General features: G+C 56.8%; 50 protein-coding genes (2 of these 50 cut by a window edge). 31 read left to right on the top strand and 19 right to left on the bottom strand.

Features of this window, described 5'->3' with window-relative positions:
* A protein-coding gene (locus tag GYN08_RS14630; protein ID WP_166275435.1) for an aldehyde dehydrogenase family protein crosses the window boundary here: on the top strand, positions 1–294 show its 3' portion. It extends 1,197 nt beyond the left edge of the window; only the last 294 of its 1,491 coding nucleotides appear in the window; its start codon lies beyond the left edge, outside the window; the stop codon is at positions 292–294.
* Positions 295–411: 117 nt separating this feature from the next.
* Here GYN08_RS14630 and GYN08_RS14625 read toward each other — a convergent pair whose 3' ends face one another.
* From GYN08_RS14625 to pyrH, 3 genes are read right to left on the bottom strand one after another with little or no spacing between them, the layout of a single operon-like run.
* Positions 412–1,182, bottom strand: a complete 771-nt coding sequence (locus GYN08_RS14625; RefSeq protein ID WP_166275433.1) for a phosphotransferase enzyme family protein — start codon at positions 1,180–1,182, stop codon at positions 412–414.
* Positions 1,183–1,419, bottom strand: a complete 237-nt coding sequence (locus GYN08_RS14620; protein WP_166275431.1) for a hypothetical protein — start codon at positions 1,417–1,419, stop codon at positions 1,183–1,185.
* Between the two features lie 37 nt (positions 1,420–1,456).
* Positions 1,457–2,194, bottom strand: a complete 738-nt coding sequence (gene pyrH, locus GYN08_RS14615; protein WP_206023754.1) for a UMP kinase — start codon at positions 2,192–2,194, stop codon at positions 1,457–1,459.
* A gap of 230 nt (positions 2,195–2,424) precedes the next feature.
* Between pyrH and GYN08_RS14610 the strand changes: the two genes are divergently transcribed.
* Positions 2,425–2,826 carry a VOC family protein gene (locus GYN08_RS14610; protein ID WP_166275429.1) on the top strand — a complete coding sequence of 134 codons (402 nt, stop codon included), beginning with the start codon at positions 2,425–2,427 and terminating at the stop codon, positions 2,824–2,826.
* Between the two features lie 379 nt (positions 2,827–3,205).
* Here the strand turns inward: GYN08_RS14610 and GYN08_RS14605 are convergent, their stop codons facing one another.
* Positions 3,206–5,230 carry a right-handed parallel beta-helix repeat-containing protein gene (locus tag GYN08_RS14605; RefSeq protein ID WP_166275427.1) on the bottom strand — a complete coding sequence of 675 codons (2,025 nt, stop codon included), beginning with the start codon at positions 5,228–5,230 and terminating at the stop codon, positions 3,206–3,208.
* 21 nt (positions 5,231–5,251) lie between these two features.
* Entirely contained in the window at positions 5,252–5,911 is a 660-nt protein-coding gene (locus tag GYN08_RS14600) for a YczE/YyaS/YitT family protein (protein ID WP_166275425.1), read from the bottom strand.
* A 218-nt stretch (positions 5,912–6,129) separates the two neighbouring features.
* Here GYN08_RS14600 and GYN08_RS14595 point away from each other — a divergent pair, with 218 nt between their 5' ends.
* A complete protein-coding gene (locus GYN08_RS14595) occupies positions 6,130–7,869 on the top strand; it encodes an ABC-F family ATP-binding cassette domain-containing protein (RefSeq protein ID WP_166275423.1) in 1,740 nt (579 codons plus the stop codon).
* A 367-nt stretch (positions 7,870–8,236) separates the two neighbouring features.
* On the opposite strand, the gene GYN08_RS24080 is transcribed toward GYN08_RS14595, so the two are convergent.
* On the bottom strand, positions 8,237–10,192 hold the full coding sequence (locus GYN08_RS24080; protein WP_206023753.1) for a sensor histidine kinase: 1,956 nt from the start codon (positions 10,190–10,192) through the stop codon (positions 8,237–8,239).
* A gap of 40 nt (positions 10,193–10,232) precedes the next feature.
* Positions 10,233–10,946, bottom strand: coding sequence for a response regulator transcription factor (locus GYN08_RS14585; RefSeq protein WP_166275421.1), 714 nt, complete (start codon positions 10,944–10,946; stop codon positions 10,233–10,235).
* A 331-nt stretch (positions 10,947–11,277) separates the two neighbouring features.
* On the opposite strand from GYN08_RS14585, the gene GYN08_RS14580 reads away from it, so the two are divergent.
* On the top strand, positions 11,278–12,492 hold the full coding sequence (locus GYN08_RS14580; RefSeq protein ID WP_166275419.1) for an extracellular solute-binding protein: 1,215 nt from the start codon (positions 11,278–11,280) through the stop codon (positions 12,490–12,492).
* 134 nt (positions 12,493–12,626) lie between these two features.
* Here GYN08_RS14580 and GYN08_RS14575 read toward each other — a convergent pair whose 3' ends face one another.
* Complete coding sequence (locus GYN08_RS14575; RefSeq protein ID WP_166275417.1) at positions 12,627–13,463, bottom strand: SDR family oxidoreductase; 837 nt, start codon at positions 13,461–13,463, stop codon at positions 12,627–12,629.
* 58 nt (positions 13,464–13,521) lie between these two features.
* The gene (locus GYN08_RS14570; RefSeq protein WP_166275415.1) at positions 13,522–14,274 is read right to left on the bottom strand and encodes an SDR family oxidoreductase; all 753 of its coding nucleotides are present in this window, start codon (positions 14,272–14,274) and stop codon (positions 13,522–13,524) included.
* Positions 14,275–14,422: 148 nt separating this feature from the next.
* Between GYN08_RS14570 and GYN08_RS14565 the strand changes: the two genes are divergently transcribed.
* Entirely contained in the window at positions 14,423–15,097 is a 675-nt protein-coding gene (locus tag GYN08_RS14565) for a TetR/AcrR family transcriptional regulator (protein ID WP_166275413.1), read from the top strand.
* A 112-nt stretch (positions 15,098–15,209) separates the two neighbouring features.
* Here the strand turns inward: GYN08_RS14565 and GYN08_RS14560 are convergent, their stop codons facing one another.
* Positions 15,210–15,593, bottom strand: coding sequence for a RidA family protein (locus GYN08_RS14560; protein WP_166275411.1), 384 nt, complete (start codon positions 15,591–15,593; stop codon positions 15,210–15,212).
* Between the two features lie 105 nt (positions 15,594–15,698).
* On the opposite strand from GYN08_RS14560, the gene GYN08_RS14555 reads away from it, so the two are divergent.
* Together GYN08_RS14555 and GYN08_RS14550 are read left to right on the top strand one after the other, a co-directional pair.
* A complete protein-coding gene (locus tag GYN08_RS14555) occupies positions 15,699–16,034 on the top strand; it encodes a winged helix-turn-helix transcriptional regulator (protein ID WP_166275409.1) in 336 nt (111 codons plus the stop codon).
* 177 nt (positions 16,035–16,211) lie between these two features.
* Positions 16,212–18,302 carry an Ig-like domain-containing protein gene (locus tag GYN08_RS14550; protein WP_166275407.1) on the top strand — a complete coding sequence of 697 codons (2,091 nt, stop codon included), beginning with the start codon at positions 16,212–16,214 and terminating at the stop codon, positions 18,300–18,302.
* 93 nt (positions 18,303–18,395) lie between these two features.
* On the opposite strand, the gene GYN08_RS14545 is transcribed toward GYN08_RS14550, so the two are convergent.
* Positions 18,396–19,412: an aminoglycoside phosphotransferase family protein gene (locus tag GYN08_RS14545; RefSeq protein WP_166275405.1), complete on the bottom strand. Its 1,017-nt coding sequence runs from the start codon at positions 19,410–19,412 to the stop codon at positions 18,396–18,398.
* Complete coding sequence (gene rsgA / locus GYN08_RS14540; protein WP_166275403.1) at positions 19,409–19,852, bottom strand: GTPase RsgA; 444 nt, start codon at positions 19,850–19,852, stop codon at positions 19,409–19,411. Before rsgA ends, GYN08_RS14545 begins: the two co-directional genes overlap by 4 nt.
* On the opposite strand from rsgA, the gene GYN08_RS14535 reads away from it, so the two are divergent.
* On the top strand, positions 19,830–20,081 hold the full coding sequence (locus tag GYN08_RS14535; RefSeq protein ID WP_166275401.1) for an NAD-dependent epimerase/dehydratase family protein: 252 nt from the start codon (positions 19,830–19,832) through the stop codon (positions 20,079–20,081). The two genes, rsgA and GYN08_RS14535, sit on opposite strands and share 23 nt — an antisense overlap.
* Before the next feature lie 31 nt (positions 20,082–20,112).
* On the top strand, positions 20,113–20,244 hold the full coding sequence (locus GYN08_RS23980; RefSeq protein ID WP_268952881.1) for a hypothetical protein: 132 nt from the start codon (positions 20,113–20,115) through the stop codon (positions 20,242–20,244).
* 84 nt (positions 20,245–20,328) lie between these two features.
* Here GYN08_RS23980 and GYN08_RS14530 read toward each other — a convergent pair whose 3' ends face one another.
* From GYN08_RS14530 to GYN08_RS14520, 3 genes are all read right to left on the bottom strand, one after another.
* Positions 20,329–21,075 (bottom strand): SDR family NAD(P)-dependent oxidoreductase, encoded by a 747-nt coding sequence (locus GYN08_RS14530; protein ID WP_166275399.1) that lies wholly within the window; start codon positions 21,073–21,075, stop codon positions 20,329–20,331.
* A gap of 132 nt (positions 21,076–21,207) precedes the next feature.
* Complete coding sequence (locus GYN08_RS14525; protein WP_166275397.1) at positions 21,208–21,915, bottom strand: Crp/Fnr family transcriptional regulator; 708 nt, start codon at positions 21,913–21,915, stop codon at positions 21,208–21,210.
* Between the two features lie 163 nt (positions 21,916–22,078).
* Positions 22,079–22,933, bottom strand: coding sequence for a helix-turn-helix transcriptional regulator (locus GYN08_RS14520; protein ID WP_166275395.1), 855 nt, complete (start codon positions 22,931–22,933; stop codon positions 22,079–22,081).
* Positions 22,934–23,127: 194 nt separating this feature from the next.
* Here GYN08_RS14520 and GYN08_RS14515 point away from each other — a divergent pair, with 194 nt between their 5' ends.
* Positions 23,128–23,691, top strand: a complete 564-nt coding sequence (locus GYN08_RS14515) for an NAD(P)H-dependent oxidoreductase (RefSeq protein WP_166275393.1) — start codon at positions 23,128–23,130, stop codon at positions 23,689–23,691.
* A gap of 103 nt (positions 23,692–23,794) precedes the next feature.
* On the opposite strand, the gene GYN08_RS14510 is transcribed toward GYN08_RS14515, so the two are convergent.
* On the bottom strand, positions 23,795–24,886 hold the full coding sequence (locus GYN08_RS14510; RefSeq protein ID WP_166275391.1) for a GntR family transcriptional regulator: 1,092 nt from the start codon (positions 24,884–24,886) through the stop codon (positions 23,795–23,797).
* A 280-nt stretch (positions 24,887–25,166) separates the two neighbouring features.
* Between GYN08_RS14510 and GYN08_RS14505 the strand changes: the two genes are divergently transcribed.
* From GYN08_RS14505 to GYN08_RS14445, 13 genes are all read left to right on the top strand, one after another.
* A complete protein-coding gene (locus tag GYN08_RS14505) occupies positions 25,167–26,768 on the top strand; it encodes a xylulokinase (RefSeq protein WP_166275389.1) in 1,602 nt (533 codons plus the stop codon).
* Between the two features lie 18 nt (positions 26,769–26,786).
* Positions 26,787–27,482, top strand: coding sequence for an L-ribulose-5-phosphate 4-epimerase (locus GYN08_RS14500; protein WP_166275386.1), 696 nt, complete (start codon positions 26,787–26,789; stop codon positions 27,480–27,482).
* A 51-nt stretch (positions 27,483–27,533) separates the two neighbouring features.
* Complete coding sequence (araA, locus tag GYN08_RS14495) at positions 27,534–28,952, top strand: L-arabinose isomerase (RefSeq protein WP_206023752.1); 1,419 nt, start codon at positions 27,534–27,536, stop codon at positions 28,950–28,952.
* Positions 28,953–29,329: 377 nt separating this feature from the next.
* A complete protein-coding gene (locus GYN08_RS14490; RefSeq protein ID WP_166275382.1) occupies positions 29,330–34,204 on the top strand; it encodes an InlB B-repeat-containing protein in 4,875 nt (1,624 codons plus the stop codon).
* 295 nt (positions 34,205–34,499) lie between these two features.
* A complete protein-coding gene (locus GYN08_RS14485; protein WP_166275380.1) occupies positions 34,500–35,096 on the top strand; it encodes a type I phosphoribosyltransferase in 597 nt (198 codons plus the stop codon).
* Between the two features lie 78 nt (positions 35,097–35,174).
* On the top strand, positions 35,175–35,540 hold the full coding sequence (locus GYN08_RS14480; protein ID WP_166275378.1) for a VOC family protein: 366 nt from the start codon (positions 35,175–35,177) through the stop codon (positions 35,538–35,540).
* A gap of 92 nt (positions 35,541–35,632) precedes the next feature.
* On the top strand, positions 35,633–37,150 hold the full coding sequence (locus tag GYN08_RS14475; protein WP_166275376.1) for a hypothetical protein: 1,518 nt from the start codon (positions 35,633–35,635) through the stop codon (positions 37,148–37,150).
* Positions 37,151–37,298: 148 nt separating this feature from the next.
* Entirely contained in the window at positions 37,299–38,237 is a 939-nt protein-coding gene (locus GYN08_RS14470; protein ID WP_166275374.1) for a DNA-3-methyladenine glycosylase family protein, read from the top strand.
* Between the two features lie 148 nt (positions 38,238–38,385).
* A complete protein-coding gene (locus GYN08_RS14465) occupies positions 38,386–39,318 on the top strand; it encodes an alpha/beta hydrolase (protein ID WP_166275372.1) in 933 nt (310 codons plus the stop codon).
* A gap of 13 nt (positions 39,319–39,331) precedes the next feature.
* Positions 39,332–39,751 (top strand): DUF3237 family protein, encoded by a 420-nt coding sequence (locus tag GYN08_RS14460; protein ID WP_166275370.1) that lies wholly within the window; start codon positions 39,332–39,334, stop codon positions 39,749–39,751.
* Positions 39,752–39,800: 49 nt separating this feature from the next.
* Positions 39,801–41,519 carry a family 10 glycosylhydrolase gene (locus GYN08_RS14455; protein WP_166275368.1) on the top strand — a complete coding sequence of 573 codons (1,719 nt, stop codon included), beginning with the start codon at positions 39,801–39,803 and terminating at the stop codon, positions 41,517–41,519.
* 193 nt (positions 41,520–41,712) lie between these two features.
* Positions 41,713–42,333, top strand: coding sequence for a TetR/AcrR family transcriptional regulator (locus GYN08_RS14450; RefSeq protein ID WP_166275366.1), 621 nt, complete (start codon positions 41,713–41,715; stop codon positions 42,331–42,333).
* Between the two features lie 4 nt (positions 42,334–42,337).
* A complete protein-coding gene (locus tag GYN08_RS14445) occupies positions 42,338–42,685 on the top strand; it encodes a DUF4260 domain-containing protein (RefSeq protein WP_166275364.1) in 348 nt (115 codons plus the stop codon).
* Here the strand turns inward: GYN08_RS14445 and GYN08_RS14440 are convergent.
* Both GYN08_RS14440 and GYN08_RS14435 read right to left on the bottom strand, forming a co-directional pair.
* Positions 42,657–44,288, bottom strand: a complete 1,632-nt coding sequence (locus GYN08_RS14440; protein ID WP_166275362.1) for an extracellular solute-binding protein — start codon at positions 44,286–44,288, stop codon at positions 42,657–42,659. The genes GYN08_RS14445 and GYN08_RS14440 overlap by 29 nt on opposite strands.
* A gap of 88 nt (positions 44,289–44,376) precedes the next feature.
* Positions 44,377–46,725: an AraC family transcriptional regulator gene (locus GYN08_RS14435; protein WP_166275360.1), complete on the bottom strand. Its 2,349-nt coding sequence runs from the start codon at positions 46,723–46,725 to the stop codon at positions 44,377–44,379.
* Positions 46,726–46,994: 269 nt separating this feature from the next.
* Here GYN08_RS14435 and GYN08_RS14430 point away from each other — a divergent pair, with 269 nt between their 5' ends.
* Together GYN08_RS14430 and GYN08_RS14425 are read left to right on the top strand one after the other, a co-directional pair.
* Positions 46,995–49,658, top strand: coding sequence for an S-layer homology domain-containing protein (locus GYN08_RS14430; RefSeq protein WP_408015072.1), 2,664 nt, complete (start codon positions 46,995–46,997; stop codon positions 49,656–49,658).
* Positions 49,659–49,951: 293 nt separating this feature from the next.
* Positions 49,952–50,428, top strand: coding sequence for an SRPBCC family protein (locus GYN08_RS14425; RefSeq protein WP_166275358.1), 477 nt, complete (start codon positions 49,952–49,954; stop codon positions 50,426–50,428).
* A 142-nt stretch (positions 50,429–50,570) separates the two neighbouring features.
* Here the strand turns inward: GYN08_RS14425 and GYN08_RS14420 are convergent, their stop codons facing one another.
* Positions 50,571–52,274: a methyl-accepting chemotaxis protein gene (locus GYN08_RS14420; RefSeq protein WP_328802949.1), complete on the bottom strand. Its 1,704-nt coding sequence runs from the start codon at positions 52,272–52,274 to the stop codon at positions 50,571–50,573.
* A gap of 498 nt (positions 52,275–52,772) precedes the next feature.
* Between GYN08_RS14420 and GYN08_RS14415 the strand changes: the two genes are divergently transcribed.
* The 6 genes from GYN08_RS14415 to GYN08_RS14390 form a co-directional block, all read left to right on the top strand.
* The gene (locus GYN08_RS14415; RefSeq protein ID WP_166275354.1) at positions 52,773–53,816 is read left to right on the top strand and encodes a ThiF family adenylyltransferase; all 1,044 of its coding nucleotides are present in this window, start codon (positions 52,773–52,775) and stop codon (positions 53,814–53,816) included.
* A 97-nt stretch (positions 53,817–53,913) separates the two neighbouring features.
* The gene (gene thiE, locus GYN08_RS14410) at positions 53,914–54,543 is read left to right on the top strand and encodes a thiamine phosphate synthase (RefSeq protein WP_166275352.1); all 630 of its coding nucleotides are present in this window, start codon (positions 53,914–53,916) and stop codon (positions 54,541–54,543) included.
* Positions 54,544–54,547: 4 nt separating this feature from the next.
* Positions 54,548–54,748, top strand: coding sequence for a sulfur carrier protein ThiS (gene thiS / locus GYN08_RS14405; protein WP_166275350.1), 201 nt, complete (start codon positions 54,548–54,550; stop codon positions 54,746–54,748).
* A 4-nt stretch (positions 54,749–54,752) separates the two neighbouring features.
* A complete protein-coding gene (locus GYN08_RS14400) occupies positions 54,753–55,649 on the top strand; it encodes a thiazole synthase (RefSeq protein ID WP_268952880.1) in 897 nt (298 codons plus the stop codon).
* Positions 55,650–55,739: 90 nt separating this feature from the next.
* Positions 55,740–56,882 carry a glycine oxidase ThiO gene (gene thiO / locus GYN08_RS14395; RefSeq protein ID WP_166275348.1) on the top strand — a complete coding sequence of 381 codons (1,143 nt, stop codon included), beginning with the start codon at positions 55,740–55,742 and terminating at the stop codon, positions 56,880–56,882.
* 369 nt (positions 56,883–57,251) lie between these two features.
* On the top strand, positions 57,252–57,671 hold the 5' portion of the coding sequence (locus GYN08_RS14390) for a response regulator transcription factor (RefSeq protein WP_166275346.1). It continues 273 nt past the right edge of the window; the window shows 420 of its 693 coding nt (coding positions 1–420); its start codon is at positions 57,252–57,254; its stop codon lies beyond the right edge, outside the window.

Below are 57,671 nucleotides of genomic sequence, written 5' to 3'. Positions count from 1 at the left end.
CCTTTCGACGATGTAGAGCAGGCGATCGAGCTTCATAACGAAAGCATCTACGGATTGACGAGTTCGGTGTGGGGAGCGGAAGACGAGGCGATTGCCGTGGCGCGTCAGCTTGAAGCCGGAACGACCATGATCAATACCGCTGCCGTGCAGGGGCTGGACGTTCGTTTCCCGTTCGGCGGCTTCAAGCAGTCCGGAATCGGCCGCGAATACGGCACCGAAGGCATCCGCACGTATACCGAGCAGCATGTAATCAATATTCCGAAGATGCTTGATCTTCCTTATATCCCGGAATAAACGGCAGAGAAGCTGTGCGGGAATCCTGCTGTTGACGGTGGGGATGGATGCTAAATAAACGCCCTGTTTACCGATTCCCGAGAATCGGTAGACCGGGCGTTTTTGGTGATAAATCGGTCAAGAAAGCTCAGGCTGCTCGAACAAAAATGGCGTGCCCTTCAAATAGGCCTTTAATATCGCCTGCGCGAAAGGCTGATCTTCAATCAACATTTCCGTATCCGCGCCGCTCTCCGCATAGAAGCTGTACGATTCGATGATCGCGATGATCAGAAAGCTCTCGATTTTCGAAAAAGCGTCGTCTTCCAACTGCCTAACCTTGTTATAGCCTTCGATGAAAAAAGTTCTTTGCGGCGGCTGCAGCCCCATAATCGCCTGAGCGATGTCGTAAAGATGATAGCCGAACCCGCATCTGCCGAAATCGATCGGATAAGGTTCGTTCTGCTGAAAAACGATATTGCCGATATGCAGGTCCGCATGGATGATCCCGTAGTTCTGTTTATCGATGCTGAACGTTTCGATATGTGCGATCGCTTTGGCGAAGGCCGAGACATATAACTCGAAATCTCGATCCGAAATGAAGGACCGGCGATGCGCCCGCAGATGCTCCCAGTCCCGCTGAAAGCTCGGGATGCCCCAAGTAGGGCGGGAAAAGCCGGCAGACGGACTAAAGTCCAGACTGGCCTCGTGAATGTTAGCCATCATCGCGCCCATTTTCCGGAGAGACTCTTCGGTATGTTCCCCTCTTCCTAAAAAATCGCCTTCCGTCCATTTGAGCAAAGTCGCGTAAAAATGCTGCTTGCCGTTCGATGCCGCATCCGTAATGAATACGCCTGTTCGGTTCGCAGCAGGTTCGGACAAGGCGACGTTTTTGCTTTTCAGTGCCGACAACTATTCCAATTCCGAGAGGGTAGATTCGCGCGGCTTGTTCCCCGAGTGAATGCGCAGCAGAAATTTATCGCCCTCGTCGCATTCGATGCGAAAAGTGCCGTGTTCGGATAATTGAATAAAGTGAATAGAATGCCAGTCGACTTCGTATTCAGCTAACGCGCCGAGTGCCGCCTGCTTCAATTCCTTCAGCGTTTGACGCCGATTGTCCTCTGTATCGATTCGAAATCCGTTGTCCATCATAACTCCTTTGCCGGCTTGTTTCTCCGATACGGCGTCATTCCAACTCTAAAGCGGATTCGCCGCTGATGATCGTACCGTTATTTTTGCCTTCGCAAATCTCTTTCATCGAGCCCGGTTGATCGAAATTGAATACATGCATAGGCAGATTGTAGTCCCTTGCCAAGATAAAAGCGGATTGGTCCATGACCTTCAAGTCGCGCTGCAAAACGTCGTTGTAATGGAGAGAGCGAAATTTCCTTGCTTCTTTATCGAATTTAGGATCTGCGTTAAAAACGCCGTCCACGCCTTGTTTTGCGACCAATAAAGCGTCACAGTTCACCTCGATGGCTCTTTGTACGGAAGGGTAGTCTGTCGTAACGTAAGGTTGACCGTTCCCGCCTGCAAAAATGACGATATACCCTTTCTCCAGATGGTGGATGGCTCTTAGACGTATGTAGGGTTCCGCAACCGAAGTCGTAGGTATGGCCGTCATGACCCGTACTTCCTTTTGGGTCTTGGCTTTAAGAACTCCGCGGAGCATAAGACTATTGATTACGGTGGCAAGCGTCCCGATATTATCCGCTTCTGCTCTTTCGATCCCCCAACTTTCCGCCATATTCCCTCTGAAAATGTTGCCTCCGCCTATGACCAACGACACCTCGACGCCCGAGTTTACGATCGAACTAATCTCATGCGCAATATGCTCCAATCTTTCGGGTTCGAAACCGAATTCAGAGCTTCCGGCCACGGCTCCGCCGCTTAACTTAACGAGCACCCTTTTGTACCTCAACAAGGATTACACCTCCATAAAATAAAAACACTAAAGCATAAAATGCTTTAGTGTCCGAATAGAGTGGAAATATGAAATAATGTCAGTCGACCGAATGTACACCTGCCGCTTCCGACTCATATCTCCACTCCTCTCTATTTTTTCCATCGAGTTATTCTACATGACGCGTAGGTAAATTGCAATTCCTGCAGCTTACATCGCTTATCCGTAAATTGCAGAGAGGATGATCGTTTATGAATTTCGCGTCTGTACGTATCATCACGGACGATGTGGATCGTCTGGTCGAGTTTTACGAAAAGGTCACGGGAATCGCGGCGGAGCGGCCCGCGCCCGTATTTGCCGAGATCGTCCTGCCTTCGGGCACGCTGGCGATCGGCCATTCCCAGACCGCGCAGCTGTTCGGAGCCGATTCCGTAGTCGCAGCCTCCAATCGCACGGTGATCATTGAGCTTCGCGTAGAGAATATCGAAGCGGAATACGCGCGTCTGAAGCCGTGGGTCGATCAATGGGTGCAGGAACCGACCACGATGCCGTGGGGGAATCGTTCCATGCTGTTCCGCGATCCGGACGGCAATCTGGTGAATCTGTTCGAGCCTGCGAGCGAAGCCGCGATCGAACGGTTCGGAGACCGGTAGACGGATCATCGACCACCGATTTCTAACGGAACGAGGTGACGCTTAGCGGGCATTTGTGGCGGTTTTAGAATCCTAACGGAACGAGGTGACGCTTAGAATAAAAACAGGCGTTTTTTTTGACCGAAAAAGAAGCGAATCGGACGGCTAAGGAATCTACGTTCCGTTAGAATTTCGAAAAGGGTGATTTTTCGCATCTAAGGAATCTACGATCCGTTAGCGAAACTCCTCTTCTTCGTAAGCTTCCTCGAACGCAGTTCTTTCGAAATCAGCTTGCTGCCTCGGCTGCCTTGCTTCTAGCTGCGTTGGGATTTCCCCACAAATGAAAGGGCACCCTACCGGGTGTCCTTCGATTTTGCGCTTCATGCGCCACGACCCAACCTCAAATCTCAAACTCCGCCGTACCTTTTTCGTTCAACTCGAACGGCCCCGCCGTCACTTTTCCGTCCGCTCTACGGTTCCCGAAAAAGTCGGTGTCGAGCCGATAAGGCGCGCTGTCCGGCTCCTCGTAATGCATATCCGCGTGATACGTCTTGCCCAGCCGATCCGTGGTCACCGTCATCGTCGAGGCTTCCCGAAGCCGTTCTGGCTCTTCGATCCGAACGCGCACTTTACCCCGCAAAGGATCGACCTCGAACGCGATTCCCTGCTGCGCGTAGACCTTCGCTTCGGATTCGTGCCGGCTCGGCACCGCATGGCGAAGAAACACGTTTCCGCCCATCGCGACCGGGAGAACGGCATTGCCGATAAAGAAGTCTTTCGCGGCATCGCCAAGCTCCGCAAGTTCCTCCTGGGTATATTCCCACCATCTCTTGTCTTTGAAATTCGGGTGTTTGTCGTAGCCGCCCAGTCCGACAGGATGCAGATAGCACACGGAATCGTCCGGCACGCCGTCCATGACCGTTTTTCCGTCCTTGTCCGCTTCATCCCTTGGTTTAAGCGGAAGATGCTCGAAGAAAGTAATCGGCACAGGTTCCTGCCGCTCGTCGTTGTCGCCGAGAAAAATATTGTTGTAGTATCGGTCGTCGCCGCCCGTAATATTGGAGTATCCGGCCATCGCCGTCTCGTGAGGGAAATGGTAAGGCGTGGTCCGTGTAATCTCGGAACGCACGACGAATCGGCCCGCGAACAAGTTATGAGCAAACGCGCCGCCCTGCGCCATATTCCGGAAATTCATCGGAGAAAGGAACAGGTTGTGATCTACCAGATACGGCCCGTGGCACACTTCGACGAACAGGTCTTCGGACAGATTGTCGAAAAAGACATTGCGGTCGATCCGCGTCCCCTGCGCCTGCCAGTCGAGCCACAGCCCGCGGTAGCAGCTGTAGATCACGTTTTCGCTAATTTGCGTATCCAGCGCCGCATGCAGCTTGATGCCCGCGACTTCGGCGCCGTGTCTAAGCCTTTTGTGGTGGATATTGTAGATTCGGTTCCGCTCGATACGGCTGAAGGCTCCGCCCATATGACCGACAATGCCGGCCTGCTCGCAGTCATGGATCACGTTGCCTCGCACGAGATGACCGCCGATCCGATTCTGATGCCAACCACGGCGCAGCGCCCGTAAAATGACTTCCTGCTCGCGCTGCGTGCCGCCTTTGCTGCGCTTCTCTTCAGGACTGCCGTGACCGGTACCGATTTCGGTTCCGAGACTGATGCCTACGGATTTGGACTCGCAGATGATGTTGTTTTCGATAATCCAGCCTTTGCTCCAGTGCGGTCCGATCAGGCCTTCCTGAAAATCCGTCGGCGGTGCCCACTGCGGAGAAGCTTGACGAAGCGTGAATCCGCTTACGGTTATGTAGTTCAGTCCCGGTTTCTCGGGCCAGAAGCAGTAGGGCCGCACATTGATCTCTACGTTTTCTTGACGAGGGTCTTTGCCGCCGAAATTGGCCCGGATCTTCGTCGTCGCAGACCCGACTTCGGCATGCCATTTTAACAAGGAATCTTCGGGATATTGGGCTTCGGGCCAAACCTCAGGCTTGTGAACGTTTTCAATATTGTCGACTTCATATAAAGATTTGCCGTCCAAATACACATCGCCGAGATGAACCGTGAGCGGGCCGTCGAACAACCAATCTCCGCTCAGCTCCGTTTCATAAGGATTACGCACCGAGAACATAGAATTGGGCACTTCCGTGCTCCAAACCTGATTGCCTTCCGACTGCCAGTCGGTAATCCGTTCGGCTCCCGTAATCACGACTTCGCCGTCTCCAGCGGAGCGATACACGATGCGATGTTCCGCTGTTCCTCCGTTAGCCGGGTTCACCCATTCCCTGTAGACTCCGGCATGCACGATCACCGTATCGCCGGCCACGGCCTGAGCGGCAGCGCGCGAGAGGGTACGAAGCGGCTGATCCGCCGTTCCGTTGTTTCGATCGTTTCCCTGCGTAGATACATGATATTCCATAATCTCACCCCGTCCGAATTTTCAATGGCCTGCCGTCTCTACGTCCAACCGTTTTTCACCCAAGATTTTTTCCGCAAAATGCACATTGAAGAAATGAATGATCGGCCCCAGCCCGAACATGGACACCAGCGTCCCCAGCCCGATAATGCCTCCGAACAGGAAGCAGATCAGCGCGCAGAGAGCGTCCGTGAACATACGATGCCAGAAATAGCTGACCCGCGGGAAGCGGTCCCTCATGATCAGCGACAGGCAGTCATAAGGCGCAATGCCGACGTTGGAAGTCTGATACAGGGATACCCCGAAGCTGCAGATTACGACGCCGATCGCCACCGTGATTACGCGCTGCCACAGCAGCTGCGGCTCGCCCGGCATGTCGATCCAGATGTTATAGAAAAACGTAACGATATAACCGAGAAATACAGCGTTTACAACGGTGCCGATTCCAATAAACCGGCGTCCCGCAATAAGCTGGATCACGAACAAGGACAGGTTCAGCAGGATCAGAAACCGGGCATACGCGATCCCGCTCGTATCCGCCAGTGCCATCACCATGCCGCTGAAAGGATCGTTCCCCAAGCCGGATAATTTGAAAATGCTAATGCCCATGCCCAAAAAGATATTGCCGACCAGCATGATGATCAATCGTCTCGGATCTGTTAACGTACCAAGGAATCCCTTCATATCAACCGTCCTATAGTCAGATTATCATTTTTTCCGGCGCAAACGACGACGTCATTATAGCATAGTTTTCGCAGCCGGGCTGTGCCGCCTTTTTTCCTCATAAATCAATTGTACTCGTTCATAAACAGTGTTACTCTGAGGAACGATAAGCTCAATATTCACGTCCCGCCCTACATCCAACAATCCTCACCATTTCAGCTACCAAGAAAGGTAACACCATGATAAAAGTAAACAACTTATCCTTCTCCTTCCCGCAAAAAGAACTCTATACCGACGTCTCGTTCACGCTCGAAGAAGGGCAGCACTGCGCGTTCATCGGAACGAGCGGCAGCGGGAAAAGCACCCTGATCGAGATCCTGATGGATCCGGAAAAGCATTTGTTCGAGGGCAAGCTCGAGATCGACCCGGACTGCCGGATCGGCTATGTCAGCCAGTTCTCGCAGGTGGACCCTGCGGCGGAAATGACCGTGTTCGAATATATCGGCGAAGAATTTATCAAGATCCAAGACGAGCTGACCTCTATTTATGCCGAGATGGCCACGACGTCGGATATGGATGCGCTGATGGAAAAGCTTCAGTCCACGATGGATGCTTTCGAGGCGATGGATGGAGACAATTTCGAAAATACGATCAACAAGCAGCTGAATCTGGCGGATCTCGCGAAGCTCAAAGATCTGAACGTGTCCTCCTTAAGCGGCGGGGAGTTCAAGCTTATTCAAGTGATGAAGGAAATGCTCGTCCGTCCGGATCTGCTGATCATGGACGAACCGGATGTCTTCTTGGACTTCGAGAACCTGAACGCGCTCAAAAAGCTGATCAATGCCCACAAAGGCATGCTGCTGGTCGTCACGCATAACCGCTATCTGCTGAATCACTGCTTCAACAAGATCATCCACCTTGAAGACAAAGAGATCCAGGAATTCGACGGACGGTATATCGACTACAACTTCTCGCTGCTGCAGACCAAGGTCGAGCTGCAGGAGATCGCGGTCGCCGAAGCCGACGAGATCCAGCGTTACGACCAGCTTATCGATAATCTTCGGGAGATCGCGACAAACGTGGATAACCCGTCCCGCGGCCGCGCGCTCAAAGCCCGGGTCAAGTTCCAGGAAAGACTCGAAGCGCGCCGCATCAAAGCGCCTTTCGTCGCGATCAAACAGCCGCATATCCGGTTCGGTCTCGATCCGCAGGCGGAAGCAGGCGTCCGCGTTACCGTGCAGGACTACAGAGCCGGCTTCGGCGAGCTGCTGCTGGAGAACGTGAACTTCGAGATCGGCTCAAACGATAAAGTCGCGATCATCGGACCGAACGGCACGGGCAAAACGACGCTGCTCAGAGACATTTTCCGCGGCGAGCATCCTTCGATCCGCATCCATGAAGGCACGAAAATCGCGTATCTGTCCCAGCTTCAAGGCGAGACGCTGAAAGATTCGAACACCATTCTGCACGAGTTTATCGACGCGGGGTTCGAGACGTACGACGAAATCCGGGCTTATCTGGCGAACTACGGATTCGAAGGCGAGATTCTGGAGCAAAAAATCGAATCGCTGTCCGGCGGCGAGAAAAACATGCTGCAGTTGGCCAAAGTCGCGGCGGCAGAGGCCAATCTGCTGCTGCTCGACGAACCGACCAGCCATCTGGACCTCTATTCGCAGGTCGCGCTGGAGCAGGCCCTGATCGATTACAAAGGCGCGATCCTGATGGTCTCCCACGATTTCTATTCCGTCGTGAACGGCATGGATTACGTGCTGATCATCGACAACAAGACGATCCGCAAGATGAGCATGCGCAAGTTCAGACAGATGATCTATAACAATCATTTCAATAAGGATTATCTGGAGAATGAACAGCAGAAAAAGTCGCTTGAAATGCAAATCGAATTGGCTTTGAAAGCGGCGGATTTCGAAAGTGCAAAAGGATTGGTCGAGGAATTGGAACAGCTGATTAAGCTGCTGTAGAGGACAGACCTTTAACCGGAATTCGCGATTAGAAGGTTCCGCTGAACCCTATAATATCCTCCCTTAAAAGCCCCGAGCGGATAGCTCGGGGCTAAACGTGTCGAGAAATTCTGATTCCGAGTCAAGCGAGGAGGCGGAGGGAGAAGTTCAGTGAAGGAACGATAGTGATCGCCTTTGAAATCGAGAAAATTCCACTGAAATTTTGATCCTTTTTCTCGATTTCAACACGCGACCGGAACGAATTTCTCCCGCAGTCGACGAGCTTCTACAACGAATAGGACTTTCAAGGCAGCCTGAGCCCCGAGCGGATAGCTCGGGGCTTTTAAAGCTTCTAACAATCTTAATCTGCGCTCCTCCGTCGCTATCCCTACAAACCAGGCAATTCCAAAGGCTCGCTCTGACCGTTAGGCTTCAGCCTGTAATTTCTTTTCACGGGCATTTCGAAGCCCCAGTTCCCGGTAATCGTGCTTTCCTTGCCCAGTTCGTCGACCAGGAGCAGACTCTTTATGTTGACCTTCAGCGTGAATTTTTCCGGAGGCGGAGTTCCGCCGAACGAGTAAATGATCACGCCGTTTTTGTACAGTTTTTGGCCGGAATCCACCGCAATGATGCCGGGAACTTCCCGGATGGTGGAGTCGTCCAATTGGACGACCGGCGTGATCGACTTTTTCGCCGGATTCTGGTCCGCGATCAGAGGAGGATCGTATTTCATGGAATACCGGATTATGATCTGCTTTTCGTTGAACGAGTATCCGTGAACGAAGATGGTGAATTCTTTATCCGATTTGCCGGTAAGCAGCTTGATCGGTGAGGCGGCGGAAGCGGAGGCAGGCGCCGTCCCGCCCGATTCCGGAGAGACGGAATTCGGCTTCGCCATGAGATCGGACGTAAATACATTCTCGACGCTGACCAGGACGATCGCGCCGACAAGCAGGACGATCATCGGGATCGCGGCCAATCCGGAGCGGAAGAAGCGCGGCCGCCAGGGAGGCCTTTTTCGTTTCGCGGCAGGATCCGGTTCCGCTGTCGGAGCCGACTCGGGAAACGGTTCCGGCATTCGCTCCGCCGTCCGTTCCGCTGCCCGTTCGTTGTCGGGAAGGGCGGAACGACTCTCTGCCGCCGCGGTCTCCTGCGCCTGCTTCAGGCCGGAGAACGGCAGCTTGGTTTCGAACCAGGTCGCCTTTTGGCTGCTGTGCGCCGTAATGCATCCTCCGTGCACTTCGATAATGCTCTTGGTAATGGCCAGTCCGAGTCCCGTTCCTCCGGACTGCTTCGATCTGGAGCGGTCTCCCCGGTAAAAGCGGTCGAAAATAAAAGGCAGATCCCCTTCGGGAATAGGCTCGCCGTAATTTCGGATCCGCACGACCAGCATCTCTTCGTCCCGCCCGATCTCGATATCGATGAATTCGCTGCTCTTCCCGTGCCGGATGGCATTGGCAATGATATTTTCGTAAGCCCGTACCAGCAGCCCGCCGTCCGCCCGGATCTTGAAGTCCTCTTCCGGCAGGTGCAGCCTGATTTCCATGCCCGCCTTCTCGGTGATCGGCACGAATTCCTCGGCCAGCTGACCGAGTAACCCGGCGACATCGAGCTCGCTCAGCTCCAGGGGCAGGCCGTTGTTGATGCGCGTATATTCGAACAGCTCATCGATCAGCCGCCGAAGCGCGAGCGATTTCTCGTACGCGATATTAATGTAGTAGCGCATTTCCACCTCGTCCTGATACCGGTCTTTCTCGATCACTTCGAGAAAGCCGAGAATCGAGGTCAGCGGAGTGCGCAGATCGTGCGATACGCCGGTGATCAGATCGTTTTTGGTCTTTTCCGCGTTGCGCTCTTCGGCGATCGAACGCTTCAACTGTTCGCTCATCCGGTTGATGCTGCGCGCGACTTCGCCCAATTTAGGATTCGGGATCTCCCGGATGCGATGCTCGAACTGCCCGCCTGCGATCTCTTCGAGGCCGCGCGTCATCTCCGCCAGATCATGATCCCATTCGCTGCTCAGCCGGTTCATACGTTCCGCGATCAGACTTAATTCGTCTTTGCCTTTGACGGTTACGGCATGCCCGAAGCGTCCTGCCGCTATTTCCTGGAGTCCGACGTTAAGGCTGCGCAGATCCCGAACCAGACGGATGCTGGCCAGGAAGAACATGATAGGAAAGAGCAGGATGCCGGCGATGATCATCACGCGGAGGGAGCCGGCGTTCTCGATGATCCAGTTGATCGGGACGGCGGCGTATTTGGTCTTCTGCAGCGCGCCCGCCATGAAATATCCGAAAAAAATAGCTGCGCCCGTCAAAGCCAGGCTGGCAACCATGATCAGCATCAATCTCCAACGGATCGTATACAGCCATTGCGTTCGGATATTACTCCCCCCTCGGTTTCGGATCGTTTTCGATTTTGTAGCCGATCCCCCATACAGTCTTGATGATCTGCGGTTCGCGCGGATTGCGTTCGATCTTCTCCCGCAGCTTCCGGATATGCACCATGACGCTGTTTTTCGACTGCATGAAAGGCTCGTTCCAGACTTCTTCGTAGATGCGGTCCATGCTCAGCACCATTCCCCGGTTGACGGCCAGCATCTGCAGAAGGGCGAACTCCCGGGGAGCCAGCTTGACTTCCTCCCGATCGACGGTCACCGTATGGGACGCGATATTAATCGTCACGTTCTCGATATGTATTTCGTTTGCGCCGGCCGGAGGGGTGTTGAACTGGTTCACTCTCCGCAGCTGCGACTTGATCCGCGCGATCAGCTCGAGCGGGTTGAACGGCTTGGTCAGATAATCGTCGGCTCCGATGCTGAGACCCGATATTTTATCGATGTCCTGGCTTTTGGCCGAGAGCATGATGATCGGAATGGAATTCGTCTCCCGTATTTTCATACAGGCCTGCAAACCGTCCATTTCGGGCATCATCCAATCGAGAACGATCAGATCGACCGGATGGTTCCGCAGAATCTCCAGCGCTTCCAGTCCGTTCAAAGCCTTCAGCAGCTTGAAGCCTTCGTTATTGAAGTAAATGCTCATCAATTGGGTAATCTCCGCTTCGTCGTCCACCATCAAAATCGTGCTTTCCGCCATAGATCCTCCCCGGCTTTCTCTATCTCTTTGAATTCAAGAACAGCATGATCATTATAAGCGATATTTCGGGTGCAAGGGATAAAGTTCGAAGGATTTAAGGGAATGATAAGAAGTTCGGCAGACGGATGATAAGTTCTCTTTTCTATACTGGGTTCGTAAGCATGACAAACAATAAATGAGCGGAGGGTTTATGTTGAAGCGTAACTTGTTGAAGAAAGCCGTTATAAGCAGTTTGGGTTTGAGTTTGATGTTGGTCTCGTCGGGTTTTGGCGGGAGTCCGAAAGTTTTTGCAAGCTCAGACGGCGGGTCGGATACGAAACAAACGTTAAAAGTGGTATTCGAGAATAAAGAGGCGTTCCAAAAACAGTACGGGGATTTCTTCAGCAAGAAGTATCCCGATACGGAATTCGAAGTGATCGCTCCCGGCTACGGCGCGCCGAATTACGACAAGCTGATCGCGAAGCATTCGCCGGACTTGATCATGCTGGACCCGTACAATTACCAACAGATGGCCAAGGCGGATAAACTGACGGATTTGGAACCGCTCATGGAGCGCGACAACTACGACACGTCCAAGCTGTATCCGGGCCTGACCGACGAGTTGAAAAAACAGGGCGGCGGCAAGCTGTACGGATTAAGCAAAAGCGTGCAGGCGAACGCCGTGCTCTACAACGCGGATCTGTTCAAAAAGTATAAGGTCGAGCTGCCGAAGGACGGCATGACCTGGGAAGAAATTCTGAAGCTTGCCCGTAAGTTCCCGACTTCCGGAGATAAGGATTCGCGGATTTGGGGATTGAGCTCCTTCGGCTCCAGCAACCTGGCGATGCAAATTGCCCGCACGGAAGGGTTGGCGCCTATCGATCCGGCGACCTTGAAAGTAACCGCGAATACGCCGGAGTGGAAAAAAGCTTATAATATTTCGATCGAGGCGACAAAGGCGGGAGTGCTTGACGAAGGGATCAGCCTGTCCGCCAAAAGCTACCTGCAGAGCAACCCGTTCGTGATGGGCCGTTCCGCGATGGTGATCTCTTCGGTCACCCAGCTGAAAAACCTGCAGGCCGCCAAAAGCGGCGTGAAAAATTATAAGCCGTTTACGCTCGGCATCGCCGCCGGTCCCGCGGATTCCGGGGATCGCAAGTCCACGGGCGACTTCTATACGGGCGACATCTTCGCCATTCCGGCAAAAGCGTCGAATGTCGACGGAGCGTGGCAGTTCATCGAGTACTTCACGGGAGACGAATACGCCAAACAATATTACGGCACCAAGAGCTCCAACAACATTGCGCTTCTGTCCCGCATGGTCGACGAGTACGCGGGTTACAAAGTGAATGCTTTTTATAAGCTGAAGCCGAACCTGGATCAGCATCTCCAAGCGCAGGCCCTCAGCATCAGATCGGCCAATCTGGAATGGAAGTTTTGGACGGTCCTTCAGAAAGAACTGATGCTTGCGGTAAACAAGAAAAAGACGGCGGATCAAGCCGCCGCAGCCATTCAGACCCAAACGCAGGCGGCTGCCGATAAGGTGGCGAAAGCCTCGAAAAACTAACCAACCGGTTCGAAAAGGAGGAGTCAAGCAGCTGTCAAACGGATAAAGCGGGATAGAAGACACCCAAAAGAGAGCCTGCCCTTTTATAAAGGACAGGCTCTCTTTTTTGAATGCGCGCGCGAGATTCAAAAAAGTTAAAGCTCTCGGCCGTCATAATGCGGCTGCTCCAGATCTTCGAGCAGCGAGAGCTGCGCGGGCTGCCAACCGGCAAGCTCGCGGGCGGCCGCGCTCGATCTCGGAATATCGAGCGCGGCCAGCGTGCCGAGGAAGCCGAAATGCGTATCGGCTTCTTCCCGCGGGATACCGACGACAGGGACATTCAAGCGCCTGCCGATCGCGCTCGCGATGTCCCGAAAAGGCACGCCTTCGTCATGGGCGCCTTCCAGTCTGGAGCCGGCCGGCGCTTTTTCCAGCGCCAGGCGATACAGCGCGGCGGCATCCAGGCGATGCACCGCCGGCCAGCGGTTGCCGCCGTCTTCCACGTAAGCGGAAAAGCCTTTGGTTCTGGCGATCTCGATCAGCATCGGGATAAAGCCCGTGTCGCCTTCGCCGTGTACCGAAGGACATAGTTCGACGATGACGGCCCGGACGCCGCCTTCGGCCAGCGAGCGCATCACGTTCTCCGCATCCGTTCCGCCGGCATGCGTCGTCATGACGAAGGGCTTGCCGGAGCCTTCCAAGGCGGCTCCCATAGCAGACACGGCTTCGAGATCGGCAGCGAGCGCACCGGAAAAGTCGGAGAAATCGTGATGAAACGCCAAATGCAGCACGCCGTCCGAAGCCTCCGCTCCGCGGCGGAGACTGTCCGGGTCATGAAGGTCACCGCGATGCGCTTCCGCGCCCGCCGCTTGAAGCCGGGCCGCGCTTTGATCGGAACGGGCCAATCCCAAGACTTGATGCCCGGCATCAAGAAGTTCGCGGACGACCGAAGAACCGATATATCCCGAAGCTCCCGTTACGAATACGCGCATGATGAATTCCTCCTTGCTTCGTTTGACGATATTTCGTTTGAAGATATACCGTCCCGCTTCACCAGGCAACCGGCCCGTCTTCGTCGGAGAACGTTCCGGTCGGACCGTCCGCGCCGAGCATGGCCAACCTTACCGCTTCGCGCGCGCCCTGCTCGACGCTGCGCGTACCGGCAAAATTGTTCAGCGCCGTCGAAGTGAAGCCCGGACACGCCGCATTTACCTTGATCGGAGTCGATTCCAAAGCCGCCGCAAAAGCGAAGGTTACCGCATGAACGGCCGACTTCGACGCCGAATAAGCGCCGTACATCGCCCGATGCGGGTTGCCCGGCTCGGAGTTCCAACTGAGCGAACCGCCGGTACTGCCCAGGTTGACGATGCGGGCGGCCGGCGCTTCGCGCAGAAGCGGCAGCATGGCCTGGGTGACAGCGATGACGCCGAACACGTTGGTTTCGTAAACGGCGCGAATCTCTTCCATCGGAGCTGCCGTCAACAAGCCGCTTGCCGCGCCGTCGCTCGGAAACGCATTGTCCGATTTTCCCGCATGCGAAATCCCCGCGTTATTTACGAGAACGTCAAGCCGTCCGAATTCGCGTCGAATACGCTCGGACGCGGCGGCAATCGAATCCGAATCGGTGACGTCGAGCTGAACGGCATAAGCGTTCTCGCCGATGCTGTCGGCGGCTGTCTGACCTTTTTCCAAGCTGCGCGATCCGATAAGTACCGTAAATCCATGCCCCGCCAGATCTTTTGCGATTTGCGCCCCGATTCCTTTGTTGGCTCCGGTGACCAGCGCTACAGGTGAGTTCGACATCATCGTAATCTCCTTCTCGGTATCGGCGATACCTTCTGTCTATTTCCCGTTCGATATGGGATAATGACAGTAAATCATACAATTTCGAAACTGTAAAGTTCCGAAACTATAAATTCTCGTATTGAATATGCGAAAAGGAGCGAACACGATGAGCGAAATGTCGCGGAACGAACCGGGCGGCGGGCGAGAATCCGGGGATGCCGAAGAGAAAAAGCCGCAAAAGGTAGGCCGAAAAAGAGATCATACGCGGGACGAAAAAATATTGGAGGCGACGATCGACATTCTGGCCGAATCGGGCTTCGACGGAATGACGATGGATAGGGTCGCGGCCCGGGCCCAAGCCGGCAAAGCCACCATGTACCGCCGCTGGTCCTCCAAAGCGGAGCTCGTACGGGACGCGCTGGCCTGGATGAACCGAAGCCATCTCGATCTCGACAATCTGCCCGATTCCGGGAATCTGCGCGAAGACCTGCTGCTGCTGATAAGGCCGCAGTCGATGGCGGAAGAAGAACGGAAATTCCGCGTTCTGGCGGGCCTGGGTTCCTTTTTGCAGCATCCGGAATTCAGCGAGACCGGCACGGCCGGAATTTTCGATTCCTGGGCGGAAGCGAACCTGCAGCTCATGAAGCGAGCCGCTGCCCGCGGCGAGATTTCCGAGTATGCGAATCTGGAGCTGGCCTGCCGGGTCATCACTTCGTCGTCCGCTTTTCGCGGACTTATCGAGCGCAAGCCGTTCGAAAAAGCTTTTTACGCGGATCTGCTCGACGGGCTGGTGCTGCCGGCGCTTACGATCAGGCGAGAGCCGCGGTCAAGCACGCGGTAAACGTACTGGGCGAAACGCTGCACGGATAATGGAAAAAAGGGACTCGATTCGGAGTTTTCAAAAGCGGCGCAGCAAAGGCGCGCCGTTTCTCCGACTTCAAGTCCCGTTTTCGTTACCCGATATGCGCGACCGCTCTCGCTTCCACCCACTGCTCCGGGAACGCCAGATACGTCACGCCGATCAGGCTCCCCGCCGGCCGGTGCTGCCCGATATACTCTTTGAACAGCTCGATCGCGATCTCCCCGTGCTCCTGCGCGTTCGTCAGATACAGTTCCACGTAAGCCAGATTTTCCTTCGTCGCGCCGAATTCCTTTAACACTTTGTCCAGATTCTCCAGCGTCTGCGCCATTTGCGCCCGGATATCGCCGGCCCCGACGAACTCGCCTTCCGCATTGTGAGCGAACTGACCGGAAATATGGATCGTGTTGCCTACCCGGTACCCCTGCGAGATGCCGTGATCCCAGAGATCATGGTTGTATGTTTGAATGGTTGTCATCTTGTTAGCCCCTTTACTTGAAAGTAAGGCTAGTATAAACTGGGCGAAAATAAAGGGATAGTACGCACAAATAAGAGGGGTACTATCCGAAAGGATAGCGTGAACATGGGCATTTCGGACTTGAAAGGCAAAGAGACGGTGATCGGGGACACGTCGTTCGGTTATACGCTGTCGGTCATCGGGGGGAAATGGAAGATGGCGATCCTGTATCTGCTGGCCGCCCGGCAGCCGGTTCGCTTCAACGAGATGCAGCGCCAACTGGGGCCGGTCACCTATAAGGTTCTCAGCGCGCAGCTCAAGGAACTGGAAGCGGACGGGCTGGTCAAGCGCGTCGAGTATCCGCAGATCCCGCCCAAAGTGGAATATTCGCTGACGCCGAAAGGACAGACGCTGCTGCCGGTGTTGGAGCAGTTGTGCGAATGGGGAGCGAAGAATCGGTGACGCTTGGGCTTGCTTAGCCGCAGCGAGAGCTTTTCTTTTTTCGCCGATGCAGGGATCTTGCCGGATATCTTGAATTTTAACTAAGCAAGCCATTAACGGACGGCAGGACAGGCAGCAGGGGGATTCCGGAAAAGAATCCGAAGTTCCGATGCTCGGAACCATCATAAGGGGGCTTATATGCGCGTTATTCAAAAAGTCGGCACGGTTCTGTCGGTCGGATGCGTCTTGATCGGATTGGCGGATTCGGCAGCGTTAAATAAAGTCTATGCGGCGCCTCCGACGGCGACGTTGGTCGTCTCGAACAAAGCGCTGAAGATCGGAGATACGTCCACGCTTACGATTACGTTCTCGGAAGCGGTCTCGGGATTTTCGGTCGCGGATCTGACTTCCACGAACGTCTTGATCGGCGAGCCGTCTTCTACAGACGGAGGAACAACGTGGACGGCGGCGCTGACTCCGTACTCGGACGTGGAAGCCTCGGCTCAAACCGTGACGCTAGACAATACGGGCGTAATGAATTCGGCAAACGAGTCAAATACGGGAAAGACCGTGTCCGATGTTTTTGCGATCGATACGCTTAGGCCGACGTTAGCCAGCAGTATCGCGATCTCCGATACGGCGCTGAAGGCCGGCGATTCCGCTACCGTCACGTTCGTCTTCAAGGAAGCCGTAACCGGCTTTACGGAAGCTGATCTGACGGTTCCGAACGGCACGGTCGGCGGTCTGAGTTCCAGCGACGGGGGAATCACCTGGACGGCGACGCTGACGCCGAAAGCGAACGTCGCGAGCAAGTCCAATACCGTCGTGCTCGAAAATGCCGCCATCATCGACCTTGCGGGGAATCACGGAACGGGAACGACGAGTTCCGATAATTACGAAGTCCAAACCGTCGTTCCGACGGCCGCAGTCACTGTCGCGGATTCGACTTTGACGGCAGGCAAGACGTCTTCGGTGAAGATCGTCTTCACGGAAGCAGTGACTGGATTGGCGATCGACGACTTTACCGTGGATAACGGTACGTTAAGCGGTTTGGCTTCGTCTGACGGCGGAATCACCTGGACGGCGGTTTTAACGCCTGCATCCGATACGGATGCGGAAATCAATCGTCTTTCGCTTCGCAACGAAGGCTTCGTCAGCGCGGCAGGCAATGCCGGCGCCGGGACTACTGTGTCGAATGCTTACGCCGTAAAGACCGTGACGCCGAGCGGCGGCGAACCTTCTCCGCCGCCCGTTTCTTACGCGTCTCCGATATCTGTTCCGGTCGATCAGGTTCCGGGCAATGCTCTGATCGTCTCGAACGACGGCACGCTCACGCTTCCGGCAGGACGCGCGGGAACCGTCAATCTGGGAGACGCGATCCGGGTCGAAGTCCCGGCTGGCGCTGCGGCGAAGGAGCTGAAGCTGAGCATCAATCGGGTGACGGATACGCGGAATCTGCTGAATAACGGCGAGATACTGGCAAGCCCGGTGTTCGAACTGTTCAAAAGTTTACCGGAAAATCTCGATAAACCGGTCAAACTGTCGTTGTCCTTCGATCCGGCTGCGGTAACCGGCGATCGAAAAGCCGCCGTGTTCTTTTACGACGAGACGCGAAAAGCATGGACGGAAATCAAAGGCGGAACTCTGCAAGGAAACCGGATGACGGTAGACGTCGATCGTTTCGCGAAATACGCGGTGCTTGCGGCAGAGACGCCGAAGACGGCCCTGCCGGGCGGCGGAAAGCCGCAGGATATCGCGCTTCGCGATATTTCGGGCCACTGGTCGGAAGCGGCGGTGAAGCAGGCGATCGGCGAAGGCTTCGTCTCCGGTTATCCGGACGGCACGTTCCGCCCCGATGCGATCGTGACGCGCGCCGAATACGCGTTGGTGCTCATGAATGTGTTGAACGGTCACGCGTCCGGCGCGGCTGTAAGCTTCACGGACGCTTCGGAGATCGGCGCCTGGGCGCAAACCGCCGTGTCGCAGGCTGTTCAGCTCGGCATCTTGACCGGCTACGCCGACGGTTCTGTCCGCCCGAACGCTGGCATCACCCGCGCGGAGATGGCCGTCATGGCCGCTCGCGCACTGAAGCTGTCCGCCGGAAGCGGCGCAAGAACTTCGTTCTCGGACGATAGTTCGATCCCTGTCTGGGCCAAAGACGCTGCCGAAGTGCTAAAAAAGGCGGGAGTGATTCAGGGTACAGGCGCGAATACGTTTAAAGCGGCCGCCGAGACCACGCGCGCCGAAGCCGTGACGCTGCTCATGAACCTGCGGAAGCAGCAGGAATAGAAAAAATCGAACCTCCGTCGTTTTCGTATTTGGCGTCGAAATCGAAAAAAGACCGCCTTCGTATAACGAGGCGGTCTTTTCGTACGGCCGGAATCAGTCTTTCGCAGATCCGTATTTCATCTCATAGATACTCTCAAGCACGCGAATCACGACCTCTTGATCCTGCGCGTCTTCCGGATGGAGGTAACTCTCCACCAGCTTGTACCCGAAGATCAGCAGAATCATCTCGTAGACCTTTTCTTTTTCCAGGCGAAGGTCTCCGGCATGTTCCGCAAAACCTCTGACATAAGCAGGAATGCATCGATGATAATAGTCCAACATATAGTCAGGATGGGTCTCGTCCGCGATCAGGCTGGCGAGATCCTCGCCGGGATAGCCCCATCCGGCCGTATCCCAGTCGAGCAGCTTGAGCGTTCCGTCCGCATGAATCAGATTGGTCGACCAGAAATCCCGGTGGCAAAGAACCAGCGGCAGACTCCGGATTCGGGCGAAAATTTTCTCGGATTGTTCGTCGATCGCAATCAGCATATCGCTGAGGTGCCGCGGAAGCCGGCATTCGGCTGATCGGATATAGTCATGCACGAACGGCCAGGAGCGATAATGCCAATAATTTTTGTGCATGAAATCTGCCGTGCCGAGGTTGGCCAGGCCGCGCAGAACGGCCGGCTGCTCCGCATACAGTTTGCCCTGGTAACGTCCCCATTCCAGCGCCGCCTGTTCATACATCTCGAGAGTAGGACGCGGCCCGGAAGTGCCTTCGATATATTCCAGCCACAGCTCGAATTGGTTCGCTTCGGCGTTCATCTTCGCATGATAGCAGGTCGGCCAGCGCAGGCCCGTCAGGAAGGTCTGCTCCAGGTCGGAAGCATAGAGATCATATTCGCGCCGCCATGAATCCGGATCGCCGTAGCGTTCCCATTTCTTCTGGACTTTGCGTACGATGCGGTACGGCAGTCGGCGTCGATCTGCGGTCTGCGCCATGCCGTTCAGCAGATACACGCCGGCTACCGTTCCGCCTTGAAGGGCGGTAACCTGATAGTCTGCGGCGATTACCGGAGTTTGAAGCAGCTGACTCAGAGCCGAGTTCAGCGTTTCGGGATTCATGTTCATTTTTTGCCTCCGTTCTTCTTCTCGTGCTTGCTGCGGACAATCGCCGTCTTGTGCCGGGCGATCTTGTCGACCAGATAACTCGTTCTGTTCTGCACATACCGGCTCTCCTGCCGCATCAGCGCATTCAGCAGGGAAGACTTGCCGACGCCCGACATGCCGAGCAAGACGGCCGCAAGTCCCGGAGCCAGATAGCGTTCGAGTTCGCTCAAGCCCAGTCCCGAATGGCTGGAGACCGCATGGACCGGGACGCCGGGGATGCTTTCGGCGACTTCCGCCAGCGGACGCTCGCGATCCGGGGCAAGATCCGCTTTGGTCAGCAGGGTAACAGGCTGCCCGCCGCTCTGCTTGGCCTGCGTCACGTAGCGCAGAATGCGGTCGACGCTGAAATCCCGATTCAGCGAAGACAGGACGAATACCGTGTCGAAATTGGTGGCGACCACTTGCGACGGGTTAGTGAAGAAGTTGGCCGATGCCGAAAAAGTCGACTGGCTTCACCCCGACGATCTGGCTCCGTGGGTGCATGCCGAGAACGTGGCCGAGATGTGCATGCTGGCCGCGGCTCATCCGGCAGCAGTCGGACAGGCGTACAACGCTGTCGACGGCAATTATCCGGAAAGTCAATTCGGCCTGCGCATTCTTCGGCCTGCGCATTCTTCGGGCGCTGAATAAGCAGCCGATCATTCCCGGCGGCGATCCCATCTTGACCGCTTACAGCCACAACAAGATTGTCGAAGAATTGGACTGCCGTCCGATGCGCACGTTCGAAGAAACGATTGTTTTGTTCGAAGAACAAGCGCGCCTGCGGGCATCCAAACCATCGTCGAAGGTCTGAGTTCATATGAGACAGGTACGCCGAAAAGCTGCGCCCATCCGGGGTCGCAGCTTTTCGATATTCTCAACCCTATGCAGCCGCGCATCAGATCTGCGCCAGACCGCCGTCCACGAACAATTCGCTGCCGTTCACGTAGCTGCTGTCTTCCGAAGCGAGGAACAGCACCGCTTCGGCGATCTCCGTCGTCTGACCCAGACGGCTCAGCGGCACGGTCGTCTTCGCCGATTCCAGAACCTCGTCCAGCGCTTCGCCGAACAGCTCGTCGTAAGCCGGCGTATAGACCGTGCCGGGACTGACGACGTTGATGCGGATGCCGGTCCCTTTGAGATCCACGATCCAGTTCCGCGCCATCTGGCGAACCGCCGCTTTGCTCGCTCCGTACACGCTGAAAGCCGGATCGCCCATCGCTCCTGCCGTCGAGCCGGTCAAGACGATCGTTCCCGTCATGTCCGGGAACAGCGGCAGCGCTTTTTGAACGGTAAACAGCGTGCCTTTGACGTTGACGTCAAACGTCTTCCGGTACTGCTCTTCCGTAATCTGACCCAGAGGAAGCAGGCTGCCGAGTCCGGCATTCGCGAACAAGACGTCCAGATGTCCTTTTTCCCGTTTTACCGTGTCGAACAATCTATCCAGATCTTCCAAGTTGGATACGTCGCCTTGAACGCCGGTCACCCGTTCGCCGATGAGCTGAACGGCTTTGTCCAGCTCGCTTTGTCTGCGTCCGGTAATGAAGACGTGAGCGCTTTCCGACACGAAGCGCTGCGCCGTCGTCAGTCCGATTCCGCTGGTGCCTCCGGTGACCACGACTACTTTTCCTTCGAATTTTCCCATATCGATAAGCCTCCCGCGAAATGAATAGGTGAATGTTTCTTTCGATATTCATCATAATTCCGGGCGAGCCGTTCGACCGTAATGTGGATTACGGAACGCGAAGCGGAATCGGAAGGCCGTCGGTCGGGACAATCAAGGAAGTTCTTTTTTCATTTTGGACAGATCGATCGTGATCGTTTTGCGTCCGGTGCTCAGAATGCCTTCGTTGGACAGTTCTTTCAGCGCGAGCGATACCGCTTCTCTTGTGGCTCCGACGATATCGGCCAACTCCTGATGGGTGAGAGGGATGGTGATTTCTTGATCCGCGTGCGCGTCCGAGGCGAATTTGCCGATCAATCGGTTCAGGAAGTACAGCACTTTGCCGCGCAGATCGCCGAACACCAGATGTTCCACCCACTCGCCTTGAACGCGCAGGTTTCTGCTGATTTCCGACAGGAAAACCAACGACAGCTCGGGATACTTGCGCAAAAAAGGTTCGAACCGGCCCGCCGGGATAAACGCGATCGTCGAATCTTCCATCGCCTCCGCGTAGCTTCCGACCTCGCCAAGAGCGAATGTGTCGACCTCGCCGAACACGCTGCCTTCGTTCTGAATGCAGACCGTATGCTGTTTGCCGTCCGCATTGATTTTGTAGAAGCGAAGCCTGCCGGCAAACAGAAGGAACAAACCTTTTCTTTCGTCGTCGGGCGTTTGAAAAATCGAGTTTTTCGAAACCTGATACGTATGGGCACGGGTAACCGATTGTTGGATGTCGTCGAGGGCTTCCGCAGGCAGCGATTCGAACAGTTTGATTTTCGGCAAAAACGCGGCGATCGTTTCCGAGCTTTCTGGATATGCCATAGATTCCTCCTTATACATGTTCGCGATTGTTTTCCTTATCCCCGAATACCAAGCAGGCAGCATTCCGCAAACAAAAAGACGTGACGGGCGCAGTCATTCATAATGGCCGCGCCCGTCACGTCTTATTTATCCTCCGGCATGCTGCCGAAGGTGGCGCCCAAATCTAACGGGCTTCCTTCGTCTGCAAGGCGAGACGCTCCAGTCGCTCGATCGAACCGTCATCGGAATCGGGCGTATAGACATGCAAAAATTGTCCGCTTCCATCCTGAACCGGCATTACAAGGTTCGATAGATTCAGCAGGCCCGCTTCCGGGTGTGCGAGAGTCTGCGGATGCCTGCTCGCGCAGCGGACTTCGTAATCCTCCCACATCGCTGCAAACTCGGGACTCTTTTCCGTCATCTCCGCAATAAATTCCGCATACCAGGGATCTTCGAGATGCTGGCTGTACATCACCCGAAAATGGCCGAGCAGAGCCGCCGTCAGCGTCTGCCAATCGACAAACATCGCTCGGTAATCAGGCAGAATAAATAGACGCCAGATGATGTTGCGCTCGCGGCTGTCCATTGTCCCAAACGGCCCGAATACGGCGAAAGCCAAGCTGTTCCATGCCAGCACATTCATTCGGGAATCGGAAATGTAAGCGGGACATAGCGGCATCTGATTCAGCAGGAAGCCCAACGAAGAAGAGACCTCCGGCACATTGTTTTCGGGGATCAGCGCCAGTCGGCGCGGGTCGGCAAGAACGCGTAGGTGATGACGTTCCTCCCGGTTCAAACGAAAGACGCGAGCCAGGCTGTCCAGCACTTGATCGGAAACGTTGATATCCTTCCCCTGCTCAAGAGAGGTATACCAGGGCAGCGAGATTCCCGCGAGCGCCGCGACTTCTTCGCGCCTCAGTCCTTTTGTTCTCCGTTTCGTGAAGTCGTTGGGTGGAAGTCCTGCTTCTTCCGGCGAGAGGCGAAGGCGCCGGGTACGAAGAAAGCGCCCAAGTTCTTGACGATGCGTATGGTCGCTCATAGCCGAACGCTCCTTTCAAGCTGATACTCTCAGTATCAGGATCACGAATGATAGAATCACAGATTACGATAGCCGCCATACCTATACAACTGCCGTTCTTCTTGAATGATTCCAATCGGGTTAGGATAAATTCATCACTTATTCCGCTTCATTTTAACACATTCGCAAATCCGAAAGGATAGAAGGAGAATACCATGAGTAATATTCTGATCATTAACGGCCACCAGTTTTACCCTTATTCGCAAGGAAGATTGAACAAGACGCTCGTTGACGAAACGGTTTCGATTCTGTCGGAACAGCATAACGTCAAAACAACAACGGTTCAGGAGGGCTATGACATCAAAGAAGAGCAGGAGAAAATCAAATGGGCGGATACGATCATTTTTCAGACGCCGATTTACTGGTTCTCGCTGCCTACGCTGTTCAAACAATATTTTGACGAAGTGTACGAATACGGCGTGATTTTTGCAGGAGCCGAACGGTATGGACAAGGCGGCTTGTTGACAGGCAAAACGTATATGCTGTCCACCACTTGGAACGCCCCGGAAAGCGAATACGGAACTCCCGACGGCTTTTTCAAAGGATTGGATCTGGAAGGGACGCTGGAACATATCCATGCGACTCAGCGTTTCGTCGGCATGGAGGCGCTGGAAAGCTTCAGTATTCACGACGTTATCGCCAATCCGCAGGTTGAGACGTATCTCGTCAAGCTGCGCGAACATTTGAATAAAGTTTTTGAGCTGAAACTTGCGGTTTAAGAGAGCCGCTTATCTGCGAAGCTACTGATATTCATATCAAAAAGCAGTCCTTCGACGACGAAGAGACTGCTTTTCGATATTTGAGCTGCCTGTTGAATCCTTGTTACTCCACCTCGATCACTTTCACCGTTTCGCCTTCCACCAGCACCGGCTGATAATACGTTTTGTCCGGCAGATCCTTCTTCCCCTGAAGCCGCTTGATCACCCAGTCCGCCGCGTCGCGGCCCATCTGTTCCTGCGGATGCGTGAGCGTGGTGAGCTGAATATTGGCGTTCTTCGCGATATACGAGTTATCTTGGCAGACGATCGACAGGTCGTCCGGAATCGCGATCCCGAGCTTGCGGCATACGTTGACCACTTCCAGCCCGACTTCGTCGTTGTAGCAGACGATCGCCGTCAGTTCGTCGCGGTTTTCTTGGAGATACTCTTCCAGATTGGCGGATAGGTCCGGCTTGCTGTCCGTATCGAACGACAGGACATGCTCGTGCTGGAACCGCAGCTTGTCTTCGCCGAGCGCTTTGATGAATCCTTTCATGCGGAATTTGCCCTGCAGGTCGTCCATTTTGGCTATGATCCCGATCTGGGTATGGCCTTTGCCGATCAGCTCGCGGGTGGCGAGGTAGCTCGACTGCACGTCGTCCAGACAGAAGAACGGGACTTCCAATTCCTCGTAGTAAGCGTTGATCATCGTAAAAGGCACGTCCTGCTCTTTGAACGACAGGTAATACGCGATATTCGGATTATAGACGTTGCTGCGGGTCGGCTCCACGATCAGGCCGTCCACGCCGTAGGAGAGCATCATCTCCAGCGCTTTGCGTTCCTGCGCGATGTCGTTGTTGGTGCTGGCGAGCAGCAGCGAATAGCTGTCTTCGTTGAGCCGGCCTTCGATCCCCCGGATGATGGAAGGGAAAATATAGTCCGAGATGTACGTGGTAATGACTCCGATCGTCTTGTTGCCGGACTTGGAACCGGACTTCGAGCGATACTGGCTGCTGACATACGTGCCGGAACCGCGTTCGCTCCGCAGAAAGCCTTCGTTCGACAGTTCCAGCAGCGCTTTGCGGACCGTCTGCCGACTGACGTCGTAGCTCTCCTGCAGGGAGAGTTCCGACGGGATTTTCTCGCCGGGTTTGTAGGTTCCCGAGAGAATATGGCTTCTTATATCTTCAATGATGATCTGATATTTGGGCTTCATGGATTTCACTTCTTTCCTCGTTGCTGGAGAAAGTTGTACGTACACATCTTAGCATGGAACAGCAGGAAAGCAAACGGAATCGACCCTTAGTACCATAATGACAGTATAACTAAGTTGTATCGTTGACAAATGTACGTACAAAAAATATACTGAAGCTGTGAGTTATTGAAACCGCATTCTTTCGGGCCGAATCTCCGGGTTGCCCTCGTCAATCGACCGATGGGATCGGAAGCCGTTCGTATAGCAAGTACGCAGGAGCAGGAAGGGGATAGATAGGATCATGAGCCATGAAGATTTGAAAGCAATCCTTACCGAGGGGAAAACGGCGCTCGGCATCGAATTCGGTTCGACCCGCATCAAGGCGGTACTGATCGACCGGAGTTTCGAAACGATCGCTTCGGGCAGCTACGAGTGGGAGAATCAGCTGAAGGACGGTTATTGGACGTACGATCGGGAGGAGATCATCAACGGCCTTCGGACGGCTTACCGCGAAATGAAGCAGGAGGTCCGGCAGAAATACGGAGTAACGCTTCAGACGGTAGGTTCGATCGGATTCTCGGCCATGATGCACGGCTATATGGCGTTCGACGGGCAGGGGGAGCTGCTGGTGCCGTTCCGCACCTGGCGCAACGCGACGACCGGCCAAGCGGCGCGCGAACTGACGGAGCTGTTCCAATTCAACATTCCGGAACGCTGGAGCATTGCCCATCTGTACCAGGCGATCCTGAACGAGGAAGAGCATGTGCCGAGCATCGATTACGTCACGACGCTGGCCGGCTACATCCACTGGCTGCTGACCGGCGAGAAAGTCATCGGCATCGGCGACGCTTCCGGCGTTTTCCCGATCGAGGAATCGACGCATGACTATCATTCCGCGATGATGGGGCAGTTCGACGAATTGATCGCGGCGAAAGGCTATCCGTGGAAGCTCGAACAAGTCCTTCCGAAAGTGCTGCTCTCCGGCGAACAGGCCGGCACGCTCACCGCGGAAGGCGCGAAGCTGCTCGACCCGGACGGCGACCTGAGTTCCGGCATCCCGCTCTGCCCGCCGGAAGGCGACGCCGGCACCGGCATGGTGGCGACGAACAGCGTCAAGAAGCGCACCGGCAACGTCTCCGTCGGCACGTCCGTGTTCGCGATGATCGTGCTGGAGCACGAGCTGTCCAAGCTGTACCCGGAGATCGACATGGTCACGACGCCGGACGGCAGCCCGGTCGGCATGGTGCACGCCAACAACTGCTCCAGCGACCTCAATGCCTGGATGGGGCTGTTCCGCGAATTCGCGCAGGCGATGGGTTACGAAGCCGATTCCGGCAGGCTGTTCGGCGTGCTGTTGAACAAGTCGCTCGAAGCCGATCCGGACGGCGGCGGGCTGCTCAGCTACGGCTACCTCTCGGGCGAGAACATTACGGGGCTCGAGCACGGCCGTCCGCTGTTCGTCCGCTCGCCGGAAAGCCGCTTCAATCTGGCCAACTTCATGCGCACGCATCTGTTCACCGCGTTCGGCGCGCTCAAGCTGGGCATGGACATTTTGACGGAAAACGAGAAAGTCGGCATCGACAGCATCCTCGGCCACGGCGGATTGTTCAAGACTCCGCTCGTCGGGCAAAAGGCTCTGGCCGCCGCGCTGAACGTCCCGATCTCGGTCATGTCCACGGCCGGCGAAGGCGGAGCGTGGGGCATGGCGCTGCTCGCTTCGTACATGACGGGCAAAGAACAGGGAGAGAGCCTGGCGGACTTCCTGGAGCATAAAGTGTTCAAAGACGTCCAGGCGGAGCAGTTGGCCCCGGACGAGAAAGACGTCGAAGGGTTCCGGACGTTCATGCAGCGCTACGAGGCGGGACTTGCGATCGAGCAGGCGGCCGTCGACCATCTGAATTAAGACAAGGAGTGACTCCCATTGTTAGAACAGCTGAAACAAGAAGTCTATGAAGCGAATCTCGAACTGCCGAAGCACGGCCTGGTGAAGTTCACCTGGGGCAACGCCAGCGCCGTCGATCGGGAAAGCGGCCTGTTCGTCATCAAGCCGAGCGGCGTCAGCTACGAAACGATGAAGCCGAGCGACATGGTTGTCGTGGACTTCGACGGCAACGTGGTCGAAGGCGACATGAGACCTTCCTCCGATACCCCGACTCACGCGGTGCTGTACAAGCATTATCCGCAGATCGGCGGCATCGTGCATACGCACTCCACTTGGGCGACCATCTGGGCGCAGGCGGGACTGGACGTGCCGGTTATGGGAACGACGCATGCGGACACGTTCTACGGAGCCGTTCCGTGCGCGAGATTTTTGAATCAGGAAGAAATCGACCGCGGATACGAAGCGGAGACGGGCCGCGTCATCATCGAGACGTTCGAGAAGCTCGGCGTGGACATCATGGCGATTCCGGCGGTGCTGCTGCAGGGCCATGCGCCGTTCACCTGGGGCAAAGACGTGAAATCGGCGGTCGTGAACAGCGTCGTGCTGGAAGAAGTGTGCAAGATGAACTTGTACGCGCGTCAGCTGAACCATTTTGCCAAGGAACTGCCGCAGGGCATTCTGGACAAGCACTATCTGCGCAAGCACGGCAAAGACGCCTACTACGGCCAGAAATAATCAAAAGCCTTACCTAATAATTTATAACGAAAAGAAAAGAGGATGATCTCCATGACAGCAGATAAACAGTTTTGGTTCGTGGTCGGTTCGCAGCATTTGTACGGAGAAGAAGCGCTGGGCGAAGTAAAAGCCCACGCGCAGCAGATGACGGACGCCCTGAACAACAGCGGCGTGCTTCCTTATCCGCTCGTGCTGCAGGATCTGGCCGTGACCGCGGACAAGATCACAAGCATCATGAAAGAAGCGAACTACCGCGACGAAGTAGCGGGCATCATCACCTGGATGCACACGTTCTCGCCGGCGAAAATGTGGATCCGCGGCACGAAGCTGCTGCAAAAGCCGCTGCTGCACCTGGCGACCCAGTACAACGAAAGCATCCCGTGGGCGACGATCGACATGGACTTCATGAACCTGAACCAGGCCGCCCACGGCGACCGCGAATACGGCTTCATCAACGCCCGTCTGAACAAACAGAACAAGGTCGTTGTCGGCTACTGGGAGCGCCCTGAAGTACAGCGTCAGATCGCGGACTGGATGGACGTAGCCGTCGCTTATAACGAAAGCTTCAACATCCGCGTTGCCCGCTTCGGCGACAACATGCGCAACGTCGGCGTAACGGAAGGCGACAAGGTCGAAGCGCAAATCCAATTCGGCTGGACGGTGGACTACTACGGCATCGGCGATCTCGTGGAATACGTGAATGCCGTAACGGATAAGGAAATTGACGAGCTGATGGCCGAATACGCCAACCTCTACGAATTCGATTACGGCACGAACAGCAAAGAAGCTTGGGAAGCGAGCGTTCGCGTTCAAGCGGGTTACGAAATCGCGCTCAAGCGTTTCCTGGACGACAAAGGCTACAACGCCTTCACGTCGAACTTCGAAGATCTGCACGGCATGAAGCAGCTTCCGGGTCTCGCCGTTCAGCGTCTGATGGCGCAGGGCTACGGCTTTGCCGGCGAAGGCGACTGGAAGACGGCGGCGCTCGATCGCCTCATGAAGGTGATGAGCCACAACCAGAACACGGGCTTCATGGAAGATTACACGTATGAGATGGCAGCGGGCCAAGAAGCGATTCTGCAGTCCCACATGCTCGAAGTCGATCCTTCCCTGGCCGGCAGCAAGCCGAAAGTCGTCGTATCCCCGCTGGGAATCGGCGGCAAAGAAGATCCGGCCCGTCTCGTATTCGACGGCAAAGCCGGCGACGGCGTCGTCGTGTCCATGATGGACCACGGCACGCATTACAAGCTGCTGATCAACGAAGTGACGGCGTTCGAACCGACGGAGCCGGCTCCGAACCTTCCGGTGGCCCGCGTGCTGTGGACCGTGAAGCCGAACTTCCAGGACGGCGTCAAAGCCTGGATCGAAAACGGCGGCGGCCACCATACCGTCGTATCCTTGAACCTGACAACGGATCAGATCGTGACTTACGCAAAGCTGGTGAATTTGGAGTACGTGGTCATCAAGTAAAGGACGCGCGGCAAACAAGCCGGTTAAAAAGAACCGCTTCTTCGATGAATGGACAATTCATTTATCGAGAGCGGTTTTTTTGCGTTTTCGGTTAAAAGCGCCTCTCCGTGCAAGCCTTCGCTCCGTTCCCGAACGCGATTCTGCCGCTGCGATAATAGATCCATAAAGCGAAGCTTCAGATCATAAAGGCATCATCCTGCCGACCGACGGTCTTTCAGGAAAGTCAGTCATCAAGAAAAAGGGAGCCTACACATGAAGAAAAAGCGTTAAGCCTTTTATTGTGCTTCAGCATGATATTCCCTATCTTTTCCGTCATGGGTCTACCCGCCGCGTCCGCAGCCGGTTCGCTGGAAGGAAACGGACCGGAGTGGAAAGCGGTGTATCCCGCCAACAACCAGAACGACTATCTTCAGGATCAGCAGACCGGCAGCGGTTCGGTATCGCAGGATATCGTAGGCGACGCGAACTATCCGTCGACGTACATGCATTTCACGAACGAGGATTTGTCCATCCGCATGCGCGTCAGCAATGCGAACGGCAACGGCGCCTACGAGTTCAAAAACTTCGCGTTCGTCGGGGTCGACGCCGATTCGAACGGCAGCGTGGATTTCTTCCTCGGCGCTTACAATCCGACGGGAAACAACGGGCGTCTCGGCATCTACGGCTCCAATCCGGCTTACGCGAATACGGGTCCCAGCACGACCGGGATTTCGGGCAAGCCTCTGCTGGCGTTCAAACCCGTAAAAAACGTTAACTACTCGATCATCCCTACGGGAGACGGCAGCCGTTTTAACGGAGACGAAGATTATTTCGTTTCTTTCAAGTTCGCGGTAGCCGACATTGCCAAAGCTCTCTCGGGAACGGGCATCAACTTCACTTCCTCCACGCCGTTCCGGTTTATGACAGGCACGGCGGCGCAGGATAACGCGTTCAACCAGGACCTCAACGGCATGGACAGATCCGGCTGGTCTTCGCAAAAAACGTGGAACGCGCTCGGCGTATTCTCGAACGTGACTTCCGCGAACGGCAGCACCCTTTATACCGTGAACTTCGACAGCAACACCGGAGATACGGAAGCATCGCCGGCTTTCAAAACGGTTGCGGCCGGAGGGAACACGCTGGGGGCGCTGCCTGCGACGCTGCCGACCAAACGCGGCATGTACTTCCAGGGTTGGAACACGAAGGCCGACGGGACGGGAACTTCGGTTACCGCCGGCACTCCGGTCGATGCCAATATGACCGCGTATGCGACCTGGAGCAGCAAAGAATCTTTCACGGTCACTTTCAATCCGAACGGCGGAACTTTCGGCACTTCTTCCGCGGCGGTGACGATACCGACCAAAGACGGGGTGGTCGGCGATGCCATGCCGCCTGTTCCGACGCAAGCCGGTTCGTATTTCGTGGGTTGGAGTTCCGCGCAGAGCGGTACCGGAACCTGGTTCAATGCGTCTACGGCCGTATCGCAAAATACGACGGTCTATGCGCGCTGGTCGAACAACGGAAACAAAGCCGCCAAGTTTTACAACAATTTCACGGCTGAAGGCGGAGCTCTGATCACGACGATTTATTCCAACGGAAACAGCAATAACTTCAACGGCGTCATGCCGACGATTACTCGGCCCGGCTATACGCTCAGCGGTTGGTATCTGAGCACCGCGCCGGGCACGGTGCTGCCTCCCGAATCCGCTATTACGCAGGAAGGCAGCTACTACGCCAAGTGGGCGGCGGCGACCTATACGGTGAGCTTCGTCGCCAATGCGGGAAGCGACCCGGTCACCGGCATGCCGGCCTTCAAATCGATTACGGACGGACGATTCGGAGAGATGCCTTCTTCCGAACCCACGCGGGAGGGATACCAGTTTATCGAATGGAACCGTCAAGCCGACGGATTGGGCGAAGCAATCTATCCGACAAGCGCGATTACGGCAAATACAAACGTATACGCGATTTGGAAAGCTGCCCAAACCGTGGTTTTCGACCCCAACGGAGGCGACGGCGGAACGCAGTCCATCAAAGCTTTGAGCGGAAGGCTGTATGTTCTGCCTCAGCCGCCTTCGCGCGAAGGGTATACGTTCTCGGGCTGGGGGACTTCTGCCGGGGCACAGACGGCGGTCGACCTTAAGGACGTCAGCGGCTATTCGACCCTTTACGCCGTCTGGAGCCCCGTATATACGGCGACTTTCGACGCGAACGGCGGCCAATTGAAAGGCGGAGCCGTTTCGACCGATATTTTGACCGCGTACGGCAGCGTGCTTTATTTGCCGGACGACCCTGCCCGTACCGATTACGTATTCGGCGGTTGGAACACGAAGGCGGACGGCAGCGGGACCGCGTTCAAGCTGGATACGGAAGTCACGCAGCAGCCTACCCGCGTCTACGCGAAATGGACGCCGACAGCTTCGGCGAAGTTCACGGTGAAATTCGAAACGGACGGCGGCAGCGCGGTTACGGATTTGGAGACGAACTCGATCGAAACGCCGCCGACTTCTTCCAAGCCGGGATATGCGCTGGAAGGCTGGTATAAGAGTCCCGAGCGGAATTCGGCAGACAAAGTGAGCTTCCCTTATGCCGTGACTTCGAACCAAACGTTGTACGCGAAGTGGACCGCATTGAATTTCGACGTCACGTTCGACGCGAACGAAGGCGAGTACGCGGACGGCGTGACGCAGGTTCCGGTTAACGAAACGTACGATCAGCTTTACGTTCTGCCTAACCAGATTCCGGTCCGCAGCGGTTACACATTTGCGTCTTGGAATACGCAGCCCGACGGAACCGGAGTTGGCGTAACAGACAAAACAACAGTGGTCGTATCCGTCACGCATTCCGTCTACGCCATGTGGACGGAACTCGGAAAAGTCACGATCAATTATGCTTCGAACAACACTAATTACGGCACCGTCAGCCGCTCCTTCGAGTCGCTGAATCCGATCTCGGATAACGCGGCGGGCGCGACGGCGATCGCGAATCCCGGCTATCGTTTCGTGGAATGGCAAAATGCCGGCGGAACTCCGGTAAGCACCGCCGAGACGCTGGTGCCGGAGAAAACGCCAAACGGCTACGCAGCGGAGAATTATACCGCCGTGTTCGAGGAAGTGGAAAATGTCAAAACCAGCTTGGTCACGTTGGACGACAACGGAGGACAGGGAGGAAGCGGCAGCGTAACGGCGACTTACGATAAAGCGATGCCTGCCGCCGCGGCGCCGACTCGGGCAGGTTATCAGTTCCGGGGCTACTACGACCAGAAAACTGGCGGCATTCCGTATTACAGTGCCGACATGAGCAGCGCGCGCAGCTGGGACAAGAACGAAGCTTCTGCCGTCCTTTATGCCCGTTGGTCTTCGGAGCGCGCCGTTACGGGTACCGTAATCGACGACGGCGAGCCTGCCAAAGCCGTACAGGCCGCGAAGATCCAAATCGTCCGAGGCAACGAGAAGTACGGAGAGGAGACGCTGACCGGTCCCGACGGCAAATTCACGATTTACAACATCCCTGCGGGGACATATAACCTGATCATGACGATCGGAGACAAGACGGAAATTATCGCGATCCGGGTCAGCGCGAACGAACCGGTGACCGAACTCGGCAAAATCATCTTCCCGTTGGGCAACGCAAGCAGCCTGCTGAAACTGAAGACGCCGGAGACGCCGCCTGTGGTCATCAACAATCTGCATCCCGAAGCCGAACAATATTTGATCGATGAAAACAATCAAGGATTTGTCAAAGTCGAAATGTCCGTTGCCAAAGTCGACGAAAGCACGAAAGATGCCGACGTCGAACGAGGCGTCGGGAAGATCAAAGCTCAGGCGCAAGAAAAAAGCGCGTATATCGGTCTCTATCTGGACATTACGCTGGATAAGTACAAACGCGCGACCGAGCAGGAAGATTGGGGCGCTTCCCAAGGCAAGCTGAAAGAAACGAAAGGCTTGATCGAAATCGTGGTTCCGATTCCTGCCGATCTGCAGGGGAAAACGAGCAGTTTGTACCGCGTCTATCGCGATCACGGAAACGAACCGACGCATACGATTCAAGAGACGAAGAACGAACATGGAGAATATCTCAAGGTGGACCCCGAAGAACAGACGATCACGCTGTACGTCAAAAAGTTCTCGGTATACGCTTTGGCTTACCTGACTCCCGCAGCTTATTCCGTCGAGCATTACGTCATGAACGAAGGCGGAAGCTACCCGTCTTCGCCGACCAAGACAAGCACGGCTTCCGGCTTGGCGGACAGCGTGCTGACCGTTTCCGACCTGCAGGACAGCGCGCTGCTGGACAGCGGCGTCACGTACGGATACGGCGCGGTTGACGGGGCGACAACAACGACGGCCGCTGTCAAAGGCGACGGCAAGCTCGTAATCAAGCTGTACTACGCACGTCAGGGTAAGGCTCCGGCGAGCATTGCGCCTGTCAGTCAAGCTCCCGCTGCCGCGGCGCCAACCTACTACGACGTGACCTTCGACGGAGCGGGCGGAACGCCGGCCTCCGTCACGCAAGCGGCGGCTGCCGGGTCCCTGGTGTCCAAGCCCGCCGATCCGAAGCGCGAAGGCTATCGCTTTGCCGGTTGGCATAGAGCGGACGGCAGAGAGTGGAACTTCAATAAAGACCGCGTCTATTCCGCCGTTACGCTGAGCGCCAAGTGGATCGCGGAAGCCGCGGCTCCGGAACCTCCGGCTCTGGATAAAGCGAATCATTTCGCTTATATGCAGGGGTATCCGGATCGGACCTTCGCTCCCGACCGCAACATGACGAGAGCCGAAGTCATCGTGATGTTCTCGCGGCTCCTGCTGGAAAAGATGAATGTGGAGCAGGCTTATCCGTCCGCGTTCCGGGACGTCGCGGCCGACAGATGGTATGCGAATGCCGTCGGTTATATGGAACAATACGGCATCGTGACGGGTTATACGGACGGAACCTTTAAACCGGATGCTCCCGTAACGCGCGCGGAATTCGCGGCGATCGCTTCCCGCTTCGACAAACTGGCCGCAGGAGGATCCGTGACGTTCACGGACGTGCCGAGCTCCTACTGGGCCGGCGACGCGATCGCTTCCGGCGCGGCAAAAGGATGGATCAAAGGGTATACGGACGGTACGTTCAGACCCGATAATCTCATCCTTCGCTCCGAAGTGGTGACCCTGGTCAACCGGATGCTGGAGCGCTCCGCGGACAGAAGCTATATCGACCGGGGAAACCTGGACGAGCGGCATGGAATGAAAAATGGATTTTCATTATTTCTCAAGATTCTCAAAGAGTAAAAAAGGCTGCCTAGCAGCCTTTTTTTTGGGTTAAAATGCTATTTGAATATAAGTATCTGCCCGAGAGGTTCTACTAGGACGATATTCAACGGAAGAAAGCATAATGCCATATAATGAATATTGTGCAGCATGAACATAAGATGGAAATGCATGTTGTTTAAATCGAATTCGTAAAATTGAAAGGAGGGTTCTTGTATAGGGTAGGTTGAATGGAGGAAGCGTGATAAGGAGAATGTCTTAACCAGAGGATATCTTTTAACAATAATAGGGGAAATTTATTTTATGGGGGAAAGTTATGAGTCCTTTTTGGTCTTGGTGCTTTGCAGTGCTTTCAGTTGTTGGAGTGGGTCTAACCATATATTACGGAATTAAATCTACAAAACTAGAGAAAAAAAGAGTTAGGCTTGATTGGGCTGAAGTACAAGCTTGCACGACTGATTTACATCGTCAATTAAAAAAGACGTTTGATCCGGAGCTGATTTTAGCAACTGACTTACGAGGAGCAACCATAAGTAATCTTATACTACAAAATTTTGATTATCCGGTTCCGACTTTTACAGGAATGACCTTTTTGAAAGATCAGCAAAAAAGCGATATCGAATTGAAGGGCTACTTTCAAATACCCACACATAAATGGGATGTTTTTCTTCCGGAAAATCTATTTCAATTTACGAGTAAAAGATTGCTTATTGTGGACGATTTCGCAATGTCGGGTGATTATCTCAAAAAACTAAAAGAGGTTCTTATTGAAAAAGGCTTTAATAAAGAAGACATAAAAACCTTATGTATCGCCACAACCAAAGTGGCAATAAAAAGTCAAAAAGCACCTGATTATTATTGGCTTGAAAGCGACGATGATGACTTTTACTTTCCATGGGGAAAAGCAAAGTAATTAAGTGAATGAAAGAACTAAATGCTTTTTTATTAGCATAGTTACCATTCAAAAGGTGAACAGGAAGGAGCATGCCTCATGAACCTAATGTTAAACTGGATCACCCTTCGTATTCGCGACCTCGAAGCTTCGCTGGCATTCTACCACGGAATCCTCGGCCTCCCGATCGAGCGCCGATTCGAGAGCCGGGGCAAACGAATCGCCATGCTGGGCCCGGCAAACCAGCCGAAGATCGAACTGATCGAAGGGAGCGAAATTACGGTGCGGCCGAACAACGGCATCTCCGTCGGCTTCGAAGTGGAATCTCTGGAGAGGGCGATGGAGGAGCTGCAAAGCAAAGGCATCCCCGTCGCGAGAGGTCCGATCGAGCCCAATCCCCATCTGCGCTTTTTCTACATTCTCGACCCCGACGGGTTCGAAGTGCAGCTGGCGCAGCACCGCTGATCACTTTCTGCAAGGCGTCTGCCGATAATAAACGTATGTGTCTATTTTCGAATATACATACGACAATTATCCGATAGAAAGAAGGGAAACGCTTGAAGAAACTCGTCCTGTCTCTGCTGGCCGGCCTCCTGATCCTGCCCGCTTTGTCGGCACCAGCGATCCATGCTTCCGAAAGCTCGTCACCTAGAACGCGAACGACCACGGAATTCAGGTACAAATCGGCGGATCAACAGATCGAGGTCCGAACGGTAGAAGTCAGTATGGACAGCGGCATGAAGCAGACGAATACCTATAAGATCGCGAACACCCCGACTCTGGTGAACAGCGGCAAGGGGAACATCGAATTCAGCGGAAACGCGCAGACGGCCGATACTCCTTCGGGACTCAAGGCATATACCGCCGTTCGGCAGTATAACTCTTCCGGGAAAATGCTCTACAGCATATTGGAGTTCGATTATCGTACGCAGTCCGTCAAGAAAATCGGCGAGCACTCGGACACCGGTTACGGTTCCGTCAAAATCTATGCCAAGCAGGGCATCTATTCGTTCCGGGAAAATATCTATACGGGGCAGGGGATTTTTTACTCGTTGGCAAGCGGCAGAAAAATCCACTCGGCAGGTTACCTCATCAAGCCCGAGAATATAACGAGCACCCGTTATACCGTGTCTCCTCAGCCTGCGGAAAAGGATTACCTGATTTACTGCTCCGATCAAAAACAGACGGCCTGCAGCCTGGTCCGTTACGGAGAAGAAAAGGGAAGCCAGGTGAAGGTCAGTCGGAGCGTGAAGGCGGAAGATCCGGTCTATCGAGAAACCCGCACCCTTGACCTGGACGACGCGAAGATTCAAGTGCAGGGAGCCTTTTCCAAAGAAGGACAGGCGCCTTGGCAGATTACCGCTTTCCGGGGCGGTAAGAAGACGAATCTGTTCCAGGGAAAAGCGATATCCGTATCCACGCATATTTCGCCGAATCGCAAATATCTGGTGCTGGGGGTTGCGACCGGCAAACAAAAACAAATGAATTTGTCTTATCAAATCTTCGATATGAAAACGCTGAAACTCGTGCAGACGTACATTCCGAAGTATAAAACGGGACCTGAACATTTCAGATGGATATCCGACGATTTGTTTATTCTGGATTATTTCTTTTCGGCTCCGGACGCTTATCCGCTGGAATTTTATTATATCCCGGACGATTTGAAGCTGCCTATCAAGTACAGACCTTATACGGACTGGTTGGACAGCGGCGCTTGGGATAACTTTTCGTACGAAAACTTCATTTATCCGGTTCATCCGGCAGGGATCTTCTCGAAAAAAGCAGCGGTGGGCTACTCGGGACAGCCTGCTTTTTATTCGGATCTGACCTATTACGTGCCTTTGAAAGAACTTGCAGATACCTTCGGCATCTCTTACGAATTCGAAGGAAATACGCTTCGCCTGCGAAGAAATGAAAAGCAGGCATCGCTTTCTCTGACAGGCGACAAGGTACTCCGAGTTCAGGACGGATGGTTCGTAGCGTTGGGCGAATGGAACCGTGCACTGGGAGTGAAGCCTGCCTACACGCAGAATACGACCTATAACAGCGAGATTCGCGTCATCGACGAACCTTAAACCTGCGAGGCCGGCCGTGCGTTCCGATTAAAGACCGGGAGTTGAAGTTCCCGGTCTTTTTGTGTTCCGCGAGAAGCGGCGGGTTATATTTTATAGAAGAAGAGATCCGACGCGATGCCATTACACTCGAACGGAGGCCGCCTATCCCGTGCATGCTTTTTCCGAATTTCAAGCCTGGCAAAACGACGGCTCCGACATCCTGCTTCCTCTCCCTGCCGAGTTCAGCTTCGAGCAAAATTACGACCATCTCGCCACCGCGACCGACGAATCCCTGTACACGCTGCGGGAAGGAAAAATCTATAAAGCGATCGCCGTCGGCCTACGAGATACCGTCGTCGAGGTTGCTCCGCACGGCAATACGCATCTGCGGATTTCGTTTATCGAAGAACCGGACGCCGACTGCCCCGAGCTGCGGGCCGGCGTCGCGCGATACGTCCATGACTGGTTCGATCTCGGCACCGACCTGGCTCCTTTTTACGAAATGGCGCGGCGCGATCCGCTGCTGAAAGGAGCGGTCGAGTCTTTTTACGGGCTGCGCAATATGGGCATTCCCGATCTGTACGAAGCGATCTGCTGGGGCATACTCGGTCAGCAGATCAATCTGGCTTTTGCTTATACGTTGAAAAAGCGGTTCGTCGAGGCCTACGGCCGATCCGTCGAGCGAGGAGGGGAACGATACTGGCTGTTCCCGGCCGCCGAGACCATCGCCGCGCTGACGCCCGAAGAATTATTCGCCGCCGGCATGACCACCGTCAAAAAGTGCGAATACCTCGTCGATACCGCCCGGCTGGTCGTCAACGGCGGCTTGACCCGGGAAGCGCTGCTGGAGACGGGCGATGTGAGGCGGGCCGAGAAGATGCTGGTGAAGATCCGCGGGATCGGACCGTGGACGGCCCATTACGTGCTGATGCGCTGCCTGCGGATGCCGGACGCTTTTCCGATCGACGACGTGGGGCTGCACCATTCGATCCGGCACGTGCTGGGTCTAGGTGCCAAACCGAGCAGGGAGCGCATTCTGGAGCTGTCCGCCGGATGGACGAAGTGGGAGTCTTACGCGACGTTTTATTTATGGCGGATTTTGTATTGAACGGCAAAAGGAATAGAGCTTGACGGCAGGACGCGGTAAAATGGATTTAAGCGATTACATGGACGACAGAAATGAGGCATCCCGAAAAAGACAGCGAGTCTGTGCAGCTTTCGCCTTCACTTTATTCGACGAACAAGGAGCGGATTTCATGGACCAGCAGGCAGCACGCCGGGCAGCCAACGAAATGCCCGAAGGAACGCAGATTTTGTACGGAGATTTTGCCGAAGGAGGCACTTATTATTCCTGCACGTATCACCCCGACGTCGTGTACGCGACCTACGAAGGGGTGGACAGAAGACTGCAAATCATTCAGCCGCAGCGGGAAGGATACAAATTTCCGCTCGTGATCTTCATTCAAGGTTCGGCCTGGATGAAGCAGAACGTCTACACCGGCATTCCGAACCTGTCGCAGGTTGCGGCCAAAGGCTACGTGATCGCCAGCGTGGAGATCCGGGATACCGGCATCGCGCGTTTTCCCGCGGCGGTCGAGGACGTGAAGTGCGCGCTCCGCTTCATGCGGCGGCACGCGGAAGAGTACGGCATCGATCCCAAGCGCGCGGCGGTGTGGGGAGATTCGTCGGGCGGACATTTGTCCCTGATGACCGGTCTGACCATGGGCGAATACAATAACGGCCTGTATGGCGAGGAATCCGACGAAGTGCTGGCGGTCGTCGATTACTACGGTATCACCGACCTATTTACGCTTGGCAAATACAACGATATTATCGACCGCGACACGCCCGATTCCCCGGAAGGCCTGTTCATCGGAGGGAGAGTCCGGGATCACGCCGAATTGGCGAAGGAGGCCAGCCCTCTGCACCGCGATTTGGACGGGAAGCTGCCTCCGTTCCTGATCGTGCACGGGGACGACGACCGCATCGTGCACGTGAATCAAAGCATCGAAATGTACAAAGCGCTGCGAGAGAACGGACAGAACGTACTGTTCTACAAAGTGGCCGGAGCGGATCACGGGACGGGCGTATGGAGTCCGCAGGTGCTCGACATCACGGCGAAATTCCTGTCGACTCATCTGAACCGCCCGATGGGAGAACCGCTTCCGTTTCAGCACGAGACCGAATAAGGGAGAGAAGAGCATGGAATGGGAAGAGGTTCTGACCGTGCACGTGGTTATTCAAGACTCGGTCAATCTGCAGAACGATCTCGGCGATTCCGTGGTTATGATTTCTTTTACGGGACATGCGACGGGCGAATATTTCGAAGGGACCGTGATGAGCGGCGGAGTGGACACCCAGATTATAGGAGCCGGCGGCGGCCGGCACAGCCTGTCGGCCCGCTACATGCTCCGCGGAACCGATCACGCCGGGCAGGAATGCGACCTTTACATCGAGAACAACGGAGAGATCGACCCCGCTGTCACGGACGTGCTGTTTCGCACGACGCCCCGCATCATTACGAACAGCAAGGCGCTGTCTTTCCTGAATCGCGCTCTGCTCGTCGGGGAAGGGCTGCCGTCGGAGTCGGGCGTCGAGATTCGGATTTACCGGGCGCGCTGAAGAGCGGCGTCCTGCGCATGATCCCAATGAACACGTGGAGGCGAGATCGATGACAGTTGTCCGGAAAAAGAACTTTGCGGCGCTCATGAGTCTCTGGTTAACCTTTTCTCTGCTGGGCGCTTCCGCGCCGGTCGCGGCCGAAGAAGGCGATTACCCGCCGTTCGAGACGGAAGTGATCGTCCGTACGGTCAATCAGTTCAAGGACAAGGAAGACGTGCGAAACTTCGTCGAGCTGGCGGAGCGGCACGGCGTCGACGTGATCAGCATGAACGTGAAGCAGGACGAAGACGACGAGGTGCCGTCCGGAAGCGTCTTCTACCGGAGCCGGATCGCGCCGATCGCGGAAGGTTACGAGGACTTCGACGCGCTGCGGGAAGTGGTGGCGCAGGCTCATGCCGTCGGCATCAAGGTGAACGCCTGGATTCCGCAGTTCCATGACCAGCAAGCGTTTCTCAGAAACGAAGACTGGCAGATGCAGGCGCTGAAAGGCGGCGTCCGCATGCCTTTTACCGGCTCGAACGGCAGCGAATACTTCGTGAACCCCCTTCACCATGAGGTGCAGCAGTACGAGCGTTCCCTCATCCGGGAAGTGGTCGAAAATTATGCGGTCGACGGGGTAGTGCTGGACTGGATCCGCTTCGACGATTACAACATGGACGTCAGCGACTACACGATCGCCAAATTCAAGGCGCAGTTCGGGTATTCGCCGCTCGATATCGATTTTGATAAAGAGTCGGCCCGGCGGAAGCAGTGGAACGAATGGCGGACGGAACAGATCGGGCGATATGTGGGAGACGTGCGTCAAGACATTTCCCGTTCTTCCCGCCCGGGCGCGCGGCTCGGCGTGTACGTGCTGCCGCCGCAGTTTGCCGAGGTCGGACAGGATGCCGCCAAATTCAAGCAGCATGTCGATTTCGTCGCCCCGATGGCTTATTTCGACGATTGGGGCTACGACAGCGAATGGGTATACGGCGACGATTCCGGCATTTTGAAAGATGTCCGGGACCGGCTCGAAGGGACCCCGGCACGAATCGTGCCGACGCTGGATCAGGACTGGACGGACGACGAATATCGGGAGATCTACGGAGGCATCCGCCAGAATTACCCGGACGTCGAGCGGCTGTCGTTTTTCGCTTACGGCGCGTGGACGGAAGACGAACTGGCCGATATCGACAAACGCACCGGCTGGCCGGCTTCGGGCGAACAGGATTACGCCGCGAAGCTGCCGGCGAAATGGAGCGCCAGAAATATCGGCTCGATGCCGGGAACGGCCTCTTATCATGCATCCAAGAAGCAGTTTACGCTCGGCGGCCGTTCCACGGATGTCTGGGGACAATCCGATCTGCTGAACTTCGTGTATCAACCTGTCAAAGGGGATGCGGAGATCGTCGTTCAGGTGAAGTCGCTGGACCGTGCGGACGATTGGGCCAAAGCCGGCCTGTCGATCCGGGAATCGCTGGCCGCGGATGCCCGGCACGTCGATATGGTGCTGACGCCCGGGAACGGGGCGGCTTTCCAATACCGGGCGGAAACGGGCGGCGAGACCGTCGACCGTACCGCCGAAGCTTCCTCTCCGGGCTGGCTGAAGCTGAGCCGCGCAGGCAATACGTTCTTCGGCTTCGTCTCCGCCGACGGCAGAAGCTGGACGCAGGTCGGAAGCATTCGCGTTCCGATGAACGGCAGGGCCTATATCGGGCTTGCGCTCAGCAACCCGGGTGAGGATTCGGCGGGAAAAGCCGTGTTCGGGAACGTAAAGGTTACGCCGTAGACCGCTTGTCTAGATGAGCGGAGCCGCCGCAGCCGCAGCGCAGACGAAAGAGGCTCTCCGCAGGAGAGCCTCTTTCGTTTGCGCAGAATCCGAGCGGGCCATAATAAAATAACACTTGACTGTTCGATCAAACAGTCATACGATAAGGACATGAACTGACTGTTCGATCAAACAGTGTAAAGGAGCGAAGATCATGTCCAACGAATCGTCGAAACAGCAGGACGAACGCAAACAGGCCATCATGCAGGCGGCTTTCACCTTATTCGGCCAAGTAGGTTACGGAAAGGCCTCCATGAAAGACATCGCGGCCAGAGCCGGCGTCGCCCAAGGGTTGATCGGCTATCATTTCGGTACCAAAGAAACGCTGCTCGTCGAAGTCGTCCGCGAATGGATGATCAACCGGGGGATGAAAGAAGCTTTCGCCCAACTGGATCTTCATGCTTCCCCGCAGGATATGCTGCAGCAGGGACTGCGCCATGTCGCTGAATTCCGCAAAAACAACCCCGAATGGTTCATGCTGCTGATCAGCCTATGGTCGGAGAGCGTCAATAACGAGAAGCTTGCCGCCGAGCTGCTGGGCATTTACAAGGAAATGAAGGCCGGCATCGTCCAGGTTATCGACCGATTGGAGCTGCCGCTGGAGGATCGCGAGAAAGAAAGCCTGGCTTCGCTGATCCAAGCCGTGTTCGACGGGCTCACGCTGCAGGCGCCGACGCCGCTTAACGAACAGCCCATCTCCTACGAGCAGGTCTCGCAGGGGATCGGCTGGATTCTAGACGGCATTCAATCCCGATCTACCCGAAAAGGAGACTGACCTTATGAACCAAAGTCTGATTCGCTTGGAAGGCCTGCTCGTTCTGGCTGCATCCGCCATGATTTATTTCATGAGCGGCTACGGTTGGCTCGCTTTTCTCCTGCTGCTGTTCGCGCCGGATTTGTCCATGATCGGCTATGCGTTCGGCAATAAGCTGGGCGCCTACGCTTACAACGCGGCCCACACCTATTCCGTGCCGCTGCTTCTGCTGCTGGCGGGCCTGATCTTTTCGGCGCAGTGGCCGACCCTGATCGGCCTGATCTGGATGGCGCATATCGGGTTGGACCGGATGATGGGCTACGGACTCAAATACGAATCCGGCTTCAAGGATACGCATTTGCAGCGTCTGTAGCCGCAGTCCGCGCCGCGTTCGCTTCCCGCAGCACTTCTTCCCCGCCCGCTTCCATAAATTCCGCCACGAATTGATCGAACTCCTCCAGCGGACGCTCGCCCGTAATGAACGAGATATAAGCCCGATTTTTCAGCATGATCAGACCCGCGCTGTCGCGGACAAGCGAAGGCGTCGACACCTCGAGGGCATTGTAAATGCCGTCCTTCTCCAGACCGAGCGTGGCCGCCCACTGCTCGCGGCGTCCGGTCGGCGGATAAGGAACCATCATGCCGATATTGGCGCCGATCGAATTCAAGTAATTGGGGTCCCGATCATACGGAGGCAGCGCGACGATATCTTCCCGCTGGGGGCCGGCCCATTTCCAGTGCTTGCCGATCACGCCGTTTTTCAGCGTCGCCCGTTCGATCGGGTCCGGATTGGCGCTGACGCCGTCCAAAATCTGCAGTACCTTTTCCAGTTTGCCCGGTTCCTTCGCCACGTTCGCCCCGATCGCGGTGAAGCTCATCAGCATGTCGTACGCTTTGGAGCCGCGTTTGCCGCCCGGACCGCTGAACGGCCGTCCGAACGATACTTCCGCTTCCGGGTTTTTCGCTTTCAATTCCTTAACGTTATAAGTCGCGGAAGCGGGCGTCTCCAGGCTGTTCCCGCGTTCATCGACCGTCCAGGCCGTATAATCGCCATTGTCGATCCAATGATAATAGTTGCCCATGGACGTCATGCCGATCCGGCCGTTGATAAAAGCGTGCGACAAATGCTTGTATCCGCCCTTGTTCTCGCCCGTGATGAATTCCGGATCGATCACGCCGTCCTTGTACCACTTGCGCAGATAGCGCAGCGCCTCCTTCATCTCCGGCTGCAGGGCCCCTACGACCAGCCGTCCGTCTTTTTCGCTAAAATACAGCTGATCCGCGAATACGATCTGTCCGAACGCGCCGAACACGACGTTCATCCCTTCGAGCGACAAGCCGTACGTATCCTTGATTCCGTTCCCGTCCGGGTCTTCGTTCGCGAACGCATAGATCACCTTCTCGAATTCGTCCAGCGTCTGCGGCGTCTTCAAGCCCAGCTTATCGAGCCAGTCCTGCCGGTACACGACCGGAATCCGGTAAGCGTTCGTCGGATTGACGACCGGAATGCCGTAGATTTTGCCGTCGATCCGTCCGTAATCCGCATAGTCCGGCGCATAGCGACGGATGGCGGCGTACAGGTTGGGGGCACAGCGCCGCAGCGTTTCTTCCGGAATCTCCGCGAGCAGTCCCTGCTGCTGATACTTCAGCAGATCCTGCGGCTGGCGGACGCGCAGCAGATCGGGCGCGCCTTCCTGAGCCAGCTTCAGATCGAGCAGCGATTCGTAACGGTTGTTCTCGAGATTCCAGATGTCCAGGTCGACATTGTATTTTTCCTCGATATAACGCACCATTTCCGCATCTTCGGGAACGGGGAGATTCTGATGCATCGTCCAGGAAATGCGGTACTCGGGAGCGGAAGAAGGGCCGGTCCCGGAAAAAGAAGACTTCGGACCGTTCTCGCAGCCGGCAAGCCCGAAAGCCGCCGCCGCAGCCGTCATGAAGGCGGCAAGCCGCCGCAGTCTCGTCATTTTCATCGGAATCCTCCTTTTTCGTCAGGCCCGCGCCGTCTCCTTATTCGCAGATGCGCCTCCGCTCGGTCCCTTTCCCCGCATTCGGGGATCTTCACGAAGACTTTGCCTGCTTCAAGCTTTCTCGCAGATAATTCCCCGGCGTGCAGCCGTACGCTTCCTTGAACTTTTTGATGAAATACGCCGTCGTGGCGTAGCCGACCTCGCCGGCGACCTGCTCGATCGTCATGCCGCCGCGTTCGAGCAGCGTTTTTGCCGTCTCCATGCGCAGGCCCGTGACATATTCGGTATACGTTACGCCCAGCTCTTCCTTGAACAGCCGGCTTAAATATTTGGCGCTGAGATACACCTGCGACGATACCGCTTCGAGCGATAAGTCGCCGGACAGGTTTTCGCTGATATACCGCTTGGCGGATTCCAGCGTGTCCGTGGCCCGTTCGCCGCTGCGCTTTTCGGTCTCGGCCAGGAAGGCGGCGATCGAATCCAACAGCCAGCCGCGGAATTCCCCGATATGCGCCATTCCGATATACTGCCGTCGAAGGTCGGGATGTCCGCCTCCGGCAGGCTTGTATCGGACGCTTTTCAGATGATCCGAATAAGCGAAGACGAGATTGGACAGGATGAAATGGCAGTAGTCCGCGGAATACGTCCCTTCCCGCATTTCTTCGATCAGCAGATCGACCGCCGCGGCGATTTCGTCGAACTGCCGCCCCGGCAGTTTCTCCTTGAACCGTGCCAGCGTGGGCTGCGGAATCTCTTCCCGGCTGTCCTCGCGTTCGAGCAATCCGGGGTCGTGCAGAATAGGGCGATCCGGCAAAAAATAAGCGTATTTCAAATAGCTCTCCGCTTCTCCGCGGCTGAGATGCAGCTCTTCCGGCCGTCCGACTTCCGCTCCCCAGGAAAGCCGCGGCACGATCTGCAGCTCCCTTTCGCAGAGATCCCGAATTTCCTGCGCAAGATTCCGCATCCGATCGTCGCCGCGGGCACGGCTGCCGCGTCGGACCAGAATCGCGGCGACCTTCCGTTCCGGCAGCTCCTCGGCGACGATCAGGCCGTCTTCGGTCTCCATCCGCTCCAGCAGCGCGGCGATCGCGGACGGCGTCCGCTTTTTCGCATCGGAACCGAAAGAGTCCGCCGTCCCGTCGGCATGCAGCAGCAGACAGCGGAAGCTCCCGGATTCGCCGAACAGGTCCGACAGCAGCAGCCGTTCTTTGGGAGACATTTCCGCGGAATCGCCTTTCAGCAGCTTCAGCATCAGATTGCGCTTCACGATCGGATCGGTCTCCCGAAGCGTCTCTTCGAGGGTGCTGACCTTGTCGCTCAACCTGCTGATCGCCGTGTCGATCATGCCGTATTCGTTGGCGTCCGATTCGGCCGGCTGGCCGGCCAGATGCCGGATTTTGACCACGAGCCGCTTAAGCGGACTGTAGATCAGCTTGGTCATCACGCCGGACAGCAGCAGCCCGAGCAGCAGCGCCAGCGCGCAGATCGTCAGCACGAGCCTCTGCACGGCCAGCGACTGCTCCTGAAATACGCTGTGCGGGGTCGCGCTGTAGAGCGTCCACCCCGTCGTGGGCAGCGGCGCGTAAAAAACGGTATACGAATCCCGTTCCGCTCTTCCTCCCGCCGGATTCCGTCTTCCCTCAGAGAGGTCTTCTTCCGACAAACTCGCAAAACCGCCCGCAAGCCCGGTTCCGTCACCCGCTGCTTCTTCGGAAGCGATCACGAGGCCGTCCGACGAACCCAGCGCCCACGTTTCCTCATATTGAAAAGGCATCATGTTGCGCACGATGTCCCGAATCGCGTCTTCTTTGACGTCGATCGCCAGGATCAGATCGCTGTCCGCGCCGGACGACTGCAGCGGATAGCTGTGCGCGTACGTCAGCAGCTGCTGACGGCTTCCGTTCGGCAGCTCGGAAAAGGGATCTTCGGCGACGGGGCGGGACGGCGTCCACAGGCTGGCGTTCCCGCTTCCCGACATCTCCTGCACCCAATCGACCGGAAGAGGCATGCTGCGTTCCCGGTCGGCGCGGTCGATCAATCCGTGCAGCGAAGACAGGATGGCGCCGCTCTGCGGATCGTACAGGTGGATCGCTTCGATCAGATCCGGCTGGGCGGACACTTCGGATTTCAACAACTGTTGAAGCTCCAGCAGCCGACCCGGCTGCGTTTTCCACGAGCCTCCCTGGAACTGCCGCAGATCCGAAGTCTTGTCGAGCGCGAGGCCGAGCGCGACCCGCTGAACCCGCTGCAGCACCTCGGAGTCGATCGTCCGCGCGGTATTCGCCAGCGTCGTCTGGCTGCGGCTTTGCAGCTCGTCCATATGGCGGCCGGAGGAATACAAATAGAACACCGAACAAAGCGAGAGGACGATGACGAACACGACGGATATGTAAGAGACGGCCAGACGGGTCAAGACGGAACTCCATTTGTTGATCTTCATCGCACACTCCCCTCCCGCCGGGATTATACAAGCGGGATTGCAGCCTTGTTCGAGACTTTTGTTAAGCCGGTGTTAAATTGCGAAATCAGGGTCGGTTTCGGGCGAAAACCTCCCAAAATGCTACAAAGGCGAAATCGTTGCATTGCCGAATTTCGGCGGCGGATGCTACATTTTCAGCGATTCGAATCGACGAACAAGCGAATACCAAACCGAAGGGGAGCAACCACAACGTGAAAAAGAGACCGATGAAACAAATGCTGGCCGTGGCGATGGGCTTCGCCATCTTGTCCAATTCCATGATGATTCACCCCGCGATCGCGGCGCCCGATTCTTATACGATCGAAGTTCCGGCGGCGCCGGCATGGGGCTATTTTGCGGATTCTTATAAAACGAACAAAAACGACAAACAAACTGTCGAGAGCAACGCCGCGCTCGGCACGCTGTCGGAATTCCTGAAACTGTGGACGCCGGGAGATTCGTGGGATAACGGGACAAAGCTGCAGCCGGACGTGCTGAATTACAACATTCAATACGTCGTGGACCTGGCAAAGAACCGAACGGAGGCGGATGCCGAAATGGCCTATCTCGTCGACCGCCGCGGCCAGACGTACGGAGCGACCGAAGGTCTGGGAACGCTGGCGGAAGCCTACCGCAGATTGAGCAATACGCAAACTTCGATTCTCGATATTCCGGCAGATGCGACCTCCGTAAAATACAACGATGGGCTGGCTTCGAACAAAGGCGGAGATTCCGGTTCGTCGCTGGGCAAAATGGTCGATTTGTTGGGAACGGTACGAGGCGAATACGCATCGTCCAACCCTTCGAAATTCTTTTTCCAATATATGCGTCCTTATCGCTGGGTGAACCAGCAGGAGGGAAGCAATGCTAACCGGATTGTCGTGCCGACGCTCGTTCCGGCCATCAGCACCAAGCCGGCCGAAGACGGCGGCTTCCCGAGCGGCCACACGAACGCTTCGTATTTGGCTTCCCTGTCGTTTGCTTATGCGGTGCCCGAACGTTATCAGGAGCTGCTGACCCGCGCGTCGGAGATGGGGCATGCCCGAATCGTTTCCGGCATGCACTCGCCGCTCGATGTCATGGGCGGACGGGTGCTGGCGACGGCGCTGGCCGCGGCCACCCTGGCCGACCCGGCAAACGCCGAGCTCAAGCAGCAGGCGTACGACCAGGCCCATAGCATTCTGCTCAAGGAGCCGCGCAGCGGGGAAGACCGCTTCGCCAACTACGAGCAAAACAAAGCCGACTATATCGAGCGACTGACTTACGGCTTCCAGCCGATCGGCGACACGACGAAGCCGATGGTCGTGCCGAAGGATGCCGAAGTGCTGCTGGAGACCCGCCTGCCGTATCTGAACGGCCAGCAGCGGCGCGAAGTGCTGGCGACGACGGGACTTCCTTCCGGTTATCCGCTGCTCGACGATCCGGAAGGCTGGGGACGCCTGAACCTGTTCGAGGCGGCCAACGGCTACGGCGCGTTCAAGGGTAACGTTACGGTCAACATGGACGCTTCCCTGGGCGGCTTCCATGCCGAAGACCTGTGGCGCAACGATATCTCCGGAGCGGGCAGCCTGACGAAGGAAGGCAGCGGCACGCTGAAGCTGTCGGGCGCCAATACGTATTCGGGCGGCACGGTCGTGAACGGCGGGACGCTGGAAGCGGTATCGGCGAAGGCGTTCGGCAGCGGCAGCGTCGTGAACAACGGCGGTACGGTAACGGAAAACGTCTACGGCGGCGGCACGGTCACCGCGAACGTGTACGGAGGCGGTTCGGTTACCGATAACGTCTACGGAGGCGGAAAACTGACGATCGGCGGCGGCTTTACGCAGACGGCAGGCGGAACGCTGGAGCTGAATGTCACCGCGCCGGGCGATGCGCTTGAAGTCAAAGGCGGCGTGCAGGCGGGCGGAACGTTGAGAGTGAATTTCGCGGGCGGCTACCTGCCTTCGGCAGGCGACTTCACCGTCATCACCCACGCCGCGGGCGCCGCTTCCGGCAGATTCGATCGATTGGAAACGGCCGGGCTGCCGGCGAATTACAGCGCCGGCTTGAGCTACCGGGACGGCCGCATCGTCCTGACGCTGAGCGATACGTCTGCCGCGCCTGGACCGGGAACGTCGAACCCGCCTTCGAGCGGCGGCGGAAGCCCCGTAGTGACGCCGGCTCCTGCGGCTCCGACGACGCCGCCGGCAGCGCCGAGCACGCCGGCAGCGCCTCCGACCGCTCCGCAGCCGGGAACGCCTTCGGCTCAGCCGGCGCCTCAAGCCCCGCTTCCGACGAGCCCGTTCCGTTCGAGCGTCGTCGATTCCGCGGCTTTGCTGCAGACGCTGACGCAGGCCGTCGCGGCGCAGAACGGTACGCCGAAGTTCTCCGACCTGAACAATCATTGGAGCGGAGATGCCGTGTCCAAAGCGGCGAAGCTCGGCATCGTAAGCGGGTACGCCGGCGGCACGTTCCGTCCGAACGCGCCGGTAACGAGAGCTGAATTTGCGGCGATGATCGCCCGCGCCTTCGGCATTCAAGCTTCCTCGAACCAGGCGTCCTTCCGCGATGTTCGCGGCAGCTGGGCTGCCGGCCATATCGCCGCTCTGGCCGACCTCGGCGTGATCGCCGGCTACGGCGACGGCAGCTTCAAGCCGAACGCCAAGGTGTCCCGCGCCGAGATGGCCGCGATGATCGCCCGCGTGATCAACTTGGGCGAACTGTCGAACGGCAAGGGCGCAAGCTACGGCGACGTGGACGGCGAATACTGGGCGGCCGGCGTAATCGGTCTGGCTTCCTCGGCCGGATTGATGAACGGCACATCGGCTTCTTCCTTCGCCCCGAACAAGCAGGCCAGCCGCGCCGAAGCGATTACGCTGATCATTCGCGCGCTGGAGAGCGACAGTTCCGTGAAGGAACTGCTGGAGAAGCTGTAAGCCGGCTCTCTGCTTCTTGAGTTGAGTGATCGCAGCAGAAAAGCCCGCTCCCGGGATTGCCGGGAACGGGCTTTCTCCTTTTAGGGAGAAGGAAGGCAAACGAAAAAAGCTGTGGATAACGAACGGGAAAGCTTTTTTTGAAGATATCAACATGTGGATAAGATCGAAACGCGCGGAAGTTGGATTTATTCACAGGACGGAAACGGGGCGCAGACCGAGAGAAAGACTTAAGTTTGGGTAAAATAGAATTGTAAACAGGTTCCAGTTCCGAAGCAAGCGAAAGGAGGAGAACGATGTTAGCCGTGATCGAACCAAAAGGAAGCGAGCATACGGCCCGTTTCGAACGCCGCTTGACGCATTCCGTCGAACAAGCTTGGTCCTGCCTGACCGAAAACGAACGGCTGAAGCAGTGGTTTCCCGAGCTGCGGGTGGAGCATCTCCGCCGGGGAGGATCGATCCGGTTCGACACGCGCGACGGAAACGTCGAACATATGCGGATTCTCGAATGCAAGGAGCGTTCCGTCCTGGAATATACGTGGGGAAAAGGACGGGTGCGTTTCGAGCTGTATCCCAAACCTTACGGCTGCCGTCTGCTGCTGGTGGAGACGATTCGGGAAGTCGGGCCGGGTACCCCTGAAGATCTCGCGGGCTGGCACGTCGGCCTCGATCTGATCGAGGCGCTGCTGGACGGACGAACGATACGTTCGCGCAAAGAGAATTGGCAGGAATGGTTCGGCGAGTATCGCACGCTTGTGGAGAACCGGGTTTGAACAGACAGCGTCCGAACAGACCGGGTCCGGGCGGACCGGACAAGAAAGCGGATCGAATACGACAAAAGAAGCTGCCGCAGAATGCGGCAGCTTCTTTTTCGTATTCCGAACGCGGGAGAAAGAGAGACTTTCGGTCCGCCGGTCAGATCTTGAACCCTCGCACCGCACGGTGCAGATTATCGGCCAGATGCGACAGCGCCGCCGAAGAAGACGAAATTTCCTGCATGGAAGCGAGCTGCTGCTCGGCGGCCGCGGCCACGCTCTGCGAATGGTCGGAGGATTCGTCCGCGATCGAGCGAATGCCGGACAGGTTCGAGGATGCGTTTCGCACGCGGGAAGAAACCTCGCGCGTCGCGCCGGACATTTGGTCGACCCGTTCGGTCAGGCCTTCCATCAGCCCCAGAATCTCTTTGAAGTTTTCCTGCGTACGCTTGACCGCTTCCAGACCTGCCTGCACTTCGGTACCGACGTGGTCGATCGAGCGGTTGGAGCGTTCCATGTCGGCCTGAATCTCATGGATCAGACCCGAGATTTGCGCCGACGATTGCTGGGATTGTTCCGCCAGTTTGCGCACTTCGTCGGCCACGACCGCGAAGCCTTTTCCGTGTTCGCCGGCCCGCGCCGCTTCGATTGCCGCATTGAGCGCAAGAAGATTGGTCTGCGCCGCGATCGACGAAATGAACTGCGAAATTTCTTCGATCTCTTTCGAGCGGCCGTCCAGAAGTTGAATGACTTCTCCGCTTTCGCGGACGGAACGATCGATTTCGTGGATTTGCGTCACCGTATCGTCGACCAGGCGGTTGCCTTCCGAAGCTTTGCGAATCGCCTGCCCGCTGACGTCGAGCACCGTTTCGGCATTATCGGAAATAGACCGGACCCCGCCCACGACTTCTTCGAGCGCCGCCGAGCTGTCGATCAGACGATGCGAGGATCGTTCCGCTCCGTGAGCGACATCCTGAATGGACTGCGCGATCGTTTCGGTGGCGATACTGGTTTGTTCGGCGCTGGCCGACAGCTCTTCGGAAGAAGCCGCGACCTGATGGGACGTTTCGATGACGGCGTCGAACGTCTTTCTTAAATTGGCCGTCATTCCGTTAAAGCTGTCGGCAAGCCCGGAGAGTTCGTCGCCCGCGCGATCGGTCACTTGATGCGTGAAATCCCCCGTGCCGGCTTGGTGCAGGGAAGCGGCAATGGAACCGAGGCGTTTTTTGATCCGGCGCGTGAAGAGCAGAACCGCCGCGGTCGAGACGGCCAGCACGGCGGCCAGCACGATCAGAAACACGTTGAAGAAGCTCGACAGAGTGGAATCGATGATGCCCTGCGGCGCTCCCGCGTAAAAAATGCCGATGACTTCGCCGCCGGCGTTCCGAAGCGGCATGTAAGCGGATTGATACGTATTTCCCGCCACGTTGGCTTCGCCCGTGTAAGCTTCGCCCCGGTCGATTACCGCCTGTTTGACCTTGTCCGATACCTGCGTGCCGACGGCGCGCTTCCCGTCGATCTCGACATTGGTCGCGATCCGGGTGTCGCCCCGGAAGATCGTCACCGTGCCGCCGGTATCGGCGCCGATCGCGTCGACCAGATCGAAATTGTCGTTCATGAGCGCGGTACCTTTGTACAGCTTGTCCCCTTCGACGCTCCATTCTCCCGGAAAAGCGTTATCGATATAGCGGTAGGCGAGCGCCATGTCGCCTTTGGCTTTTTCGAGCGCGAATTCCTTGATGCCCTGCGTCACCTGCTGACGGACGAGCGCGCCCACGACGACCGAAAACAGGATCATGAGAATAAGAAACATCAAGTTTATCTTCGTGCCTAATTTGAATTTTACTTCCAGTTTTTTGCGCACAATTAGATAGCTCCTTATCCAGACTTGTGCTTGTTATATCGGTAAATTTTGAAGTTCTTTGAGTGATAATGACAAAAAAACGTCACAAACAGGACTTTTATACCGGTAAAAAAGGTTCTTTCTTCTTCTTGAATTCAGGTGAAACGTTTCGAAAAAAGCGCGATTCCTTTTCTTTGTGGAGGACTACCATTGCCAAACGTTCATCCGTTCGCTATCCTAGAATCAAACCGAATAGAATGCGGGTGCTGGATGAAGTCCGGCTGAGATGGGAGCCTTGTGCTCCGGACCGTTAATCTGATCCAGGTAATGCTGGCGTAGAGAACCTCATTCGAATTGTTCAAGCCATTCGTGTATTCTCGAATGGCTTTTTTGTATATTCGCGAGGGAAAAGGAACGAAAGCGGAGGAAGAAGAGGCGGTTTTCGGCTGCCGCGCGAGACTCCCGCCGCCCTTTTCCGGTTCCGGCGTCCGGCATCACCTGAAACGGGAGGGGAAAGGCATGCGGGATTGCGAGGAAAATCGAAGCAGCGAAGAAAGGGAGCGCTATTCCCGGCAGATGCTGTTCGCGCCGATCGGCGAAAACGGACAGCGGCGGCTGGCCGAGCGCTCCGTATGTATCGTAGGCATGGGAGCGCTCGGTACGGTGCTGGCCAATCATATGGTGCGCGCCGGAGTCGGAACCGTGCGAATGGCGGACCGGGATTACGTGGAGTCCAGCAATCTGCAGCGGCAGATGCTGTATGACGAGGAGGATGCCGCGCTGGCGCTTCCGAAAGTGGAAGCGGCAAAGCGAAAGCTGCAAAAAATCAACTCGTCGGTACGGCTGGAGACTTCGTTCGCGGACGTTGCGCCGGGCAATATCGAAGATTTGTTGAAAGGCGTCGACCTGGTGCTGGACGGTACCGACAATTTTCAGACGCGATTCCTGCTGAACGACGCCTGTTACAGCCTGGGCATTCCGTTCGTGTACGGCGGGGCGGTCGGCTCGCGCGGAATGAGCGCCGTATTCGTGCCCGGCGAGACGCCGTGCCTGCGCTGCTTTATCCCTTCCGCCGATTCCGGCGGGGAGACATGCGACACGGTGGGCGTTATCTCGCCGATCGTCGATATCGTCGCGTCGTACCAGGCGGCGGAAGCGCTCAAGCTTCTGGTCGGCGACGATGCTTCGAGGCGAAAAACGCTGCTGTCGCTCGACGTCTGGCATAACCGTCACCATGAGCTGAAACCGGTCGCGCCGCGGCCGGACTGCCCGTGCTGCGGACTGAAGCATTATCCGGCGCTGCGGCGCGAGGAAGAAACGGCGCTCTCGCTGTGCGGGCGGGAGTCGGTGCAGATCGCCGGGCACGCGCCGTTCGATCTGGAAGTCTGGCGGCAGAGGCTGGAGCCGGCGGCGCGCAGCTTGAAGGCCAATCCTTACCTCATCCGCGCCGAAATGCCGGGAGGCGAACGGCTCGTGCTGTTCGAAGACGGACGGGTGCTGGTGCAGGGGACGGACGATCCGGCGCGGGCGAGGACGATCTACGCCCGCTATATCGGAAACTAAGACGAACGGCCGACGGAAGAAGGAGAAAGAAGGCAGGAATGCCAGAACGCGGCGCGGCAAATGCTGCAGCAGGCCGAAATCAGGGAGGACGAAAAGGATGCGCGATTTTAGATTATATGCGATCACGGGAGAAAACTTTCATCCGGGGCGCGGGCTTGTCGAAGTTATGGAACAGGCGATTCTCGGAGGAGCGGACATTTTGCAGTACCGGGATAAAACCGGCGGACGGGAAGACCGTCTGCGCAAGGCGAAGGAGCTGCGCGAACTGACGCGTAAATACGGCATTCCGTTTATCGTGAACGACGATATCGAACTGGCGCTGGAGGTCGACGCCGACGGCATCCATCTCGGCCAAGGCGATCTGCCGCTCGAGGAAGCGCGGCGCATGGTGGGGAACAAAATTATCGGCATCTCGACGCACGCCATCGAAGAAGCGCTGCTGGCGCAGGAGCAGGGAGCCGATTACATCGGCGCCGGTCCCGTTTACGCGACGCAGACGAAGACGGATGCCGTCGCTCCGGTCGGATTGGATTATATCCGCGAAGTCTCCAAGCGGATCGACATTCCGTTCGTGGCGATCGGAGGCATCAAACTCGGCAATGTGGACGAAGTGATCGAAGCCGGCGCGTCGCGGGTATGCGCGATCAGCGAGATCGTGGGCAGCGAAGATCCGGCCGGCGCCTGCCGGGCCTTTATCGACAGACTGGAACGGAAAGGGCGGGCATAAGCGCATGGTGAACCTGATCGTCAACGGAATCCGAAGGGAACTGGAAGCGGCCAGCGTAGCGGACGTCGTGGAACGGCTGGGCCTTGCGGGCCGCCCGGTCGTGGCCGAGGTGGACGGCGAGGTGCTGGTCCAGGAGGAATGGGCTTCGGCGGAAGTAAGAGACGGAATGCGGATCGAGCTGGTTCATTTTGTGGGAGGAGGCTGAAGCGATGAACGGAGAACAACGGTCGGGAGCGATGAGAAGCGAAGAGGCAGGACGTACGGAATCGGCCGGTCAAGCGGCGGACGTCGGCGGAAGTTTCGAGCCGGGAAGCGGCATTTCGGAGGGGGCCGGCGATACGTGGCGCATCGGGGATCTGGAGATGACGTCGCGCTTTTTCCTGGGGACGGGATTGTTTCCCAATCCGTTCGTCCAGAACGAGGCGATCCGGGTTTCCGGAGCGGAAGTGCTGACGTTCGCGATTCGGCGGGTGGATTTGGAATCGGCGGAGGACGATTCCATCTTGCAGCATCTGGAACCGGGAGCGTTTCAATATCTGCCCAATACGTCGGGATCGCGGACGGCGGAAGAGGCGGTACGCATCGCCAGACTGGCGCGCGCTTCGGGGCTGAGCGACTGGATTAAGGTAGAGATCAGCGCGGACGAGCGGACGCTGCTGCCCGACCCGATCGAGACGCTGCGGGCGACCGAGATTTTGGTCAAAGAAGGCTTTACGGTGCTGCCGTACACGTCGGACGATCCCGTGATCTGCCGCAGGCTGGAAGAAGCGGGCGCGGCGGCGATCATGCCGGGGGGCGCGCCGATCGGAACGGGACTCGGCATTTTGAACCCGTACAACATCGGGCTGATCGCCGAAGAAGCGAACGTGCCGGTCATCGTCGACGCGGGCCTCGGCACGGCGAGCGACGCGGCGCTGGCGATGGAACTCGGCGCGGCCGCCATCTTGATGAATACGCCGGTCGCCAAAGCGCAGGACCCCGCCCGGATGGCGCTGGCGATGAAGCTGGCGATCGAAGGCGGACGGCTCGCTTATCTGTCGGGGCGGATGCCGAAAAAGCGTTACGCGTCGGCCAGCAGCGGCTTTCAGTCGCTGATCGTCGAATGACGGGGAACGAGCGGCGGCGGAAGGCCCGGGCGAGCGTTTTCGCCCGGACGTCCGTACGTCGCCGCGCCCGCGAAAGGGGAGAATGATCGGATGAACGATTCCTTTATCGTGCTGGGAGGAGGCATCGTAGGGCTGTCGTGCGCGCTGGAACTGCGTCTGCGCGGCGCGGACGTCACGCTGCTGGAGGCGAAGGACTGCGGCGGACAGGCTTCCGGCGCGGCCGCCGGCATGTTGGCTCCGTACTCGGAAAATCCGGAGTCGCCGGACGAATTCTTCATGCTGTGCCGGGAAAGTCTGGAGCTGTACCCGGGCTGGCAGCGGCTCGTGCGGAAGCTGTCGGGCATGGATTTCGAGTATACGGAATGCGGCAGCCTGTACGCCGCTTATCACGAAGCGGATCTGCTGGCGCTGGAAAGCCGCCTGGGCTGGCAGCGCCGCCACGGTTCGAGCGGCGTGATCCTGCGCGGCGAAGCGCTGCGGGCGGCGGAGCCGGGGCTGTCGCCCTCGGTCGTGGCGGCGCTCAGGACGCCGGAGGAGAGCCATATTTACGCGCCGGACTTCGTCGAAGCGCTGCAGGCGGCCTGCTTGAAGGCCGGCGTCGTCATTCGCGAGCGGCTGGGCGCGCTCGAGCCGACGGAGTGGGAGCGGCGCGCCGAAGTGCGCGCTCCGGAGAGCGGCGGCGAAGCTTTCCGTGCGGACCGGCTGGTCGTCTGCACGGGAGCCTGGGCCGGCGCCTGGTCCGGCCGGTTCGGGCTTCGCCTGCCCGTGCAGCCGATCCGCGGGCAGATCTGCGCGTACGAATGGGAAGAGGGCCGGGCGGCGGTCCGGCACATGATTTTCTGCAGCCAGGGCTATCTGGTGCAGAAAGCGAACGGGACTCTCGTCTGCGGCGCGTCCGAGGACGTCGCGGGCTTCGACACGAGCGTCACGGAGCGCGGCATCGCGCGCCTGCTGCGCTGGAACAAGCGGGTGCTGCCCGCGCTGGAGACGGCGGAGCCGTTCCACCGCTGGGCGGGGCTGCGCCCGGCGACGCTCGACGGCCGCCCTCTGTTGGGGCGGCTGGAACGCGCGGAGCGCGTGATTTTCGCGGCGGGACATTACCGCAACGGCATTCTGCTCAGTCCCGTCACCGCGAAGCTGGTGGCGGACTGCGCGGAAGGCCGGCCGCCGCAGCCGTGGCAGCGGGCGTTTCGGCCGGATCGGTTCGGGGCGGCTGCCGCCGGCCTTCGGTAAGCGGAAGGCGGAAGCTGCGGCGGAAGAGCCGCGCCGCGGCGGCGACCGGAATCCGCCGCGGATAACGATCGGCGGATTTCGCGTCCGCAATCGCAGCTGCGTCCGGCTCTTCGAGGCCCGGACGCTTAGGCCCGGCGGATTTAACCTTCCGCCGGGCCTTTTTGCGTGCCGATTCGGGCGGGGGAAGCCGAAATGCAGCTCGGCCGCCCTTCCCGCTTCTTCGCTTTGGGCGTAAAATAGAAGCGCCGACCGCCCGAGAAGCGGAAGGCGCAATTTTTTCTATAATCGCACGTCTATAAGTCGAGGGGGGACTGCCGTCTTTTCGAAGCGGTCCGCCCGAATGATTTTGCCTAAGGAGCGAATGCATAAATGAAAGACGCCACGATTCTGATCGCGGACGACGAGCGGGAGATTGCCGATCTGGTCGCGCTGCATCTGGAGAAGGAAGGTTATCGGACGCTGACGGCAACGGACGGCCGGGAAGCGATACGGCTCGTTCAGTCGCAGCCCGTCGACTTGGTGATTTTGGACATCATGATGCCGAAACTGGACGGATACGAAGTCACGCGGCAGATCCGCGAGCAGTATCGGATGCCGATCATTTTTCTCAGCGCGAAAACGTCCGACCTGGACAAAATCACGGGGCTCGTGATCGGCGCCGACGATTATATGACCAAGCCGTTCAACCCGATGGAGCTGGTCGCCCGGGTCAACGCGCAGCTGCGCCGGTCCACCCAGCTCAACGTGCCGGAGAAGCGGAGTTCCGTGCTGGAAGCGGGCGGGCTGACG

The organism is Saccharibacillus alkalitolerans (assembly GCF_011090185.1).
In the GTDB taxonomy this organism is placed as follows: domain Bacteria; phylum Bacillota; class Bacilli; order Paenibacillales; family Paenibacillaceae; genus Saccharibacillus; species Saccharibacillus alkalitolerans.
The sequence above is the reverse complement of the archived record's forward strand: the minus strand, read 5'-3'. Positions and strand labels throughout refer to the sequence as shown.

What these genes read in the sequence shown, in the direction of transcription:
- GYN08_RS14620 (WP_166275431.1), bottom strand. Translation starts at nt 1,419, where the DNA reads ATGGACAACGGATTTCGAATCGATACAGAGGACAATCGGCGTCAAACG.
- GYN08_RS14610 (WP_166275429.1), top strand. Translation starts at nt 2,425, where the DNA reads ATGAATTTCGCGTCTGTACGTATCATCACGGACGATGTGGATCGTCTG.
- GYN08_RS14605 (WP_166275427.1), bottom strand. Translation starts at nt 5,230, where the DNA reads ATGGAATATCATGTATCTACGCAGGGAAACGATCGAAACAACGGAACG.
- GYN08_RS14600 (WP_166275425.1), bottom strand. Translation starts at nt 5,911, where the DNA reads ATGAAGGGATTCCTTGGTACGTTAACAGATCCGAGACGATTGATCATC.
- GYN08_RS14595 (WP_166275423.1), top strand. Translation starts at nt 6,130, where the DNA reads ATGATAAAAGTAAACAACTTATCCTTCTCCTTCCCGCAAAAAGAACTC.
- GYN08_RS24080 (WP_206023753.1), bottom strand. Translation starts at nt 10,192, where the DNA reads ATGCTGATCATGGTTGCCAGCCTGGCTTTGACGGGCGCAGCTATTTTT.
- GYN08_RS14585 (WP_166275421.1), bottom strand. Translation starts at nt 10,946, where the DNA reads ATGGCGGAAAGCACGATTTTGATGGTGGACGACGAAGCGGAGATTACC.
- GYN08_RS14575 (WP_166275417.1), bottom strand. Translation starts at nt 13,463, where the DNA reads ATGCGCGTATTCGTAACGGGAGCTTCGGGATATATCGGTTCTTCGGTC.
- GYN08_RS14570 (WP_166275415.1), bottom strand. Translation starts at nt 14,274, where the DNA reads ATGTCGAACTCACCTGTAGCGCTGGTCACCGGAGCCAACAAAGGAATC.
- GYN08_RS14565 (WP_166275413.1), top strand. Translation starts at nt 14,423, where the DNA reads ATGAGCGAAATGTCGCGGAACGAACCGGGCGGCGGGCGAGAATCCGGG.
- GYN08_RS14560 (WP_166275411.1), bottom strand. Translation starts at nt 15,593, where the DNA reads ATGACAACCATTCAAACATACAACCATGATCTCTGGGATCACGGCATC.
- GYN08_RS14555 (WP_166275409.1), top strand. Translation starts at nt 15,699, where the DNA reads ATGGGCATTTCGGACTTGAAAGGCAAAGAGACGGTGATCGGGGACACG.
- GYN08_RS14550 (WP_166275407.1), top strand. Translation starts at nt 16,212, where the DNA reads ATGCGCGTTATTCAAAAAGTCGGCACGGTTCTGTCGGTCGGATGCGTC.
- GYN08_RS14545 (WP_166275405.1), bottom strand. Translation starts at nt 19,412, where the DNA reads ATGAACATGAATCCCGAAACGCTGAACTCGGCTCTGAGTCAGCTGCTT.
- GYN08_RS14530 (WP_166275399.1), bottom strand. Translation starts at nt 21,075, where the DNA reads ATGGGAAAATTCGAAGGAAAAGTAGTCGTGGTCACCGGAGGCACCAGC.
- GYN08_RS14525 (WP_166275397.1), bottom strand. Translation starts at nt 21,915, where the DNA reads ATGGCATATCCAGAAAGCTCGGAAACGATCGCCGCGTTTTTGCCGAAA.
- GYN08_RS14520 (WP_166275395.1), bottom strand. Translation starts at nt 22,933, where the DNA reads ATGAGCGACCATACGCATCGTCAAGAACTTGGGCGCTTTCTTCGTACC.
- GYN08_RS14515 (WP_166275393.1), top strand. Translation starts at nt 23,128, where the DNA reads ATGAGTAATATTCTGATCATTAACGGCCACCAGTTTTACCCTTATTCG.
- GYN08_RS14510 (WP_166275391.1), bottom strand. Translation starts at nt 24,886, where the DNA reads ATGAAGCCCAAATATCAGATCATCATTGAAGATATAAGAAGCCATATT.
- GYN08_RS14505 (WP_166275389.1), top strand. Translation starts at nt 25,167, where the DNA reads ATGAGCCATGAAGATTTGAAAGCAATCCTTACCGAGGGGAAAACGGCG.
- araA (WP_206023752.1), top strand. Translation starts at nt 27,534, where the DNA reads ATGACAGCAGATAAACAGTTTTGGTTCGTGGTCGGTTCGCAGCATTTG.
- GYN08_RS14485 (WP_166275380.1), top strand. Translation starts at nt 34,500, where the DNA reads ATGAGTCCTTTTTGGTCTTGGTGCTTTGCAGTGCTTTCAGTTGTTGGA.
- GYN08_RS14480 (WP_166275378.1), top strand. Translation starts at nt 35,175, where the DNA reads ATGAACCTAATGTTAAACTGGATCACCCTTCGTATTCGCGACCTCGAA.
- GYN08_RS14465 (WP_166275372.1), top strand. Translation starts at nt 38,386, where the DNA reads ATGGACCAGCAGGCAGCACGCCGGGCAGCCAACGAAATGCCCGAAGGA.
- GYN08_RS14460 (WP_166275370.1), top strand. Translation starts at nt 39,332, where the DNA reads ATGGAATGGGAAGAGGTTCTGACCGTGCACGTGGTTATTCAAGACTCG.
- GYN08_RS14455 (WP_166275368.1), top strand. Translation starts at nt 39,801, where the DNA reads ATGACAGTTGTCCGGAAAAAGAACTTTGCGGCGCTCATGAGTCTCTGG.
- GYN08_RS14450 (WP_166275366.1), top strand. Translation starts at nt 41,713, where the DNA reads ATGTCCAACGAATCGTCGAAACAGCAGGACGAACGCAAACAGGCCATC.
- GYN08_RS14445 (WP_166275364.1), top strand. Translation starts at nt 42,338, where the DNA reads ATGAACCAAAGTCTGATTCGCTTGGAAGGCCTGCTCGTTCTGGCTGCA.
- GYN08_RS14440 (WP_166275362.1), bottom strand. Translation starts at nt 44,288, where the DNA reads ATGAAAATGACGAGACTGCGGCGGCTTGCCGCCTTCATGACGGCTGCG.
- GYN08_RS14435 (WP_166275360.1), bottom strand. Translation starts at nt 46,725, where the DNA reads ATGAAGATCAACAAATGGAGTTCCGTCTTGACCCGTCTGGCCGTCTCT.
- GYN08_RS14430 (WP_408015072.1), top strand. Translation starts at nt 46,995, where the DNA reads ATGGGCTTCGCCATCTTGTCCAATTCCATGATGATTCACCCCGCGATC.
- GYN08_RS14425 (WP_166275358.1), top strand. Translation starts at nt 49,952, where the DNA reads ATGTTAGCCGTGATCGAACCAAAAGGAAGCGAGCATACGGCCCGTTTC.
- GYN08_RS14415 (WP_166275354.1), top strand. Translation starts at nt 52,773, where the DNA reads ATGCGGGATTGCGAGGAAAATCGAAGCAGCGAAGAAAGGGAGCGCTAT.
- thiE (WP_166275352.1), top strand. Translation starts at nt 53,914, where the DNA reads ATGCGCGATTTTAGATTATATGCGATCACGGGAGAAAACTTTCATCCG.
- thiS (WP_166275350.1), top strand. Translation starts at nt 54,548, where the DNA reads ATGGTGAACCTGATCGTCAACGGAATCCGAAGGGAACTGGAAGCGGCC.
- GYN08_RS14400 (WP_268952880.1), top strand. Translation starts at nt 54,753, where the DNA reads ATGAACGGAGAACAACGGTCGGGAGCGATGAGAAGCGAAGAGGCAGGA.
- thiO (WP_166275348.1), top strand. Translation starts at nt 55,740, where the DNA reads ATGAACGATTCCTTTATCGTGCTGGGAGGAGGCATCGTAGGGCTGTCG.